Below are 55,650 nucleotides of genomic sequence, written 5' to 3' on the forward strand. Positions count from 1 at the left end.
CTGCACGCGGCTGAGGTCGTACACGGCCATGAGCCGCTCCCGGGCCACGGCCGTCTCGTCGGAGGAGCGGATGATCTGGATGACCTCGTCGATGTCGACGATCGCCACGAGCAGGCCCTCGACCAGGTGCAGGCGGTCGCGCCGCTTGCCCAGGCGGAAGCCGGTGCGCCGCCGGACCACGGACAGCCGGTGCTCCACGTAGACCCGCAGCAGCTCGAGGAGGCCCATGGTGCGGGGCCGCCCGTCCACGAGCGCCACGTTGTTGATCCCGAAGGAGTCCTCCATGGGCGTGTACTTGTAGAGCTGCTGGAGGACGGCCTGCGGGTTGAAGCCGTTCTTGATCTCGATGACGAGCCGCAGGCCGTTCTTGCGGTCGGTGAGGTCCACGACGTCGGAGACGCCCTGCACCTTCTTGGCCTGCGCCGCCTCCTTGATCTTCTCGGTGACCTTCTCGGGACCCACCATGTAGGGCAGCTGGGTGACGACGATGCCCTGCTTGCGGGGGGACACCTGCTCGATCGACACCTTCGCGCGGGTCTTGAAGGAGCCCCGCCCGGTCCGGTACGCGTCGCGGATCCCGTCGAGGCCCACGATCCGCCCGCCCGAGGGCAGGTCCGGGCCCGGGACGAAGCGCATGAGCTCCTCGAGCGTCGCCTCGGGGTGCTCCACGAGGTGGCGGGCGCCCGCGACGACCTCCCGCAGGTTGTGCGGGGCCATGTTCGTGGCCATGCCCACCGCGATGCCGGAGGAGCCGTTGACCAGCAGGTTGGGGAACGCCGCGGGCAGCACCCCCGGCTGGGTGAACTGGTTGTCGTAGTTGGGCACGAAGTCGACGACGTCCTCGTCGAGGTCGGCCGTCAGCGCCAGGGCGGCCGGGGCCATCCGGGCCTCGGTGTAGCGGGAGGCGGCGGGGCCGTCGTCGAGGGAGCCGAAGTTGCCGTGCCCGTCCACGAGCGGCAGGCGCATCGCGAAGGACTGGGCGAGGCGGACCATCGCGTCGTAGATCGCGGAGTCGCCGTGCGGGTGCAGCTTGCCCATCACCTCGCCCACGACGCGCGCGCTCTTGACGTGGCCGCGGTCCGGGCGCAGGCCCATCTGGTTCATCATGAACAGGATGCGGCGCTGCACGGGCTTGAGCCCGTCCCGGGCGTCGGGCAGGGCGCGGGAGTAGATCACGGAGTACGAGTACTCGAGGAAGCTCGTCTCCATCTCGGAGGTCACGTCGATGTCGACGATGTTCTCCCGGAAGTCGGCGGGCAGCTCGTCCTCGGCGGACGGGCGGGAGGGCGCACGGCGGCGTGCCATCACAGCGGGGGGTCCTTCGGTCGTGGGTCGGTCCGGGGCGGGCCCGGCGGCTCGGCGTTCGAGATCGTCCGGGGACGCACCGGGACGCACCGTTGACGGTGCAGGTTTGTCTACTAGCCTGAAGTCTATGGTTCCAGAGACCGCGGACACGGACGACGCCGGGCAGTACCCCGAGTACTGGGAGGCCGACGTGATCCTGCGCGACGGCGCGACGGCGCAGCTGCGCCCGATCTCCCCTGAGGACAAGGACGCGCTTCTGGCCTTCCACCAGTCTCAGTCCGAGAACTCCATCTACCTGCGCTTCTTCTCCTACAAGCCGACCCTCTCCGCCCGGGAGCTGGAGCGGTTCACCCGGGTGGACCACCGCGACCGCGTCTGCTTCGTGCTGCTGCTGGGGGACCGCATCATCGGCGTGGGCCGCTACGACCGCACGGACCGGTACGACGACGCCGAGGTCGCGTTCATGATCTCGGACGCCCACCAGGGACGCGGCATCGGCTCGATCCTGCTCGAGCACCTCGCCGCGGCCGCGCGCGAGAACGGGATCGACCACTTCTCCGCGGAGGTCCTGCCCGAGAACCGCAAGATGCTCCGCGTGTTCGCGGAGGCCGGCTACGAGCTCACCCGCAAGTTCGACGACGGCGTGGTGGTGGTGGGCTTCGACATCGACCCGACCGAGAAGTCGCTGGCCGTGATGGCCGCGCGGGAGCACCGCGCCGAGGCCCTGTCCATGGCCGATCTCCTCTCCCCGTCCTCGATCGCCGTGATCGGGGCGTCGCGGGACCCCGGTCACGCCGGGCACGCGCTGGTCGAGCACCTCGTCGCCTCCGGATTCGCCGGCCGGCTCAGCGGGGTGAGTCCCACGCCCTTCGAGCGGTCGGGGATGACCCACGCCACCTCGATCGGGGAGGTCCCCGAACCCGTCGACCTCGCCGTGGTCGCCGTGCCCGTCGACCAGGTGGCCGACGTCGTGGACCAGTGCGGCGCGGCCGGCGTGCGCGCCGTCGTGGTGGTCACGGGCGGGTACGCCGAGGCCGGAGCGGAGGGGCAGGCCCGGCAGACCGAGCTCGTGCGCCGTGCGCGCTCCTACGGGATGCGCGTGGTCGGCCCGGCGAGCCTCGGGCTCTACAGCACGGCCCCGGAGTCCCGCTTCAACGCCTCGATCCTGCCCGCCGTGCCGCGGGAGGGCCCGCTGGGGCTGTTCAGCCAGTCGGGGGCCATCGGCATGATGCTCAACGCCGCCGCGCTGCGCCACGACGTGGGCGTGTCCACGTACCTCTCCGCCGGCAACCGGGCGGACGTCTCCGGCAACGACATGATGCAGTACTGGGAGGACGACGCCGCGACCCGCGCGTGCGGGCTCTACCTGCAGTCCGTGGGCAACCCGCGCAAGTTCTCCCGCATCGCGCGCCGGCTGTCCCTGACAAAGCCCGTGATCGTGGCCAAGAGCGAGGTCACCGGGCTGCGGCTGCCGCCCGGTCACACCGGGCGCACCACCCAGGCCCCGCCGGGGGCCCTGGACGCGATGTTCCGGCAGGCCGGGGTGATCCGCGCCGACACGAGCGAGCACCTGATGGACGTGGCCGGGATCCTCGCCGGCCAGCCCCTGCCCGCGGGCGCCCGCACGGCCCTCGTCTCCAACGCGCTGGCCCTGGGCCAGCTCATGGAGGACCGGTGCATGCAGCTGGGACTGGACGTCGCGGTGACCCAGGCGGGGGTCCGGACCGCGGACGGCGGCGAGGACGCCCTCGAGGCGCTGCGGACGGCCGTGGCCGGCTGCCTCGGCGCCGAGGCCGTCGACGCCGCGGTGGTCACGCTGATGCCGATCCCGGACACCTCGCCGGAGGCCGTGGCCGAGCTCGTGGGCCGCGTGGGGCGGGAGCACGGCAAGACCGTGGTGGTCGTCTTCACGGGCAGCACCGAGCCCGGGGCCGTCTCCGCCCTCCACCACGCCGACGACGGCCTCGACGTGCCGTGCTTCGACTCCCCGGGGGCGGCCCTGCGCGCGCTCGCCAAGGTGGTGGACTACACCCGGTGGCGCGCCCAGGACCAGGGCCGGCTCGCCGAGCCGAAGGGCATCGACGCGGAGGCGGCCGAGACCTTCGTGGAGACCGTGCTGCCCCGGGTCTCCGGCGACGAGCTGCTCGAGCTGGACGGGGACCAGGCGCGGGCGCTGCTGGAGACCTACGGCATCGGCCTGCTGCCCAGCGAGCGGTTCACGGACCCCGAGGACGCCCCGGCCGCCGCCGCCCGGCTCGGCTACCCCGTGGCCCTGAAGACCACCGACCCCAACCTCCGGCACCGCCTGGACCTGGGCGGCGTGCAGCTCAACATCCAGGACGACGGGCAGCTGCGCGCGGCCATCGAGACCATGCACCGGGCGCTCGCCCCCTTCGGCACCTTCGACCTCGAGGTCCAGGCCATGGCCCCCACCGGCCAGTCCGTGGTGCTCCGGGCCATCGAGGACCCCCTCATCGGCCCCGTGGTCTCCTTCGGGATGGCGGGGGACGCGGTGAACCTTCTCGAGGACTGGGCTCACCGGGTCCCGCCGCTCACCGACCAGGACGTGCGGCGGATGGTCCGCGAGCCCAAGGCCTCCCGCAAGCTCTTCGGCCATCAGGGGGTCCCGGCCGCGGACGTCGACCGGCTCGAGGACCTCGTCTCCCGGGTGGCGCTGCTCAAGGACCGGCACCCCGAGATCGCCCGCGTGGAGCTGAACCCCGTGCTCGTCTCCAGCGGATCCGTGACCGTGCTCGGGGCCTCGGTCGGCATCGGCAACGCCCGGCAGCGGACGGACAGCGCGCGCCGGGCCATGCGCAGCTAGGCGGGCCCGGACTTCGTGGCGGACACCATAGCCGGTCGGTACACCCTCATCGACCACATCGCGCGCGGCGGCAGCGGGTCGGTGTGGCGGGCCTGGGACGGCCGGCTCCAGCAGCTGTGCGCGGCCAAGGTGCTGCGCCAGCGCGACTCCGCGGACCTGCTGCGCTTCGCCCGGGAGCAGTCGGTGAAGCTGGACCACCCCAACGTGCTCGCCCCCTACGGGTGGGCCGCGGAGGACGCGCACGTGGTCATCGCGATGCCCCTCGTCCACGGCGGCACCTTGGAGTCCGCGCTGCTCGACAACGGGGCGGCCTCGGTGGAGCTGACCGAGGAGATCCTGGCCCAGCTGCTCCAGGCGCTGCAGTTCGTGCACGCCCAGGGCTGGGTGCACCGGGACGTGAAGCCGGGCAACCTCATGCTGGACAGCACCGGGACGGGCCGGCCCCACGTCCTGCTCTCCGACTTCGGCATCGCCGTGCGCGTCCAGGACGCCCGGCTGACCCGGACGGGCACGGTGGTGGGGACCCCGGGCTACCTGCCCCCGGAGGCCTACGAACTCACCGACCCGGACCCCGCGCAGGACCTCTACGCGGCGGGCATCACCGCGCTGCGGATGCTGGACCCCTCGCTGGAGCCGCAGGAGAGCCTGGGCCCCAACGACGCGCGCGCGGTGGTGGGGGAGCAGGGCGACCTCGCGGAGCACCTCGCGGCGCTGCTCACCCCGGACCCCGCCCAGCGCCGCGACGCGGCCGTGGCCGTGCTCCACGAGCTCACCGCAGGCTCGGCGCGGCGGCGCTTCGACCCGGCCCGCACGCGTGACGGGGAGCCGTTCGAGGTCTTCGACGTCCTCGATCCGCTGCCGGAGCCGTGGGCGAGCCGGGTGCGGACCGGGTGGGACGGCGGGGACGGGACGGCGGGCGCCGAGCTCGGCGGCGGGATCGACGCAGCGGCGGGCGCGGAGGCCGGCGGACCGCTGCCGGACGGACCCGACACGCTGGACACCGGCGCAGGAAGCTCCGGGAGGAGGACGGCCGGCACCCCGGTGGGCGTCGGCGGGGCGGGCGGCACCGGAGCCGATGGCACCGGGGCGACCGGCCACGAGGTGCCGGACCGCGCGGCGGCCGGGAACGGCGGGTCCGGGCACGGCGGCTCCGGAGGGGGCGAGTCCGGCCCTGCCGACGGTGCGGGGCCCGGCACGGGCCCCGGCCGGGACCGCGCGGGCCGCCGGCCGGTCGCGGGAACGCCCACGGAGGCGCTCGCGCCGCCGGCACGGGCCGGGCGGCGCCGCCGCGGCAGCGCCGTGACGGGTGTGTTCGTGGCCCTGGTGGGGATGACCGCCCTGCTCACCGGCTATCTGCTGCTCGACCCCCTGGGCTCCGCGGACCGGGTGCCCGATCCCGGGGCCTCGCCCACGGTGACGCGCAGCACGGACGGGACCCCCAGCCCAGCGCCGGAGGAGAGCCCCGTGGTGCTGGAAAGGGTCTGCGAGGACACCGGTGGCGGGCAGGAGCGCTGCTACTTCCGCGTGCCCTGAGGGCCCGTGTTGGGAACGGACGCGGCCGTGGGGGAAAATGGCCCCCATGACGTATTCAGGTGAGCGCGGCCAGCGGCTGGTCGAGGACATCAACAAGGCCGGCTTCTACCCGCAGCTGGTGATCGACGTGGTCCAGGACTCCCTGGACGGCCGGTCCCCGGTCTCCCACCTCGTGCAGCTGGAGACCCACATCGACCGGACCGAGGTGCACCGCCACACCACCGTGCTGGTGCTCGCCGAGGACGTGCTGCACGTGACGCACGTGGACGACGAGGAGTTCGACGAGAGCGGCCGGGACGTCGTGGCACGGGTCTCCACGGAGACGGTCGGCATCTCCCAGATCCGCTCGGTCACGCTGAGCTACTCGTACTACCAGCCGGCCAACTACCGGCCGGACAGCCCGATCTCCGAGGTCACCCTCGCCATCGCGTGGACGGGCACCCTGCACGTGGACCTGGCGCCCGCGCTGTGCGAGGACCCCCAGTGCCAGGCCGACCACGGCTACACCGGCACGGCCGCCCGGGAGGACATCGTGCTGCGGATCAGCGCGGAGGCCGACGGCCCGACCGCCGTGGAGGGGGCGCGGGAGTTCGCGCGCACGCTGCGCCGGGCCAATCTCGCCCCGCTGACCGACGGCGCGCAGATCGCCCAGCCGGCCCACGGCCGCACGGCGGCCCCCCGGCGGGCGGCCGCCGCCACTCCCCGCACCCGGTTCACCGACCGGTTCACCGGCCGGGACAGCGGCGCCGCCCGGTGAGGGCGGTCCAGGAGGTCCTGCCCGCGCTGCCCGCCGACCTGCCGGGGCCGCCGCGCTACGGCAGCCGCTCGGTCGCGGAGGTCCTGTCCTCGGCCGCGGCGACCCTGGGCGTGCCCGGCTTCCGGGACGCGCTGGGGCTGCCCTCCGCCCGGAGGGTCGTCGTCGTCATGGTGGACGGACTCGGGCGGGCCCAGCTGCGGGCCCGCGCCGGCCACGCCCCCGGCCTGGCCGGCGCGCCGCATCTGGCCACCCTGGATGCGGCGTTCCCCACGACGACGGCGGCCTCCCTGGCCTCTCTCGGCACGGGCGCCGCTCCCGGGGCGCACGGCCTCGTGGGCTACGACGTGCTGGACCCCGACCGGGACCGGGTCGTGAACCAGCTCGGCGGCTGGGACGCCGCCGTGGACCCCCGCACGTGGCAGCCGCTGCCCACGGTGCTCGAGCGCGCCGCCGAGCACCTCGACGTGGTCACGGTCAGCCGGGGCAGGTTCGCCGGCTCCGGGCTCACCGACGCCGCCCTGCGCGGCGGCCGGTTCATGGCCGCGGAGGGACCGGCGGCGCGGGTCAGCACCGCGCTCGACCAGCTCGCCGCGGGGCGCGACACCCTCATGTACTTCTACTGGGACGAGCTCGACCGCACCGGCCACGCCCGGGGCTGGGAGTCCTGGGAGTGGACGGCCCAGCTCGAGGAGCTCGACGCGTCCCTGCGCCGGCTGGTCGCCCGGGTGCCGGCCGGCACCACGGTGCTGGTGACCGGTGACCACGGCATGGTGGACGTCCCCCGGGACGCCCGCGTCGACTTCTCCGAGCTGCCCGGGCTGCTGGACGGCGTCCGGCACACGGCCGGCGAGCCCCGGGCGGTGCAGCTGCACCTGCAGCCGGACGCGACGGCACAGGACGTCCGGTCGCTCGTGGCCGCCTGGCGCGAGCAGTTCGGGTCCCGGGTGTGGGTCCTCTCCCGGGAGGCCGCTCTCGACGCCGGCTACTTCGGCCCGCCGGCGCTCGTGCGCGACGCGGTGCGCGGGCGCATCGGCGACCTCCTCGTGCTGGCGCGGGAGCCCCTGGCGCTGTTCGACCTGGGCCGGCTCCGCCCGAGCGTCCTGTCCATGGTCGGCCAGCACGGCTCGCTCACCCGCGCCGAGCGGGAGGTCCCGCTGCTGCGCCTGGCCTGAGCGACCCGCGCCCGGGGACCTGCGCGCGGGGAGCGGTGCCCGAGCCGCTGCGCCCGGCCTGAGCGGCCCGCGCCCGGGAAGCGGCGGCCGAGCCGCTGCGCCCGGGGCCTCGACCGGGGGCGCGGGCTCAGGGCGCGAGCGAGGCGTCCCCGTCGGTGTCCTCCTCGGTCGACGGTGCGGCCCCGGCCGCACCGGCGCCTTCGTCGTCCGGGCCTTCGCCGTCGGGGTCCCCTTCGTCCAGGTTGCCGTCCTCCGTGCTGTCACCGTCGACCTCCGCGGGCGCTCCGGGGGTCGCGGGGCCGGGCTCCGGCGAGGACGGCGGTGGCGGCGCGGGGGGTGCGGGAGCCGGCGCGGGAAGCACGGGCTGCGGCGGGGCGGGGGCGGGAACGACGGGCGCGGGCACGACCGGTTCGGGGACCACGGGCGCCGGGGGGACGTACGGCGCCGGCGGCGCCACCGGAGCCGGTGGCGGCGGGGCGGGCTCCTCCGCCGAGGGGCTCGGCGTGGGGGAGGGCGTGCGCGAACGGGACGGCGTGGGCGAGGCGGTGGGTGTGGCGGTCGGCGACCTGGTCACCGTGGGGGCGGGGGTGAACCCGGCCTCCTGGCCCGCGCCGAAGAGGTCGCGCCCCACTCCGCCCAGGTAGAGCGCCGCGACCCCGGCCAGCACCACGAGCACGACCGCGCCGAGGACCAGCCCGGCGACGAACCGTCCCGGGCCGGATCCCCGGACGAGCTCGGCCGGCGTCTCCGGCGTGCCGGAGGCGCCGCGGACGCCGGCGTCGCCGGGCTCCGGGCCGGCGGCGTCGCGCTCGTCGTCCCCGAAGAGGTCGTCCTGGATGGAATTGCCCATGTCGTGCTGCCCCTGACGTGGTGTCGTCCGTCCGGGCCGCACGCGGGATGGGGGAGCGCGCGGACCCGGAGGAACGGCGCGGAGCCGTCCCCTGCTGCGTGCACTCTAACCCGTGCCCGCCCGGCGGCGTCGGACGGCACGCACCGGCGCCGGGGGCTCAGTCGGACGAGCTGCCGAAGACGATCTCGTCCCAGCTGGGCACCGAGGACCGGGCGGCGCGCCGGGCCTTGGCCGTCTTGTTGCGCGGGCGGGGCCGTTCGGGCGTGGCCTCCTCCGCGGGACCGGAGTCCTCGGGCTCCTCGCCGGGGACCGCGGGGGCCCCGGCGGCGGGGCGGTCGCCGGGGGAGTCCTCGCCCGGGACGTCCCGGCTCGTGGAGTCCTCGGCCCCGGGGGCCGCATCGCCGGAGTCGTCCGCGTCCGGCCGCGCCCCGGAACGGTCGGCGTCGACGCCGTCGCTCGGCTCCCGCCCGTCCTGCTGGGCAGCCTCCTGGGCGCCGTTCCGCGCGGGCGGCTCCTCGACGAGCTCTCCGGTGGGCAGGTCGGCGGGCTGCTCGGCGAGCCGGTCGATCGGCTGCTCCGCCGTGCGGGCCGAGGGCTCCCCGACCGGCTCCGGGGCGGCGCCGGTCTCGGGGAACCGGGTGGCCGGCTGGTAGGGACGGTCGAAGACGGAGCTGTCCTCGGGGGCAGAGAGAGGGCGGGGCCGCCGCTCGACGTGCCCCATGCCGCGGCCCAGGATCTCGGCCAGGGCGTCGTCCCCGTCGGCGTCCTCGCCGATGCGCTGCCCGCGGCGGGCCTGCAGGACGTCCAGCAGGTCGTCGGCCTCCACGGCGGACCGGCGCAGCTGCGTGAGCTCGGGGTCGAGGCCCCCGTCCAGGACGCCGAGGCCCGTGCCGAGCGGCGTGTCCGGGGTGCCGGCCTCCGTGAGGGCCTCGGCCCACGCGTTCGCCGGCCGGACGCTCTGGTTCGCCGGGTTGTAGAGCCACTCGGCCAGCGGCTCGTCGTGGGCGGGCGCGGCGGAGCGGTCGACCACCGAGAACCGGGCGACCACCGCCCACAGGTGGTCCTCCCGCTGCCACGAGTCCCACTCGAGGGAGGACGGGTCCACCCCGAGGTCGGCGGCCCGGTGGGCGACGGCGCGGCCCAGGGTGAGGGGCTCGCCCTCGAAGACGGAGTGGTAGCCGCGGTGCGCGGAGCGGTCCTCGATCTCGACCTTCTGGGCCTCGGTGGCGACGTGGGCGCGCTCGGCGAGGATCGGCCACTCGTAGCGGCGGACCCGGGCCGCCTCCCAGCCGCTCTCGGCCACGATCTCCTCGACCGTGGCCCCGGAGCGGAACCGGGCCTGGATCTCGCGGGGCCCGAACTGGCCCGTTCCCCGCTGGCGCGCGCCCGGCAGCCGCCGGGCGCGCTGGACGGCCAGGCGCAGCTCCTGGTCGATCCGCAACAGGTGGCGGGTGCCTGCCTGGTCCTCGACGACCAGGTGCTCACCGTCGTCGTGCACACCTGCCAGGCGCAACTGCTCCATGCTGTCATTCCTCCGGGGTGGTTCTCGGGTGCGCTCGGGGTCGTCGAGCGGGCGCTGCGGGGCGGGTCCGTCGGTCGCGGCCGACGTGCCGGCCGGGACCCGCCCCCAATCCTACTGGCCGTCGCACGACCCCGGCCGGAGGCCGTCCGCGGACGGCCTCCGGCCGCGTGCTCATGGGCCTCGGGGTGGTTGGATTTTTGCCCTCGGATGGTGAACAATCTACGCGACACAGAGCCCGGTGGGCGGCGCAGAGCCGTGCCGGAGCCCGCCCTCGGACCCCCATTGGAGCGAAGACCGGACATGGCCACTGATTACGACGCGCCGCGCAAGCAGGACGACGAGCTCAAGGAGGACTCGATCGAGGAGCTGCAGACGCGCCGCACCGATCCCCAGTCCGGCAGCGTCGACGAGGACGAGGCGGCCGCTGCCGAGAGCTTCGAGCTGCCCGGCGCGGACCTCTCCAACGAGGAGCTGTCCGTCGTCGTGCTGCCGGCCCAGGAGGACGAGTTCACCTGCGGCTCGTGCTTCCTGGTGCGCCACCGCTCCCAGATCGCCCAGGACAGGGGCGGGGTGAAGTACTGCGTCGAGTGCGTGGGCTGAGCCCCGCAGGGTCGAGCTCGTCCGAGCACCGGAAGAACCCCGCCGCGACGGTCGTCGCGGCGGGGTTCTTCCGCGCGGAGGTGCCGGCCGCGCTCACGGGCGCTCGGAGAGCACCTCGACGATCTGCTCGGGGTGCCGGGTCGAGGTGAGCCAGTAGGGCGTGGGGTCCACGGGGTCGGTGATCCGGATCCGCACCACCGGGCCCACGGACGCCCGGAAGTTCATGAAGGCCCGTCCGTCCAGCTCGGGGCCGCGGACCCGGCGGACGTCGTCGCCGCGGAAGGCCTCGGCCTCGCCCACGAACCGCCGCTCGATGCGGGCCCGGCCGACCTGCAGGGACTCGCCGGTGACGACGATGCTGGTGCTGGAGGCCACGAGGGCCACGGCGGTGCCGCCGCCGACGACGACGGCCGCCGCTCCGGCCACCCACGGGTCGATCGGGGCGAGCGCCACCAGGGCGACGACGGCCGCGAAGAGCACGAGCAGCCACATCCACCACGCGGGGGTGAGCTTCTCCTCGTAGAGGATCTCGGCACCGGACCGCTCGGAGGAGGGCCGGCGGGGCTCGCGGGGGCCGTCGGCCGGGGACGCACTGGAGGACGCAGTTCGGGACATGGCTCTAGCGTCTCACGACTGCGCCCGGGGTCCGGCGCGTTAGAGTGGGGCACTGTGAACGACCAGTCGACAGGCCACCGGCCCCCGTCGGGCAACGGGCGCCCGCTCAGCATCGCGCTGCAGGCCCTCGACCCGGAGCTTCCCCTGCCCGCCTACGCGAAGCCCGGAGACGCCGGCGCCGACCTGCGCTCGCGCCAGGACGTGGTCCTCGGCCCGGGGGAACGGGCCCTGGTGCCCACCGGCGTGGCGATCGCGCTCCCCGAGGGGTACGCCGGGTTCGTGCACCCCCGGTCGGGACTCGCGGCCCGGCACGGCATCACGGTGGTCAACGCCCCGGGCACGGTGGACTCCGGCTACCGTGGCGAGATCATGGTCACCCTGCTCAACACGGACGGGTCCGAGCCCTTCACGGTCCGCCGCGGCGACCGCATCGCCCAGCTCGTCGTCCAGCGCGTCGAGCAGGCCGCCTTCGAGGTCGTCGACGTGCTGCCCGGCTCGGCGCGCGGCGGCACGGGCTTCGGCTCCAGCGGCACCGCCTGAATCCACCAGCCGCCCCCCACGAGCTCACGCCACGAGCCGGCACCGCGTGCCGGCGGAGGAGAACGACAACATGTTCGGTCGCAAGAAGAACAAGTCCGCGGCGCAGGACGCCGCCGCCCAGCAGCCGGAGGCCGCGCCGAGCGCGGAGGACGCCGCGGCGGCGCGGCGCCGGGAGCCGCAGGGCCCGCTCGACGTCTCCCAGGTCGACGACCGCGACGGCTACCTCGACCTCGGCGCCGTGCTCGTGCGTCCCCGCAAGGGGCTGGGCGTGCGGCTGGAGGTGGACGAGCGCACGCAGCGCCCCCGCGCCGTCGCCCTGGACCTCGACGGCGGCTCGGTCCAGGTCCAGGCCTTCGCGGCGCCCCGCTCCGAGGGGCTGTGGGACGAGGTCCGCCGCGAGCTCGTGCAGTCGCTGCGCACGGGCAACGGCGAGCCGGCGGTCGAGGAGGGGCCCTTCGGGCTCCAGGTCGTGACCCGCTTCCCGGCCACGGCCTCCGATGGGACCCAGGGCTTCCGCCTCGCCCGCTTCGTGGGCGTCGACGGTCCGCGCTGGTTCCTGCGGGCCGTGTTCACGGGCACCGCTGCGGTGACCGCGGAGTCGGCCGCGGCCCTCGACGAGGTCGTGCGCGAGCTGGTCGTGGTGCGCGGCGACCGGCCCATGCCTCCCCGGGAGCTGCTCACGCTGGTCGTGCCCGAGGACGCGGTCCGCGGGCCCGCCCCGGAGCCGGAGCAAGAGCCGGAGCCCGTGCGCCCGCCGCGGCGGGGCCCCGAGATCACCGAGATCGGCTGAGCCATGACGAGAGCAGGCAACGGGGACGCCCGGCCGACGCCGGGGACGGGGGCCATCGACGTGGTCGCCGAGGCGCCCGTGCGCGCGGGCGACCTCGACCCCTCGACCGCCGCCGGGGGACGCCGCCGGGTGATGGCGACCGGTCTCGTGGTGGAGGTGACCGTGCCCCCGGTGACCGGCGCGCAGAACTTCACCGCCCTGCTCGCGCCCGACTGCCCGCAGGCGCCGGGCGACGCGGACCCGGTCGCCCCCCGGCCGCTGCGCCTCGTGTGGCACGGGCAGCGCACCGTGCCGGGCGTCACCGCGGGGACGAGGCTGCGCTGCGTGGGCGTGGTGAGCTTCCGGGACGGGCGCCCCTCGATGTTCAACCCGCGCTACGAGATCATTGCGAAGCAGGTCAGCAGATGACGGACCCCCAGGACCCCGGGAGCATCGCCGGCGAGCCCCGCCGCGGCCAGGACGTGGAGCGCTCGATGGCCGCCTACGCCGCGCGCTCGGGCATGCGCCGCAAGGACAACGGTCAGCTCGACGTGCTGCACGCCGTCGGCGGCTGGCGCGGACTGGCCGAGACGATCCTGCCGGGCGTCGTGTTCCTCGCCGTGCTGCTCGTCGGCAACACCCTCGGGGTGGCGCTCGTCGCGTCCCTGGGCACGGCCGCCCTGTTCACCGTGCTGCGCCTCGTCCAGCGCCAGAGCCTCGTGCAGGCCGTGTCCGGCTTCGTGGGCGTGGGCGTCTGCGCGCTGTTCGCGCGGGCCACCGGTGAGGCGCTGGACTACTACGTCCCCGGCTTCTGGATCAACGCGACCTGGTTCGGGGGGCTCGGCGTGTCCCTGCTCGCCCGCTGGCCGCTGCTCGGCGTCTTCTACGGCTACATCCGCGGGGAGGGCGCGCACTGGCGCGACGTCCCGGTGCGCCGTCGCGCCTACCAGGTGGCCACGGTCATGCTCATGGCGCTGTTCGCGGCCCGCCTCCTCGTGCAGGTGCCCCTGTACCTCGCGGAGAATCTCACCGGCCTGGGCGTGGCGCGCCTGGTCATGGGTGTGCCCCTGTACGCGCTGACCCTGTGGCTCGCGTGGCTCGTCTCCCGGCCCCCGGAGCAGATCGCCGCCCAGGAGCAGGACACCCCCTGAGACCCGCCGCCGGGCTCAGGCCCGGTGGGGCTCGTGCCGGCCGGCGGTCGTGAACATCGCGCGCAGCTGCGCCTCGCCCTCCGTGGTGGAGACGAAGAAGAGCTGGTCGGCGCCCTCGACCACGTCGTCCCCCGAGGGGGTGATGGGGACCCCGTCGCGCAGGATGGCGACGAGCGTCACGTCCGGCGGCCACGGCACCTGGGAGACCATCGTGGCGATGATCGGGTGCTCGTGCGGCACCGTGTAGGCGGACAGGGTCGCCCCGCCGGTCTGCAGGGTCAGCAGCCGCACCACGTCGCCGACCTCGACCGCCTCCTCCACGAGGGCGGTCATCAGCCGCGGCGTGGACACGGCCACGTCCACGCCCCACGCGTCGTCGAAGAGCCACTCGTTCTTGGGGTTGTTGACCCGGCCCACCGTGCGGGGCACGCCGAACTCGCTGCGCGCCAGGAGGGACACCACGAGGTTCGCCTTGTCGTCGCCCGTGGCGGCGACGACGACGTCGGTCTCCTCCAGCCCGCCCTCCCGCAGTGTGGAGAGCTCACAGGCGTCCCCGATGATCCACTGGGCGCCTCGCAGGTCCGAGCGGCCGATGACCTCGGGCTTCTCGTCGAAGATCACCACCTCGTGCTGGTGGGAGAGCAGCTCCCGGGCGATCGAGGCGCCCACGGCGCCGGCGCCCACGATGACCACGCGCATCAGGATCCTCCCCGGGAGGTGTCGTCGGAGCCGGGAGCGTCGTCGGACTCCCGGCGCAGGGAGTTGGCGAAGTCGAGCACGTCCGGGCCGGGCGGGCGGGACAGCACGCGGGACACGGCCTCGACGTCGTCGGTGCGCATCATGGCGTGCACCACGTCGCCCTGCTGGTAGCTCATGTCGGGGCCCGGCAGGACGCCCTCCCCGAAGCGCGTCACGAACGCGATCCGCACCCCCGTGGCCTCCTGGATCGCATCCAGGTGCAACCCGGACCACGAGTCGTCCAGGGACAGCTCGCCGAGCTGCAGCCGTCCCGAGGCCTCGCGGAAGTCGGCCGTGATCGTCTGCTCGGGAAGGATCCGGCGCAGCGCCTGGTCGGCGCTCCAGCGCACGGCGGCGACGGTGGGGATCCCCAGCCGCTGGTAGAACTCCGCTCGGGAGGGGTCGTAGATGCGGGCCACCACGTGGCGGACCTTGAACGTCTCGCGCGCTACGCGCGCCGCGATGATGTTGGAGTTGTCCCCGCTCGAGACGGCCGCGAAGGCGTAGGCCTCCTCGATCCCGGCCCGGCGCAGCACCTCCTGGTCGAAGCCGAGGCCGGTGACCTTCTTGCCCTCGAAGGACCTGCGCAGCCGCCGGAAGGCGCGGTCGTCCTGGTCGATCACCGCCACGGTGTGCCCGGAGTCCTCGAGGGCGTGGGCGACCATCACGCCGACGCGTCCCACTCCCATGATCACGAAATGCGCCATGCCTCTCAGCCTAGGTCACCCCGGAGGCGCGGCTCGCACGGGGTGCGGCGGACAATCGGTGCGGGACGGACTACCGTGGGGAGCCGTGCAGAGCATTCCCCGGGCGCTGAGGCGTGCACTCGTCGGCAAGCCCATCCACAACGAGCGGTTCAGCGACGCCGTGCTGCCCAAGCGCACGGCGCTGCCGGTCTTCTCGGCGGACGCCCTCTCCTCGGTGGCCTACGCCCCCGACGAGATCATCCTCACCCTCGCCCTCGCGGGGACCACGGCCGTGGCGGTCTCCCCGTGGGTGGGCCTGGCCGTGCTCGTGGTGCTCACCGTGGTGATCACCGCCTATCGGCAGAACGTGCGCGCCTACCCCTCCGGCGGCGGCGACTACGAGATCGTCTCCAAGAACCTCGGCCGGACCGCGGGGGTGGGCGTGGGCGCGGCCCTGATGGCCGACTACGCCCTCGTCGTGGCGGTGTCCATGGCCACCGCCGCCCAGTACGTCACGGCGGCGCTGCCCGCGCTCGCCGGGCGGCGGGTGGAGCTGGCCGTGGCCGGGATCCTCTTCGTGGGGCTGCTCAACCTGCGCGGCCTGAAGTTCATGGGCCGGGCCGCGGCCGTGCCCACCTACTTCTTCCTCGCCGTCCTGACCGCGCTGCTGCTCGTCGGCCTGGGCCAGGACCTCACCGGTTCCCTGGGGGACGCCCCCAGCGCCGGCCGGGAGGTCCTGCCGGCCGCAGGCTTCGACGCCGGGCTGGCCGGTCTGGCGGGCGCGCTGCTGGTGCTCCGGGCCTTCTCCTCCGGGGCCGTGGCGCTGACCGGTGTGGAGACCATCGCCAACTCGGTGCCGTACTTCCGCAAGCCCCGCGCCGCCAACGCGGCGGCCACGCTGGGCGTGCTCGGTGCGCTCTCGGCGGCCCTGCTGGCGGGCGTGCTGTACCTCGCCGACCGCACGGACGTCGTGGTGGTCGGCGACCCGGAGGAGCAGCTGCTCGTCGACGGCCGGCTCGCCGGCCCCGACTTCTTCCAGGACCCCGTGCTGGGCCAGCTCGCCAGGACCGTCTTCGGCACCGACTCCCTGTGGTTCTTCGTGCTCGTCGCCGCGACCGTGGGGGTGCTGATCCTCGCCGCGAACACCGCCTTCTCCGGCTTCCCCACGCTGGCGTCCCGGTTGGCGCGGGACGCCTTCCTGCCCCGGCAGCTGCAGGCGCGCGGGGACCGCTTCGCGTTCACCAACGGCATCCTGCTGCTGCTGCTCGTCGCCGTGGTCCTCACCGTGGCGTTCGGCGCCAACGTCAACAGCCTCATCCAGCTCTACATCGTCGGCGTGTTCGTCTCCTTCACGCTCACCCAGGCCGGCATGGTCCGGCACTGGGCGCACGTCCGGCGGATGCGCCCGCACCCCGGGGTCCGCCGCGAGCTGTTCCTGCGCCGGGCCGTGGCCCTGATCGCCTTCGTGCTGTGCGCGGCGGTGCTCGTCGTCGTGCTCGTCACCAAGCTCACGCAGGGCGCGTGGATCACCATCGTGGCCATCGTGGTGCTCAGCGCCGTCATGGCGGGGGTGCGGCGGCACTACGACGCCGTGGACGCCGAGCTCGCGCTGCAGCCCGACTCCCCGGTCCGGGCCCTGCCCTCCCGGGTGCACGCCATCATCTACGTCTCCTCCGTGCGCAAGCCACTCATGCGCGCCCTGGCCTACGCCCGCGCGTCCCGGCCCTCGACCCTCGAGGCGGTCGTGGTGGACACCAACGCCGCCGCCACCCGCCGGATCCTCGACGAGTGGCGGCGCCTCGAGATCCCGGTCCCCGTGACCGTGCTCCACGCGCCCTACCGGGACACCATCGACCCGGTCCTCGACCACGTGCGCGGAGTGCGCCGCAAGTCGCCCCGGGACCTGGTCGTGGTGTATCTGCCCGAGTACGTGGTGCGGCACCGCTGGGAGCGGCTGCTGCACAACCAGGCCATCCGGCCGCTGCGGGCCCGCCTGCACCAGGAGCGCGGGGTCATGACGGCCTCCGTGCCCTGGCACCTGTCCTCCGCCTCCGGCCAGGACACGGGCCCCGAGTCCGCCCCCGAGCAGAGAGCGCCACGCCCGTGACCCCGTCCCGCCCCCCGGCCCCCGCCGAGCCCGCCGAGCCCACCGAGCCCGCCGGACCCGTCGAGCTCGAGCTGCGCCTGGGCCCCGTCGCCCACGGCGGCCACACCGTGGCCCGCACCGGCGAGGGCCGCGTGGTGTTCGTCCGCCACGGCCTGCCCGGCGAGCTCGTCCGCGTCCGCCTCACCGACAGCGGCCCCGCGGCCCGGTTCTGGCGCGGCGACGTCGTGGCCGTCCACGAGGCGGACCCCCACCGGCGGGCCGAGCACGTGTGGGCCCCGGCCGACCCGCTGCTGACCTGGCGGCGCGGCGAGCCGCCCGTCGGCGGCGCGGAGTTCGGCCACGCCGAGCTGGAGGCCCAGCGCGCCCTCAAGGCCGCTGTCGTCACCGAGCAGCTCACCCGCCTGGCCGGGCTCGAGGTCGGGGTCGACGTCGAGGCCATGCCGGGGGAGGACCCGCAGGGCCGCGGCTGGCGCACCCGCGCGCACTTCGCCGTCGACCCCGCCGGACGGGTCGGCATGCACCCCCACCGCAGCGCGGCCGTCGTCCCGGTGGACGCCTTCCCGCTCGTGGTCCCCGCCATCGACGCACTGCGGCTCGGGCGGCTCGACCTGCGCGGGACGGAGCGGGTCGACGTCGCGGCCCCCGCCGACGGCGGGACGCCGCTGGTGCACCTGAGCCTCGCCGCCGGGGCCGACCGGCACCGGCTGCGCCGCGAGCTCGCACGACTCACCGCGGACCGGGACGTCTCCGTCACCGCCCGCGCCGAGGGGGAGCGCGAGACCGAGACGTGGGCGGGACAGCCGTCCGTCGACGAGCACGTGGGCCCGCACCGGTGGGAGGTCTCCGCCGAGGGGTTCTGGCAGATCCACCGTGCCGCGCCCGCGCTGCTGCACCGGGAGGTTCCCGCGGCCGCGGGGGCCCGCCCCGGGGAGCACGCCCTCGACCTCTACGCCGGCGCCGGCCTGTTCACGGCCGCGCTCGCGGACGCCGTGGGCGGGACGGGCACCGTCGTGGCGGTCGAGGGCTCGCCGGTCACCAGCGCCGACGCCCGTCGCGCTTTCGCCGGCCGGCCGGAGGTCCGCGTCGAGCGGGGCAGCGTCGACAAGGTGCTGGCGCGGACCTGGCCACGGGCGGCGCCGGCCCGTGGCCGCGGCCGCCCGGCCCGGGGCGGCGGCGCGGCCCGCCCCGACGTCGTGGTCCTGGACCCGCCCCGGGCGGGCGCCGGACGGACCGTCGTGGACCAGCTCGTCGCGCTCGCCCCGCGCCGGATCGCGTACCTCGCGTGCGACCCGGCCACGCTGGCGCGGGACCTGGGCCGGTTCCGCCGCGCGGGGTGGCACGTGCGGTCGGTGCGCGCCTTCGACATGTACCCGAACACCCACCACGTCGAGACGCTGGCGGTCCTGGAGCCCTGACGGGCGCCCCGTCCTCTGCGTGACGGCGGCCGGAGGGGCGTTTCGGAGTCACCGGTCTCACACGGGCTACACTGACAGGTGATTGTTCACGGGAGAACCACCGGCGCTCCGCCGGTGTCCTCCTGCGGGCGTTTCCAAGACGGTGGCGAGAGGAGTTCCACGCATATGAGCACGGTGGACAGCTTCGGGGCCAAGGGCGTTCTCGACGTCAAAGGCACCGAGTACGAGATTTTCCGACTGAACACGCTGGAGGGTGCGCAGAAGCTCCCGTACAGCCTGAAGGTTCTGCTCGAGAACCTGTTGCGCACCGAGGACGGCGCCAACATCACCTCCGAGCACATCGAGGCCCTGGCCAACTGGGACCCCACGGCGGAGCCCAGCATCGAGATCCAGTTCACCCCGGGTCGCGTGATCATGCAGGACTTCACGGGCGTGCCCTGCATCGTGGACCTCGCCACCATGCGCGAGGCCATCGCGGACCTCGGCGGCGACCCCACCCGCGTGAACCCGCTCGCCCCGGCTGAGCTCGTGATCGACCACTCCGTGCAGATCGACTCCTTCGGCACCTCGGACTCGATCGGGATCAACATGGACATCGAGTACCAGCGCAACGGGGAGCGCTACCAGTTCCTGCGCTGGGGCCAGACCGCGTTCGACGACTTCAAGGTCGTCCCCCCGGGCATGGGCATCGTCCACCAGGTCAACATCGAGAACCTGGCCCGCGTCGTGATGACCCGCGAGGTCGACGGCGTGCTGCGCGCCTACCCGGACACCTGCGTGGGCACCGACTCGCACACCACCATGGAGAACGGCCTCGGCGTGCTCGGCTGGGGCGTGGGCGGCATCGAGGCCGAGGCCGCGATGCTCGGCCAGCCCATCTCCATGCTCATCCCGCGGGTCGTGGGCTTCAAGCTGACCGGCCAGATCCCGGCCGGCGCCACCGCCACCGACGTGGTGCTGACCATCACCGAGATGCTGCGCAAGCACGGCGTGGTCGGCAAGTTCGTCGAGTTCTACGGCGAGGGCGTCGGAGCGGTGCCCCTGGCCAACCGCGCCACCATCGGCAACATGAGCCCCGAGTTCGGCTCCACCGCCGCGATCTTCCCGATCGACGACGTCACCCTCGAGTACCTGCGCCTGACCGGACGCTCCGACGAGCAGATCGACCTCGTCGAGGCGTACGTCAAGGAACAGGGCATGTGGCACGACCCGTCCGAGGAGATCGCCTTCTCGGAGTACCTCGAGCTGGACCTCTCCACCGTGGTCCCCTCGATCTCCGGGCCGAAGCGGCCGCAGGACCGGATCGCGCTCACCGAGGCGAAGGCCCAGTTCCACGAGGACCTGCAGAACTACGCCACGAGCGTGGACGACAACGCCTCCGGCAACACCCCGGACGACCAGTCTGCCCAGTCCTTCCCGGCCTCCGACGCGCCGGCCTACATGCCGGAGCACAGCCACACCAAGAACGAGGAGCCGCGCGAGCACCACGCCTACGTGGAGTCCGACCGGCCGTCGAAGCTGGTCCCCGTGACCATGCCCGACGGCCGCGAGTTCGAGCTCGACCACGGCGCGGTCTCGATCGCGTCGATCACGTCGTGCACCAACACCTCGAACCCGTCCGTCATGATGGCCGCGGCGGTGCTGGCGCGCAACGCGGTCGAGAAGGGGCTCAAGGCCAAGCCGTGGGTCAAGACCTCGATCGCGCCGGGCTCGAAGGTCGTCACCGACTACTACGAGAAGTCCGGTCTGGTCCCGGCACTGGAGGAGCTCGGCTTCTTCGTCGTGGGCTACGGCTGCACCACCTGCATCGGCAACTCCGGTCCCCTCGAGGACGAGATCTCCCAGGCCATCCAGGACAACGACCTGGCCGTGACCTCGGTGCTCTCGGGCAACCGCAACTTCGAGGGCCGGATCAACCCGGACGTGAAGATGAACTACCTGGCGTCCCCGCCACTGGTCATCGCCTACGCCCTGGCCGGCAACATGGACTTCGACTTCGAGAACGAGTCCCTGGGCCAGGACGCCGACGGCAACGAGGTGTACCTCAAGGACATCTGGCCGGACCCGGCCGAGGTGCAGAAGATCATCGACGCGTCCATCGACACCGAGATGTTCACCTACCAGTACGGCACCATCTTCGACGGCGACGAGCGCTGGCAGAACCTGGACACCCCCACCGGCAAGACGTTCGAGTGGGACCCCGAGTCCACCTACGTCCGCAAGCCCCCGTACTTCGAGGGCATGACGATGGAGACGACCCCGGTCGAGGACATCACGGGTGCCCGCGTGCTGCTGAAGCTGGGCGACTCGGTCACGACCGACCACATCTCCCCGGCGGGCTCGTTCAAGTCCGACACCCCGGCCGGCAAGTACCTCATCGAGAACGGGGTCCAGCGCAAGGACTTCAACTCCTACGGCTCGCGCCGCGGCAACCACGAGGTCATGATCCGGGGCACCTTCGCCAACATCCGGATCAAGAACCAGCTCCTGGACGGCGTGGAGGGCGGCTACACCCGCGACTTCACGCAGGAGGGCGGCCCGCAGGCCGCCGTCTACGACGCCTCGATCAACTACCAGCAGGCCGGCGTCCCGCTGGTCGTGCTGGGCGGCAAGGAGTACGGCTCCGGGTCCTCGCGCGACTGGGCCGCGAAGGGCACCTCCCTGCTGGGCGTCAAGGCCGTCGTCGCCGAGAGCTACGAGCGCATCCACCGCTCGAACCTCATCGGCATGGGCGTGCTCCCGCTGCAGTTCCCGGCCGGTGAGTCCGCGGACTCCCTCGGCCTGGACGGCACGGAGACCTTCGACATCCAGGGCGTGACCGGGCTCAACGAGGGCACCACCCCGAAGACGCTCAAGGTCACCGCCACGAAGGAGGACGGCTCCACCGTCGAGTTCGACGCGGTCCTGCGCATCGACACGCCGGGCGAGGCGGACTACTACCGCAACGGCGGCATCCTCCAGTACGTGCTCCGGAACATCGCGAAGTCCTGATCCCAGGGCGTTCGCAGCACGCAGGGGCCCGGTCCGGGAACGGACCGGGCCCCTGCGTGCTGACGGGCCTGTCGGGGCGAACGAGTAGGATCGGGGAAGCGCGCCGCCCCGGGCCTCCGGGGGCCAGCGGCGCGAGCGACCACGACGCCGAGGACTGCGGGAGAAACCATGAGCGTGCTGGAGCGGGTGTCCGGGCCCGAGGACCTCGCGGGGCTGAGCCGAGCGGAGCTGGGCCGGCTGGCGGAGGAGATCCGCGAGTTCCTCGTCACTCACGTCTCCGCCACGGGCGGTCACCTGGGGCCCAACCTGGGGGTCGTCGAGCTGACCCTCGGGGTGCACCGGGTCTTCGACTCGCCCCGGGACTCCGTCGTCTTCGACACCGGGCACCAGTCCTACGTGCACAAGCTGCTCACCGGCCGCAAGAACTTCGAGACCCTGCGCCAGGAGGGCGGTCTCGCGGGCTACCCGGACCGCCGGGAGTCCGAGCACGACATCGTCGAGTCCTCGCACGCGTCGTCGTCCCTGTCCTGGGCCGACGGCATCTCGCGCGGCTACGCCATGACCGGCCAGCACGACCGGCACACGGTCGTGCTGGTGGGGGACGGGGCGCTGACCGGCGGCATGGCCTGGGAGGCCGTCAACAACATCGCCTCCGACCGCGACCGCAAGGTCGTCATCGTGGTCAACGACAACGGCCGCTCCTACGCTCCGACCGTGGGCGGCTTCGCCAACCACCTCGCGGAGCTCCAGGCCAGCGTGCAGCAGGGCGTGGACGCCGTGCGCACCGACCGCCGCTACGAGCAGACCCTCGAGACCGTCAAGGACCTGCTGAAGCATTCCGGCCCGGTGGGGGAGATGTTCTACCGGGGCCTGCACGGGATGAAGCAGGGCATCAAGGACGTCGTGGTGCCCCAGGGCATCTTCGAGGACCTCGGCATGAAGTACGTCGGCCCCGTCGACGGCCACGACCTCGAGGCCGTCGAGCAGGCCCTGAGCAACGCCAAGAACTACGGCGGGCCGGTCATCGTGCACGCGATCACCGAGAAGGGCCACGGCTACGGGCCCGCGACCGCGAACGTGGACGACCAGTTCCACGCCGTGGGCGTCATCGACCCCGTCACCGGCCGCTCCACGGCCACGAGCTCCGAGCGCAGCTGGACGGCGGTGTTCCGCGACGAGATCGCCCGGATCGCCGACGAGCGCGAGGACGTCGTCGGCATCACCGGCGCCATGCTCATCCCCGTGGGGCTGCAGAAGATGCAGGCCGCCCACCCCGACCGGGTCGTGGACGTGGGCATCGCCGAGCAGCACGCCATCACCATGGCCGCCGGCATGGCCTACGGCGGGCTCCACCCCGTGGTGGCCCTCTACGCGACGTTCCTCAACCGCGGCTTCGACCAGCTCCTCATGGACGTGGCGCTGCACCGGGCCGGTGTCACGGTGGTCCTCGACCGGGCCGGCGTGACCGGCCCGGACGGCCCCAGCCACCACGGCATGTGGGACCTGGCCCTGCTCCAGATCGTGCCCGGGCTCCACCTCGCCGCCCCGCGCGACGAGCCGACCCTGATCGAGGAGCTGCGCGAGGCGGTGGCCGTCGACGACGCCCCCACCGTCGTCCGGTACCCCAAGGGCGCCGTGGGCGCCCCCGTCCCGGCCGTCGAACGGCTGCCGGACGGCGTGGACGTGCTCGTGCGCCGCGGCGGGGAGAGCGGGACGGAGGGCGCCCGCCGGGACGTCCTGCTCGTGTCCGTCGGCGCCATGAGCGGGCTGGCGCTGGACGTGGCCGACCGGCTCGAGGCCCACGGCGTCTCCTCCACCGTGGTCGACCCCCGCTGGGTGCTGCCCGTGCCGGCCTCGGTCATCGAGCTCGCCGCCCAGCACCGGATCGTGGTGGTCGTCGAGGACGGCGTGCGCGCCGGCGGGATCGGCTCCCGGATCCGCCAGGAGATGCGGGCGGCGGGGGTCGACACGGCCCTCAACGAGGTGGGCCTGCCCACGGAGTTCCTCCTGCACGGCTCCCGCTCCCAGGTCCTCGCGCGGGTGGGGCTCACTGCCCAGCGCGTCGCCCAGGACACGCTGGCGTCCGTGCTCGGGACCCGGGTGCCCTACGCGCGCCCGGTGCCGGACGGGGGCACCGCCTCCGGCCAGGAGGCCGTGCCCGACACGGCCGAGGACGCCCGCGGGGCGTCGCTGCCGCGGTCGCACCGGGGCTGAGCCGGCTCAGCCGAGCAGGATCCGTCCGTCCGCCACGCTCGCGGGGTAGGGCTCCAGGCCGGTCTCGGCGGGCCCTGCCATGACCTCGCCCGTCGCGAGGTCGAACTGCGAGGAGTGGCACGGGCAGACGTAGAGCTGCTCCCGCGGGGTCACCATGCACCCCTGGTGCGGACACACGGGGGAGAACGCGACGACCGTGTCCGGGTCCGGGCGGCTCACGACGGCCTGCACGCCGTCCCGGTCGAACTTCACGGCCGAGCCCACCGGCAGGTCCTCGACGGGGCCGGCATCCACGGGGCCGGGCTCCGCGGGAGAGGAGCTGCCGGTCCCACCGGTCGCCGGCGCGTCGGCCGCGGCGCACGCGGTGAGCATGGCGGTCGAGCCGACCCCGGCCAGGCCGAGGACGGTGCGCCGGGACGGGGTGGGCGGGGTAATCGGAAGATCGGGCATCGGGGTCCTCTCGACGGCGGCATGCGGTGTCCGCCGCCAGTCTAGGTGCCGCGCTGCCGGGCGCCCGCCCGGGCCCTGCAGCCGTCCCCGCGGGATGATCGCTGTGAGCGGAGCCGCACCGCGCCGGTGTCCGCCGCGCCGGTTCATCAGTAGGATGATGAAGACATCAGTCAGCGGGACGAGCCGTGCACGACCGGCTCGGCCCCGGGCCCGGCCGCCGCGCCGGGACGGACGGAAGGACAGCACCATGATCAAGCGACTCATCTTCGTCACCGGATTCGGCGTCGGCTTCGTGGTCGGCTCGGCGTCGGGCCGCAAGAGCTACGAGGCCCTGAAGCAGAACGCCGTGAAGACCTGGCACGACCCCAAGGTGCAGGAGAAGGTATCCGAGGGCACCGACTGGGTGAAGTCCGAGGTGCCGGTGGTCGGCGGGAAGCTGGCCGACAGCGCCAAGAAGGCGGCCGACACCGTGGGCACCAAGGCCTCCGGCGCCTCCTCGTCCGTCAAGGAGAAGGTCTCCGGCTCCTCGGCCGGCGCGAGCTCCTCGGGCGGGGCCGCGTCCAGCGGGACCTCGACCACCGGCTACGCCGATCTGCAGGACGCGAAGCCGGTCACCCCGGAGAGCCCCCTGGACCCGGCCGAGCCGCACCCGGCCCCCGGCGACACGCAGCACTGACCGGCGGCACCCGCCCGCAACCCCGTTCCCCCGGGACGCGGGTCCTTGAGTGCACGGGTGCACCGATCCCGGCCCGCACAGGGCGACGGGCCCCGGCCGACGGCCGGGGCCCGTCCGCGTCCCCGGGGAAGGGCTCAGGCGGCGGGCGCGTCCTCGTCCCCGGCCGGCGGCTGGGCGTGCTCCATCTGGCGCGCCACGCGCTTGCGGGCCCGGAGCTCCCGCCACGCCGGGCCGAGGACCGGTGCCGTCAGCTCGACCTGCCAGCGGCGCGCCCCGAGGTCCCGCAGACGGTCCGCCACCGCCTGGTCCGTGGTGCTCTTGGGCGGCTGCCAGCAGAAGCGCCGCAGGTGCTCGGGGGTGAGCAGGTTCTCGGTGGGCAGCTCGTGCGCCTCGGCGAGCTCGGCCACGAGCGGCTTCAGGGCCCGCAGCCGCGCGGCGGCCTCGGGGCGCTTGACCTCCCACGCCTTCACGGGCGGCAGGGCGTCGGACTTCACCGTGAAGGGGACCAGCTCCGTCGCCGTGCGGGCCTCGGCGACCGCACGCAGCCATCGGGGCGCCTCGCGCGCCGCGAGCCGGCCGTGGAAGCCGGGGGTGGCGAGGAGCTGCGGCACGGTGCGCGGCATGGCGGTCGCCGCCGCGACCAGGGCGGCGTCCGGCAGCAGCCGCCCGGGGGCGACGTCCTTGTGCTGGGCGAGCCGCTCCCGCTCCTCCCACAGGCCGCGCAGCGCGGTGAGCTGGCGCCGGCCCTTCACCTTGTTGATCCCCGACGTCCGGCGCCACGGGTCCTGGCGCGGGGGAGCCGGCTCGGCCGTGCGCACGGCCTCGAACTCCTCCAGCGCCCACTCGAGCTTGCCCTTCTCCCGCAGCAGCTCCTCCATGGCCCAGCGCAGCTGGATGAGCATCTCCACGTCGAGCGCGGCGTAGTTCAGCCAGTCCTTCGGCAGGGGCCGCTTCGACCAGTCCACGGCGGAGTGCTCCTTCGCCAGCGTGTAGCCCAGCAGCTCCTCCGTCTCCGCGGCCAGACCCACTCGCCGGAGCCCCGCGATGCGCCCGCCCAGCTCGGTGTCGAAGAGCCGGTCCGGCTCCATGCCGAGCGCGCGCAGGGAGGGCAGGTCCTGGGTGGCCGCGTGGAGCACCCACTCGACGCCGGAGAGCGCCTCGCCCAGCACGGCCAGCGAGCCGGTGGCCTCCGGGTCGATCAGCACGGTGCCCACGCCCTCGCGCCGCAGCTGCACGAGGAAGGCGCGCTGGCCGTAGCGGAAGCCGGACGCCCGCTCGGTGTCGATGGCCGCCGGGCCGGAGCCGCCGGCGACGACGGCGGCGGCCCGCTCCAGCCCCGCCACGGTGTCGATGACGGGAGGGATCCCGTCGAACGGCGCCGCGAGGTGGACACTGTCGGGGATCTCGAAGTCCTCGAACCCGGCGACCACGGGGGTCGAGGGCTCGTCGGGCGCGGAGCGGCGGTCGGCTGGGCTGGTCAAGGAGCGTCTTCGATTCTGTGTCGGCCCCGGCGGGGGCGCGGTCGGTTCGGTGGTCAGCGGCGCGGGTGCAGCACGGTCACGCCCCGCGGGTACGGCGGCAGGCCCGCGAAGGTGCAGACCGTGTCGGCCCAGGCCGCGAGGTGCGGAGCCACGTCGGAGCCGTCGGGCGTCCAAGAGGCCCGCAGCTCGACGTCGGCCCCCTCCTCCTGGTCGCCGAGCAGGCCGAAGCCCTCGGCGAGGACCCGGGACGCGGTGCCGCCCTCCCGAGAATATCCGGCCCGGTGGCGTTGCAGGGCCTCGAGGAGCCAGGTCCAGGTGATCGCACCCGCCGTGTCGTCGCAGCCGATCTCACGGCTCGCGGCCGCCCGCGCCCAGGTGACGATGCGGAACGGTCCGCCCCACGCGGCCGGTTCGGACGGATCGTGCAGGAGCACGAAGCGCCCCGTGGCCAACTCGTCGTCCGGGGCGCCGGTCACCCGGTCCGGGACTGCGGCCCCACCGCTCGCCGGCACCGCTCCCGGACCTGCCGCGAGAGCCGGGGCGCGGGACGGGACGGGCGGTCGCCGCACCTCGGCGCGCACCGCGGCGGCGAACGGGGCGAGGTGCGTGGGGGCGGGGATCGCCGTGAGCTCCACGCCCTCCCGGTGGCCGGAGCGGCGCAGCTGCTCGAGGGCGTCCTGGAAGTCCTGGTACACCTCGGACAGGCCGTTCACCGCGCTCACACTGGAAGGGTAGGCGGTCGGGGCGCCCGGGACGGCCGTGCCACGCCGCGCGGGCTCGATCGGCGTGGTCCGGGTCACCCGGTCCCGCCCGGGCGGGACCGCTCAGGAGGTGGCGGGCACGAGGCGGACGGAGACGGAGTTGATGCAGTACCGGAGGTCCGTGGGGGTGGGGAAGCCCTCCCCGCCGAAGACGTGGCCCATGTGCGAGTCGCAGGCGGCGCACCGGACCTCCACCCGCTCCATGCCCAGGGCGGTGTCCTTGATGTAGCGGACCCGGTCCTCGGCCAGCGGGGCGTAGAAGGAGGGCCAGCCGCAGTGCGCGTCGAACTTGGTGTCGGAGCGGAACAGCTCCGCGCCGCACGCGCGGCACTCGTAGACGCCCTCGGCCTTCGTGTCCCAGTACTCGCCGGTGAAGGGCCGCTCCGTGCCGGCCTCGCGGAGCACGTGGTACTCCTCCGGGGACAGGATCGATCGCCAGTCCTCCTCGGTCCGTCCGGTGGCGTCGGGGCGGTCGCCGTGCCTGGTGGTCTCGCTCATGGTGTCGTCCTCCGGGATGTGGTCGGTGCTCCGGGGAGCGGGCCCCGTGCGGGGCCCGCCCGGCGGTCCGCGCGGGGCGGCTCGGCGCCGGACGGGCACGGACCGCCCGGCCAGCACAACGACGCGTCCCTCCCGGTTATGCCCGTGCTGCGTGGAAGACTGGGGGGTATGCCTCGTCGACCCCTGCCGGTCCCCGCAGCCCCCGAGCCCCAGTCCGCGACGCAGTGGGCGCGCGGCGCCGTGGTGGGCGCGGCCGTCACCGTGGGGGCGGCGTCCCTGTCCTTCGGGCTCTCGAGCGCGGCGGCCGCCTACTTCGCGCGGCAGGTGGTGGTCCCGCCGAAGTACCGCTCCGAGGACCTGCAGATCCTCGGTGTCACCCGCACCGGCGAGGACGGCGACCCGTCCGCGACGACGCTCGTGCGGCTCCCGGCCACGGTGGACACGACCGTCGCGGGGACCTACAGCCTGCGCTTCGACGCGGGGCGCGGTCACGCCCGGATCGGCGCCATCCGCTCCTACTCCCCCCAGGAGGGCACCGTGACCCGGGTGGTCGAGGAGGTCTACTCGGGGGACCTCCTCCGGGCGACCCGCGGCTTCTGGTCCGGGACGGTCTACCCGGACCCCGGGGCGGCGGGACTGCCGTTCGAGGAGGTGGAGATCCCGATCGAGGTCGGGCCTGCGCCCTGCTGGGTGGTCCCCGCCGACGGCGGCCCGACCCCGGAGGGCGAGCGGCCCCGGGAGCTCCCGGGGCCGTGGGCGATCATGGTGCACGGCCGCGGCGCCAACCGGATGGAGACCGTCCGTGCCGTGCCGGTGGCGCGGGAGCTCGGGCTGACCTCCCTGCTGATCTCCTACCGCAACGACCGGGAGGCGCCGCCCACGCACGACTTCCGGTACGGGCTGGGCTTCACGGAGTGGAAGGACGTGCAGACGGCGATCAGCTACGCGAAGTCCCGGGGCGCCACCCAGATCGTGCTCTTCGGCTGGTCGATGGGCGGGGCGATCTCGCTGCAGACCGCGGACCTGTCCTTCTACCGGGACGACATCGCGGCCCTCGTGCTCACCGGCCCGGTGGTCGACTGGTTCGAGCTGATCGCCCACCACTCCCGCACCCGCCGCATCCCCTCGGGGATCGGCCGGCTGGCCACGAACCTGATCTCCCACCCGGCCGGGCGGATGCTGACCGGTCTCGCCGCGCCGGTGGACCTCCAGGCCCTCGACTGGCTCTCCCGGTCCGAGCACCTGCGCACGCCCACGCTGGTGCTGCACTCCGTGGACGACGAGTTCGTCCCGGCCGCCAGCTCCCGCCGGCTCGCAGAGCTGAACCGGCTCGTGGAGTTCGTCCCCTTCGCCCGTGCCCGGCACACCAAGGAGTGGAACGTGGACCCGCAGCGGTGGGAGGACGCCGTGCGGCGCTGGCTGCCGGGCCCGCTGGCCCAGGACGCCCGGACCTTCGAGCCCGTGCGCGCGCGGCGGCGCTGAGGACCGCTCAGGACCGCAGCGCGGCGGTGCGCCCCCCCGTGAGCCGCAGCAGCTCGGCCGGCGGCAGCTCGACGTCGAGGCCGCGGCGCCCGCCGGAGACGAGGACCGTGGACCACGCCTCCGCGGAGTCGTCGAGCAGGGTGGGGGAGGGCGTCTTCTGCCCGAGGGGCGAGATCCCGCCCACCACGTAGCCGGTGCGCCGCTCCGCGAGCCGGGGATCGGCCATGGCCGCCCGCTTCCAGCCCAGGGCGGCCGCGGCCGCCCGCAGGGACAGCCGCGCGGAGACGGGCAGCACCGCGACCGCCCACTCCCGCTCGTGCACGACCAGCAGCGTCTTGAACACCTGCTCCGGGTCGCGCCCGAGCGCGGCGGCGGCCTCCAGGCCGAAGGACGCCGCCGCCGGGTCGTGGGCGTACTCGTGCAGGGTGAAGTCCACCCGCTCGCGCGCCAGGAGCGCGACGGCGGCGGTGGGGCCCGCGCCGCGGGACGCCTTCGCCATCCGGGTGCCCCGGGTCCTCAGGCGTCCTGGAGCTCGCGGACGCGCCGCTTGATCCGGGCCAGCATCGCGGACATCCCGCGCATCCGCAGCGGCGACACCAGCTGGGTGAGCCCGAAGCGCTCCGGCAGGTCGTCGGGGACGTCCAGGACCTGCTGGGCCGGGAGCCCGTCGAGGCCCTCGTGCAGGATCGAGGCGAACCCGCGGGTGGTCGGGGCCTCGGCCGGGGCGGAGAAGAATAGCCGCACCGGGGCGCCGGGACCCGGGGCGGCGCCCTCCTCCCACTCGACCGTCAGGAACAGCGGGGACTGGCACTCGACGACCTGCTCGAGCTCCTCCGGGTGCTCGCCCAGGCGGTCCGGCAGCGCCGGCAGGGAGCGGGAGAAGTCGAGCAGCAGCTCGAGCTTGTCCTCCTGCGGCACGGCCGTGAAGTCCGCGACGAGCTCCTCGAGCTGGGCGGGCAGCGCCCCGCTCATCGGCCCGACCCCGGGACCTCGCCGCGCTCCTCGCCGCGGACGATCGGCACGCGCACGGAGTTGCCCCACTCGGTCCAGGAGCCGTCGTAGTTGCGGACCTTCTCGTAGCCCAGCAGGTGCTTCAGCACGAACCAGGTGTGGCTGGAGCGCTCGCCGATGCGGCAGTACGCGATGATGTCGTCGTCGTCGGAGAGCCCGACCTCGTCGCGGTAGATCGCCTCGAGCTCCGCGCGCGAGCGGAACGTGGCGTCCTCGGCGGCGGCCCGCGCCCACGGCACGGACGCCGCGGTCGGGATGTGCCCGCCGCGCAGCGTGCCCTCCTGGGGGTACTCGGGCATGTGCGTGCGCTCGCCCGTGTACTCCGGCAGGGACCGGACGTCGATCAGCGGCTGCTCGCCCAGGTGCGCCAGCACGTCCTCCTGGTAGGCGCGGATCGGCGCGTCGTCGCGCTCGACCACGGGGTAGTCGGCGCGCTCGGGCACGACCTTCTCCGTGGACAGCTCCCGCCCCTCGGCGGCCCACTTGTCCCGCCCGCCGTTCATGAGCCGCACGTCCGGGTGGCCGAACAGCTCGAACACCCACAGCGCGTAGGCGGCCCACCAGTTGGACTTGTCCCCGTAGACCACGATCGTGGTGTCGCGGGAGATGCCCTTGCGCGCCATGAGCTCGGCGAACTCCGCCGCGTCGACGTAGTCGCGGGTGTCGGGGCGGTTGAGGTCGGTGTGCCAGTCGATCTTCACGGCGCCGGGCACGTGGCCGGTCTCGTAGAGCAGGACGTCCTCGTCCGACTCGACCACGACGACTCCCGGGTCGTCCAGGTGCTCGGCGACCCACTGGGTGGACACGAGTCGTTCGGGGTGCGCGTACTGCGCGAATTCTTCGTTGTTCTCCACGGCAACGCCCATGGGGACTCCTTCCGGGGTGGGGATCAGGGGCACGGGTCCTCGCGGACCGGTTTCCCCTCCAGGGTAGTGGTCCCGGCGGCGGGCCGCCCCGCCGGGGGAGTCGCGGAGGCACCGTCGCGTCGCCGGCGGGGCGGATTTCGCGGCGGGCGCCCCCCGGGCGACGGGCAGCCGGTAAAATCGGCGGAGCACGCGCGTGCGCCGCTCGGCGCGCCGTACCAGCGAACCGCCGGGCCCGGCGGACAGAGAGGTCTCCTACGTGAGCATCCAGATCGAACACCTCACCGAGCGGCGCCCCCAGGTGTCGGCCGACGAACTGCTGTCGGCGTTCCGGCCCTCGGAGCGCTTCGGGGAGGTCTCGTTCGACACCTACCGCCCCGACCCGCAGCAGCCGTCCCAGGCCGAGGCGGTGCGGGAGCTGCGGAAGTTCGCGGACTCCGTCAACCGCTCGACCGGCTCCGGCGGCGGGTTCTTCACCAAGCTCTTCGGCGGGGGGCCCCGCAAGGACGAGGTGCGGACGGGGATCTACCTCGACGGCGGCTTCGGGGTGGGCAAGACCCACCTGCTCGCGTCGCTGTGGCACGCGGTCCCCGGCCCGAAGGCGTTCGGCACCTTCGTGGAGTACACCAACCTCGTGGGAGCCCTGACGTTCCGCAAGGCCGTCGACGCCCTGAGCGCCTACAACCTGGTGTGCATCGACGAGTTCGAGCTCGACGACCCCGGGGACACGGTCCTCATGTCCCGGCTGATGCGCGAGCTGGCCGACTCCGGCGTGCGGATCGCGGCGACGTCCAACACGCTGCCCGGCTCCCTCGGCGAGGGCCGCTTCGCCGCCCAGGACTTCCAGCGGGAGATCCAGGTGCTGGCCGACCAGTTCGAGGTGCAGCGCATCGACGGCGAGGACTTCCGGCACCGGGGTCTGCCGCAGGCCCCGGCGCCGCTGGCGGACGACGAGCTCGACCGGGCCGTGGAGGAGCACTTCCCGGGCCGTGTCGTGGCCGCCGACCGGTTCGCCGACCTCGTGGAGCACCTCGCGGGCGTGCACCCCTCCCGGTACCGCAAGCTGCTCGAGGGGATCGACGCCGTGGTCTGGCGCGACGTGCACACCATCGAGCAGCAGGCCGTGGCCCTGCGCTTCGTGGTGCTGGCGGACCGGCTCTACGACAAGAACCTGCCGATCATCGCCTCCGGCCGGCCCTTCGACGAGGTCTTCACCGCGGAGATGATGGCCGGCGGCTACCAGAAGAAGTACTTCCGCGCCGTCTCCCGCCTCACGGCCCTCGCCCGCGAGGGCATCCTCGGGGACGTCTCCGCGGTCTGAGCGCCGGGGCCCCGGACCGGATCCGCGGCGGTCGCGGCTCCGCACGGCGACGACAGAGGGCCCCGGCTGAGAATCTCAGCCGGGGCCCTCTGGGCAGAACTCGTGCGCGATACTGGGTTCGAACCAGTGACCTCTTCGGTGTGAACGAAGCGCGCTACCACTGCGCCAATCGCGCTCACTGCTCGAAAACCATAACCCACATCCCGGCCGCGGGCCAATTCGGGGGCGGGCACGGCCCCCCGGTCCCCGCCGCGCTCCGGCCGCCGAGGGGATTTGGCGTTTCGGAAATGGGTCCCGTAAAGTCTCCACCTGTCAGGAACACCGACGGGTTCCGGCGAGAGGACCGGCTGCGAGGCCGCCCTGTACCCCGGGTCCGTCTACCCCGGTACGCCCCGGCCCGGCACGAACACCGCCGGAACGGGTTGTGCTAGAGTTCCTGTTCGGAAGATCGAGAGATCGGCCGAAGCAAGACATGCGGACGTAGCTCAGCTGGTAGAGCACCACCTTGCCATGGTGGATGTCGCGGGTTCGACTCCCGTCGTCCGCTCGCAGTGATCGGCATGAACGATGTCGTGACCGACGGCCCTGTCCGCAAGGACCAGGTCCCGGTGGGGTGGCCGAGTGGTTAGGCAGCGGCCTGCAAAGCCGTCTACGCGGGTTCGAATCCCGTCTCCACCTCGGTGCACACCCACCACGCTTGACGGTCTCCCTCGGGAACCGCCGGTCGAGCGCGATTGGCGCAGCGGTAGCGCGCTTCCCTGACACGGAAGAGGTCACTGGTTCGATCCCAGTATCGCGCACCACCTGGAAGGCCCCGGCTCCACGAGCCGGGGCCTTCGTCGTGCCCGCGGTCCGCCCCGGTCCCGGGCACGACCCCGGAACAGCACCGGGGCGGGCGCGGGGACGGCACCGCACGGCGGGCTCCACGGCGTCCCGTGTCCGAGGCGGTCGGTAGCCTGCGGGCCAGGACCCGGAGCATCGGGACCGCCCCGGGCCCCGGGGCGACGCGAGGGAGAGGCGACGAGCAGCGTGACACAGCCCAGGCTGGCGGAACAGACCGAGTACGGACGGATGTACGCGAGGTCCGTCGCGGACCAGGCGACCGTCCCCTCCATCACCACGGTCCTCTCCCGGGCCGCCACGGACCTGGACGGCTGGTACGGCTACTCCGCCGCCCAGGCCGCCGTGCGGGACGACCGGCTGCGCGCGGCCCTGGGCTCGCCGGCCCAGCTGCGCGCCGTGGTGCGCGACGCGGCCAAGGCCGCCGAACGGCACCGCGACGAGGCCGCGGCGCGCGGGGACCGCGTGCACACCTACGCCGAACAGATCGCCCTGCGGGCCCTCGGCCGGCCTCACCGGGCGGCGGACGCCCGCGCCGCCCTGGCCGAGCACGGTGAGGAGCGCTTCGCCTCGCGCTTCGACGAGTGGTGGGATCTCTACGCCCCCGAACCGCTCGCGGTGGAGGTCACGGTGTGGAACTCCACCGTGGGCTACGCGGGGACCCTCGACCTGGTGGCCCGGATCGCGGGCAAGGTGTGCCTGATCGACTACAAGACGAAGGGCACGGACCGGGACGGGCGCGTGAAGTCCCTCGACCCGAAGGTCGTGACCCAGCTCGTGGCCGGCCTCAAGGCGGAGGAGTCCCTCGTGGACGCGGAGGCCGGCACCTGGGAGCCGTGGGCCTACGGCAGCGCGGACCTGCTGCTGGGCGTGGCGGTCGGCGAGACGGAGGTCGTGCCCGTGCAGGCGGTCCCGGCGGTGCTCGAGCAGCACTGGTACAAGTTCTGCGCCCTGCACCGGCTGTGGACCCAGGAGACGGCCCTCGCCGCGGCCGGGCCGGCCCTGCGCCCGGTGCCGCCGCCGCCGCTGCGCGAGCAGCCGTAGGCCCGGAGCGCCCCGCGTGCCCGCGGGGGGACGGGTGGCCCGTAGACTTGCCGGGTCGAGAGCGAGGTCCCTCCATGTCCGTCCTGCCCATCCGCACCATCGGTGATCCCGTCCTGCGCACCCGCGCGGAGGAGGTCACGGCCTTCGACGACGCCCTGCGCCGGCTCGTCGCAGACATGCACGAGACGATGCTCGACGTCGGGGGCGTCGGACTCGCCGCGCCCCAGGTCGGCGTCAGCGTGCGGCTGTTCACCTGGGCGGTCGAGGGCAGCGAGGGGCACGTGGTCAACCCGGTCCTGGAGCTGGGCGAGGAGCCCCAGGAGGGCGGCGAGGGCTGCCTCTCCGTCCCGGGCCTGGCCTACGACACCCCGCGCCGGAACTGGGCCAGGGTCACGGGCCTCGACCAGCACGGCGCGCCCGTGGCCGTCGAGGGCACCGGTCTGCTGGCGCGCTGCCTGCAGCACGAGACCGACCACCTGGACGGGCGCCTCTACGTCGACCGCCTGGTCGGTGCCCCCAAGAAGGACGCCATGCGGGCCATCCGCGCCGCCGACTACGACGGCGTGGTGCGCGGTGTGGCCGGGCAGCGCGCCGCGCACGTGGGCACCTCCTTCGGCGCCGGCCCGTCCCGCCCCGCCTGAGCCCCCCACCCTCCCCACCCGTCAGGAGAGCCGTGAAGATCCTCTACGCCGGCACGCCGTCCGTCGCCGTGCCGTCCCTGGTCCACCTGGCCGAGCGGCCCGACGTCGAGATCGTGGCCGTGCTCACCCGCACCGACGCCCCTGTGGGGCGCAAGAAGGTGCTCACCCCCTCGCCCGTGGCCGAGGAGGCCGGGAGGCGGGGCCTGCCCGTGCTCAAGGCCAACCGGGTGGACGCGGAGCTGACCGAGCGGATCCGGGAGCTGGGCGCGGACGTGGCCGCCGTCGTCGCCTACGGGGCCCTGGTCCCGCAGGCCGCCCTGGACGCCGTGCCGCACGGCTGGATCAATCTGCACTTCTCCCTGCTGCCGCAGTGGCGCGGCGCCGCCCCCGTCCAGCGCGCCCTCATGGCCGGGGACACGGTGGTTGGGGCCAGCACCTTCCTGCTGGAGGCCGGTCTCGACACCGGGCCCGTCCTGGGCACCATGACCGACGAGGTCCGTCCCGACGACACCGCCGGGGCGGTCCTGGAGCGCCTGTCCCGCACCGCGGCGCCGCTGCTGGCGGACTCCCTGCGCGCCGTGGTCGACGGCTCCGCCCGCCCTGCGCCGCAGCAGGGCGACGCGACCCACGCCCCGAAGCTCACCGCCGAGGACGGGCGGGTCCGCTGGACGGACCCCGCCGTGGCCGTGGCCCACCGGGTGCGCGGGGCGACCCCCGAGCCCGGGGCCTGGACCCTGCTCGACGACCGCCGGCTCAAGCTCGACCGCGTGGCGCCCCGGCCCGACGTCCGGGGCCTCGCCCCGGGCCGGTGCGTCCTGCGCGGGGACGCCGTGCTCGTGGGCACGGGCTCGTACGCGGTCCAGCTCACGCGGGTGCAGCCGGCGGGGAAGAAGACCATGGAGGCCACCGCCTGGGCGCGGGGCCGCAGCACGGAGGGCGAGGTGGTGTTCCAGTGAGCGAGCGCGAGGACGGGCAGCGCGGCGACCGGCGAGGCGACCGCGACCGGCGGCCGGGAGGCGCGCGGCGCAACGCGAGGGGGCACGAGCGCAACCGGCGGGCGCAGACCGACCGGGCCTTCTCCTCCGCCGCGCCCGCTGGGCGGACGCGGCGGGCCGATCCGGCCCGCCTGGCGGCGTTCGAGACCCTGCGCGCAGTGTCCGAGGAGGGCGCCTACGGCAATCTCGTGCTCCCGAAGCTCGTCCGGGCCCACCGCCTGGACCGGCGGGACGCGGGCTTCGCCACGGAGCTGGCCTACGGAGCGCTGCGCTGGCAGGGCACCTGGGACGCCGTGCTGGCCCGGTGCGTCGACCGCCCCCTGGCCGAGCTCGACGGCGCGGTGCTGGACGCCCTGCGCCTGGGCACCCACCAGCTGCTGGCCATGCGGGTGCCCGACCACGCGGCCCTCGACCAGACGGTGGGCCTCGTCCGGGCCGTCGTCGGGGCGGGCCCCGGCGGGCTCGTCAACGCGGTGCTGCGCAAGGTCGCGGCCCGGGACCTGCCCGCGTGGGTGGAGGAGCTCACCGCCGACGCCCCCGACGAGACCGCCCGCCTCGGCCTGGCCCACGCCCACCCGGCGTGGGTGGTCCGGGCCCTGCGCCAGGCGCTCACCGCCCACGGCCGGGACGCCGCCGAGATCGAGGCCCTGCTAGAGGCGGACAACGATGCCCCCGTGGTCAACCTCGTCGCCCTGCCCGGTCTCGGCGACCTCGACGAGGCGCTCGCCGCGGGCGCGGAGCAGGGGGCCCTCGTCCCGGGCTCCGCGCTGAGCAGCGGCGGCGACCTGCACCGGCTGGCGTCCGTGCGCGAGGGCGGGGTCCGCGTCCAGGACGCCGGGTCCCAGCTCGTGGCCCGTGCCCTGGTGGCCGCCGGACAGGGCGCCGACGGCGGGGCGGAGGGCGGTCGATGGCTGGACCTGTGCGCCGGCCCGGGCGGGAAGGCGGCCCTGCTCGCTGCGCTCGCCGACCGGCAGGGGGCCCACCTGACGGCCAACGAGGTTGCCCCGCACCGGGCCGAGCTCGTGCGCCGGGCCCTGCGGCCCGTCCCGGAGCACGCCTGGACGGTGCGCACGGGGGACGGCCGCAGCGCCGACGAGCTGCTCGGCGGACGACCCGCGGAGCAGGCCGGCTTCGACCGGGTGCTCGTCGACGCCCCGTGCACGGGCCTCGGGGCGCTGCGCCGCCGCCCGGAGTCCCGCTGGCGGCGCAGCCCCCGGGACCTGGCCGAGCTCGGGCCGCTGCAGCGGGAGCTGCTGCACGCCGCCCTGGACGTCGCCCGCCCCGGCGGCCTGGTCGCCTACGCGACCTGCTCCCCGCACGCGGCCGAGACCCTCACCGTGGTCCAGGACGTGCTGGCCGGCCGCCGGGACGCCGAGCTGGTCGACGCCCTGGAGCCGGTCCGGGCCGCGGCCCTGTCCGGCGGCCTCGACGGGGACCGCGACCCGTCCCGCCCGTGGGCGGGGGACACCGGCCCCGCGACCGTCCAGCTGTGGCCGCACGTCCACGGCACGGACGCCATGTTCCTGGCCCTGCTGCGCAAGCGCTGACGCCCCGACCGACCACCCACCAGGAGTCCCCGTGCCCCGAACCTGCATCCACCCCTCGATCCTCTCCGCCGACTTCGTCAACCTCGAGTCCGAGCTGGGCCGGATCGCCGCCGCCGACGCCGTGCACGTGGACGTCATGGACAACCACTTCGTCCCGAACCTGACGCTGGGCATGCCCCTCGTGGAACGGATCCTGGCCGTCAGCCCCCTCCCGTTGGACGTGCACCTCATGATCGAGGACGCGGACCGCTGGGCCGCCGGTTACGCCGAGCTCGGCTGCGAGTCGGTCACCTTCCACGCCGAGGCCGCCCGCGCCCCGCTCAAGCTGGCCCGCGAGCTGCGCGCCCACGGGGCTCGGGCCGGGATGGCACTGCGCCCCGCGACCCCCGTGGAGCCGTACCTCGACCTGCTGCCGGAGCTGGACATGCTCCTGGTCATGACGGTGGAGCCGGGCTTCGGCGGCCAGGCCTTCCTCGACGTCACGCTGCCGAAGATCCGGCGGGCCGCCGAGGCGATCCGGGCGGGCGGGGGACGGGTGGCCCTGCAGGTGGACGGCGGGATCACGGCGGAGACCATCGTGCGGGCCGCGGAGGCGGGGGCCGACACGTTCGTGGCGGGCTCCGCCGTCTACGGCGCGGAGGACCCCGGGGCCGCGATCACGGCCCTGCGCGGGGCGGCCCGCGCCGCGCAGGCCTGAGCCGTCCGGCGGCGGGCCGCCGCGGGCACGCCCTGTGACATAATCGGGGCACGAACAACGTGTTCCGGGGTCGGTGCAAGTCCGAACCGGCGGTCACAGTCCGCGAACCGGACGGCCACGTCCGTGCGGGAGCGCAGCTCCTGCACCGACAGGTCGCCCGGCCGAACCGGTGGAACTCCGGTACCGACAGTCACAGTCTGGATGGAAGGCAACACGTTCAACGGCCCTCGTGGCGTGCCGTCGACGGCACCGCCACGGCGCCGTCCGGACCCGCGGGTCCCGACGGCGGCACCGTTGTCCTGCGCCCCGGTTCCACCCCGGGAAAGGACGACGCGATGGACCCGCAGCACCGGACCGGCGACGACGCCGAGCGGTCGGTCATGCGGACCGCCCTGCACGCGGCGGCACGCGGCCCGCGCGGGGCCAATCCTCTCGTCGGAGCCGTCCTCGTCGACGCCGGCGGCCGGATCCTGCACGTCGGCCACCACCGCGGGGCGGGCACCGTCCACGCCGAGGTCGACGTCCTGGATCGCGCCGGGTCCGCCGGCACCGACCTGCGCGGCACCTCCATGTACGTGACCCTCGAGCCGTGCAACCACTGGGGCCGCACCGGCCCGTGCGCCGAGGCGATCGTGGAGGCGGGTGTGCCCCGGGTGGTCTACGGCGCCCCCGACCGCACGGCCGCCGCCGCCGGGGGAGCCGCCACCCTGCGGGTCGCGGGCCTCGAGGTCCGTGCGGGCCTGCTGGCCGAGGAGGCGGAGCGGCTCAACGACCGCTGGGGCGAGACCGTGCGCGCCCAGCGCCCGTTCGTGACCCTCAAGGTCGCCCAGAGCCTCGACGCCCGGATCGCCGCCGCGGACGGGACCAGCCGGTGGATCACGTCGTCGTCGGCCCGCGAGCACGGGCACGACCTGCGCGCCCGGGCCGACGCCGTCCTCGTGGGCAGCGGCACGGTCCTGGCCGACGACCCCCGGCTCACCGCCCGCACCGGCGACGGGGACGTGGTCCCTCGGCAGCCCCTGCGCGTGGCCATGGGCCTGCGCCCCGTGCCGCCCGACGCCGCGATCCGCGGGACCGACGGGCGCTTCCGGCACGTCACGACCCACGACCCCCACTCCGCCCTGGCCGAGCTCTACGACGCCGGCGTGCGCCACGTGCTGATCGAGGGCGGGGCCACCGTCGCCGCGGCCTTCCTCCGCGCGGGACTCGTCGACGAGCTCAGCCTCTACCAGGCGCCCCTCGTGCTCGGGGCGGGACGGCCCGCCTTCGAGGAGCTCGGCATCGGCACCCTCGCCGACGCCTCCCGGTGGCGGCTCGACCCCGCCGGCGGCGGACCCGTGCAGCAGCTGGGCCCGGACCTGTGGATCCACCTGCGGCCCGCCCCGCCGGACTGAGCGGCGCCCGGCCTCGGGCACTCCGACGGCAGCGGACCAGGACCCGGGACGTCACGGGCCGAAGCCCCCGGGACGCCGCCACAGAAGACCGACAGACCGACAGACCAGAAAGACCGACAGACCAGAAAGACAGAGGAAGCACCGCATGTTCACAGGAATCGTCGCCGGCCAGGGCACCGTGCGCTCGGTCGACCCCCGCCCGGACGGCACGAGCGCCCGCCTCCTCGTGGACGCCGGGCCCCTCGTGGCCGACCTGCCGCACGGCGGCTCCCTCGCCGTCAACGGGGTCTGCCTCACGGCCACGCGCACGGAGGAGATCGGCTCCGGACAGTTCCTGGCCGACGTCATCGGCGAGACGCTCGTGCGCACCACCCTCGGGGCGCTCGCCGCCGGCGACACCGTGAACCTGGAGCGCTGCGTGCCCGCCGGCGGGCGGCTCGACGGGCACGTGGTCCAGGGCCACGTCGACGGCACGGGGACCGTCTCGGTCCGCGAGGACCTGGGGGAGTGGGAGCGGGTCCGGGTCGCCGTGCCCGCCGAACTGGCACCGTTCGTCGCCGAGAAGGGGTCGATCGCCGTGGACGGCGTGTCCCTCACCGTGACGGCGGTCAGCGCGCCCGGTGCCGCGGAGCACTGGTTCGAGGTCGGGCTCATCCCGGCCACCCTCGCCGAGACCACCCTCGGACGCCGCCCCGTCGGCGCGTCCGTCAACCTCGAGGTCGACGTCCTCGCGAAGTACGCCCAGCGCCTGCTGGCCTTCGCCCGGACCGACAGCACCCCGGCGCCGGGCACGGCCCGGCCCACGGCAGGAGAAGGAGCATGATGCGGACCAGCAGCACCCACGAGGGGACGGGCCACGGCGGGAACGGGGCGGCCGGGGAGATCCGGCTCGACCCCGTGGACGCGGCCGTCGAGGCCATGGCCCAGGGCCGGCCCGTCGTCGTCGTGGACGACGCCGACCGGGAGAACGAGGGCGACATCGTCTTCGCGGCCGAGCACGCGACGCCCGCGCTGATGGGCTTCACCGTCCGGCACACCTCCGGGGTCGTGTGCGTGCCCATGACCGGGGCGCGGGCCGACGCGATGCGGCTGCCCCCGATGGTCGACGTCAACGAGGACTCGAAGGGCACCGCCTACACCGTCACGTGCGACGCCCGCCTCGGGGTGAGCACCGGCATCAGCGCCGCCGACCGCGCGCTCACCGCCCGGGTGCTCGCCGACCCCTCGGCGGGGCCCGCGGACATCACCCGGCCCGGGCACGTGCTGCCGCTGCGCGCCGCCGAGGGCGGGGTCGCCGTCCGCCGCGGGCACACCGAGGCCGCCGTCGAGCTGTGCTCCTTGGCCGGCCTCGAGCCGGTCGGCGTGATCGCCGAGCTCGTCCACGACGAGGGGGAGATGATGCGCCTGCCCGCCCTGCGCGCCTTCGCCGACCGGCACGGCATCCCGCTCGTGAGCATCGAGGACCTGGCGGCGCAGCTGCAGGAGGGCCGCCGATGAGGCCGGATCCCCCCCTGGTCAGCTCCGAGCCCGTGGTCGTGCCCACGCCCGAGGGCCGGTTCGAGGTGATCGGCTGGCAGCTGCCCGGCGGGCCCGGGGACCCGGTCGCCGAGCACCTCAGCCTCACCGCGCCGTCCTCCGACCGCGTGCCCGTGGGCAGCCCGCCGCTCGTGCGGCTGCACTCCGAGTGCCTCACGGGCGACGTCTTCGGCTCCTACCGGTGCGACTGCGGCCCCCAGCTGCACCTCGCGCTGCGGCGGATCGCCGACGACGGCGGCACCCTGCTCTACCTGCGCAACCACGAGGGCCGGGGGATCGGCCTGGTCAACAAGCTGCGCGCCTACAAGCTCCAGGATGCAGGGGCGGACACGGTCGAGGCGAACGAGCTGCTCGGCCTGCCCGCCGACGCCCGGGACTACACCGCGGCCGCGGCCATCCTGCACCGGCTCGGACTGACCCGGATCCGGCTGCTGAGCAACAACCCCGCCAAGGCCGAGCGCCTGGCCGACCTGGGCATCGACGTCGTCGCGATGGTGCCCAACGAGGTGCCGGCCCGCCCGGAGAACCACGACTACCTGGTGACCAAGCGGGACCGCATGCGCCACCGCCTGCGCCACGTCGACGACACCACCGCCCACCGCGGCGGCGCGGCGGACCCCGCCGGCCGGACCGACAGCACCATCGACAGCACCATCAACAGCACGACCGACAGCACAGGAGACCTCACCCCATGAGCGGACACGGCGCCCCCGACATCGACCTCAGCACCGCCGACGCGAGCGGCCTGCGCGTCGCCGTCGTCGCCTCGAGCTGGCACACGCAGATCATGGACGGGCTGATCGACGGCGCCCGCCGCGCGCTCGCCGACGCCGGCGTGCGGGACGCGCAGGTCGTGCGGGTGCCCGGCAGCTTCGAGCTGCCCGTCGCCGCGGCCCGCCTCGCCCCCGGCCTCGACGCCGTGGTGGCCCTCGGCGTGGTCGTGCGCGGCGGCACCCCGCACTTCGACTACGTGTGCTCGGCGGCCACCCAGGGCCTCACGGACGTGTCCGTGCGCACCGGTGTGCCCGTGGGCTTCGGCGTGCTCACGTGCGACACCGAGCAGCAGGGCCTGGACCGCGCCGGGCTCGAGGGCTCCCAGGAGGACAAGGGCTACGAGGCCACGGCCGCCGCGGTGCGGACCGCGCTGCTGCTGCGCTCCCTCGGCGTCTGAGCCCCGGGCCGTGCGGGTCCCGGCCGGTCGGGCGCCCGTCGCGGACCCATTACCCTGGTAGTCGTGAAAACCTTCGAGACCCTCTTCGCCGAGATCAGCGACAAAGCCGTGACCCGACCGGAAGGCTCCGGCACGGTCCGGGAGCTCGACACCGGTGTGCACGGCATCGGCAAGAAGGTCGTCGAGGAGGCCGCCGAGGTCTGGATGGCCTGCGAGTACGAGACGCCGGAGCAGGCCGCGGAGGAGATCTCGCAGCTGCTCTACCACCTGCAGGTGATGATGGTCGCGAAGGGCCTGCGGCTCGAGGACGTCTACCGCTACCTCTGAGCGCCCCGCCGCACCGGCGTCCCCGCCGCACCGGCGTCCCCGTCCCACCGAAGCCCCTGAGCCGAGAAGGAACCCCATGCTGCGTGTCGCAGTGCCCAACAAGGGCGCCCTGTCCGAGTCCTCCGTCACCATGCTCAAGGAGGCCGGCTACCGGCAGCGGCGGGACTCCCGCGAGCTGGTGCTCGTGGACCCCGAGAACAACGTCGAGTTCTTCTACCTGCGCCCCCGGGACATCGCGGTGTACGTGGGCGGGGGCATCCTCGACGTCGGGATCACCGGCCGGGACCTGCTCCTGGACTCCGGCGCCCACGCCGACGAGGACCTCGGGCTGGACTTCGCCCGGTCCACGTTCCGCTTCGCGGGCCCGGCGGGCCAGTTCTCCTCGATGGCCGAGCTGGCGGGCCGGCGGATCGCCACGAGCTACGACGGCCTGCTGCGCGACTACCTCGCCGAGCGGGGCGTGGAGGCCGACGTGGTCCGCCTCGACGGCGCCGTGGAGTCCTCCATCCGGCTGGGCGTGGCCGACGCGATCGCCGACGTCGTGGAGACCGGCAACACCCTGCGCGCCGCGGGCCTGCAGGTCTTCGGCGACCCCATCATGACCTCCGAGGCGCTGCTCGTCCGCAGCCGCGCCGCCACGGAGCCCGAGGGCCTGGCCGTGCTGCGGCGGCGCCTGCAGGGCGTGCTCGTGGCCCGGCAGTACGTGATGATGGACTACGACGTCGCCGAGGAGTACGTCGAGGCCGCCACCCAGATCACCCCCGGCATGGAGGGTCCCACCATCTCCCGGCTCGGCCGCGGCAACGCCTGGGCCGTGCGCGCCATGGTGCCCAAGTCCGAGACCAACAAGGTCATGGACGCCCTCTACGAGGTCGGGGCCCGCGCCATCCTGGTCTCCCCGATCCAGGCCGCCCGGATCTGAGCCCTGCTTCCCGCCCCCAACCCCGCAGCCGAGGAGGTGCCGCCCGTGGGCGTTGCCGTACGTGTCATCCCGTGCCTGGACGTCGACGCCGGTCGAGTCGTCAAGGGCGTGAACTTCGAGAACCTGCGCGACGCCGGTGACCCGGTGGAGCTCGCCAAGCGCTACAACGAGGCCGGCGCGGACGAGCTGACGTTCCTCGACGTCACGGCGTCCTCCGCGGCCCGGGCGACGACCTTCGACGTGGTCTCCCGCACCGCCGAGCAGGTCTTCATCCCGCTCACCGTGGGCGGCGGCGTCCGCGCGGTCGCCGACGTCGACCGGCTGCTGCGCTGCGGCGCGGACAAGGCGTCCATCAACACCGCGGCGGTCGCCCGTCCCGGGGTCATCGACGAGATCACCGGGCACTTCGGCAGCCAGGTGCTCGTCCTCTCCGTCGACGCCCGACGCACGGGCAACACCCCCTCGGGCTTCGAGGTCACGACCCACGGGGGGCGCACGCTGACCGGCCTCGACGCCCTGGACTGGGCGCGGGAGGCCGAGGACCGCGGCGTGGGGGAGATCCTGCTCAACTCGATGGACGCGGACGGCACCCGGGCGGGCTTCGACCTGGAGATGATCCGGGCCGTGCGCGCCCGGGTGCACGTGCCCCTGATCGCCTCCGGCGGCGCGGGCGCCCCCGAGCACTTCCCGCCGGCGGTGGACGCGGGCGCCGACGCCGTGCTCGCCGCCTCGATCTTCCACTTCGGTCCCGTGCACGCGATCGCCGAGGTCAAGGACGCGCTGCGCGCGGCGGGCCACGAGGTCCGCTGAACGGCCCCGTGGCTCGGGACGGCCACCGGGCGTAGAGTCGACCGTGAGCTGACGTCAGTCGCTCGACAGGCCGACCCGAAGGAGAGTCCACCGTGGGACTGAACAGCATCATCAGGAGTGTCACCGGGCGTGCGGGCGGGGGGACCGCCGGTCGGCCCGCCGGAGGACGCCGGGGCACCCGCGGCATGAACGCCGCGGGCCAGGCGGGCGCGGGCAGGACCGGCGGCCGCGGCCTCGGGGGTAAGCTGCGCGGCCTCCTCAACCGTCGATAGCGCACCGTGCAGGAGCGGCCCCGTCCTGGGGCCGCTCTCCACGTGCCGAGGACGCCGATGACCACGTCCGGGCCGGAGGAGGCCCCCCGCCCCGCGGAGGACCCGGTCCGCCGGACGTCGTTCTCCACGCACGACGCCGACCGGGGCATCGCCGCCATGTCCGAGCTCTACACGGGTCTCGGCATGCGCGCGCCCACCGACGGCTCGTTCGAGCTGCAGATGGCGGCGGCCTCGATCGGCCCGCTCCTGGCGCACCGGTTCCGGCTCTGCACCTCGGAGTCCTCCGGCACGGGCGACGTCTCCGGCACGTACTCCGTCGTGCACGTGCTGACCGGGCGCCTGACGGTCAGCTCCGGCAAGGAGCGCATCGCCACGCCCCTGCCGTTCCTGCTGCCGCAGGGACTGTACGGCGGCCGGTGGGACGGGCTCCTGGAACTGAGCACCGTGGTCCTGGACGCCCGCGCCGTCGAGGAGACCGCCCGCGACCTGCTCGGTGCGCCGGACTTCGGGCTGCGCTTCACGGGCAGCACCCCCGTGTCCCCGCAGATGACGCGCTACTGGCTCGCCCAGGTCCGGTACTTCCACCGGGACCTGCTGCCCAACGCGGAGGCGCTGAGCACGCCCCTGGTGCGGGCCGAGGCGTTCCGGTCGCTCGCCGCAGCCCTGCTGCACTGCTTCCCGAACACCTTCCTGGCGCAGCCGGCGCCGTCCGGGACCACAGCGGCGCTGCCGGCGCAGGTGCGCCGGGCGGTCGCGTTCGTCGACGAGCACCTGCACGAGGACGTCGGTCTCGCCGAGATCGCCGCGGCGGCACGGATGAGCCCCCGCGGGCTCCAGGCCGCGTTCCGCCGGGAGCTCGGTCGCACCCCCGTCGGCTACCTGCGGGAGGCGCGCCTGGACGCCGCCCGCCGGGACCTGCTCCGCGCCGACCCGGCCGCGGGCGAGACGGTCGCCGCCGTCGCGGCACGCTGGGGCTTCGCCCACCCCGGGCGCTTCGCGACCGTCTACCGGACTCGGTTCGGGGAGCCGCCCGGCACCACGCTGCACCACTGACCCCTCCGGCTCAGTCCCCGTCCCGGCAGGTCGCGTCCAGCCAGTCCCGCACGGGGGCGAGGGCCTCGTCGAGCGCCTGCCCGTCGAACCGCGCCGAGGGGTCCGCCTCCAGCGCCTCGCCGTGGGAGTCGACCAGCAGCTGCACCCGTGCGAAGTCCGGGGCCAGCACCGGAGGGGCGGCGTCGCGCACGGCCTCGACCTCGTCCTCGACCTCCTGGACCTCCGTCACGGTCGGGCCGGCCGAGAGGCCGGCCGGCAGCAGGGCGAGCGCCAGGAGGTCGTCGGCGACCGCCGCGCACGCCTCCCGCCGGTCCGGGTAGGCGCCCCAGGGGCCGTCCGCGGCAAGGGCGGGCGACCCAGCAGGGGAGGCCGTGGTCGCCGTGGCCGTGGGGGAGCCGGTCGGGGGGCCCGGCGTGCCGGGGCCCCCGCACCCGCCCAGCAGCGCGACGACGAGTGCGGCCGCCACCGTGCCGGGGGCCGCACTCCGCCGCCGCCTCGCCCTCCTGGAATGCATGCTCTCGGTGTCCCGCCCGCCGTCGCCACCCTGGTCCTGCGTCCACCATAGGCCCCACCGCCTCGGCTCGGCAGGGCCGCGGCCGAGGAAGCACGGCCTGCGGCCGCCGGGACTCCTATCCTGGAGCCCGGAGGTCCGGGAGGAGGACGAACGTGCGACTCGTCGTCGTCACCGCCCGGGCCTGCGCCCTGGCGGTCGCGGTCTGGGCGCTGGTCTCCCGGGCCGACTGCGCCTTCGTGACGCGCACCTGCCTGGGGTCGAACCTGTTCAGCTACTTCACGGTCCACAGCGCCGTCCTGCTGATCCTGGCCGTGCTGCTGGCGATGCTGCACACCGCGGCCCGGGCCGCGGAGCCGGGCTGGCTGACCGGGCTCCGGGCGATGGCCACCACCTACTGCGTGGTGTCCGGGGCGGTGTTCGGCGTGCTGCTGGCCAACGCGGAGCTGTTCGGCCACCTCTTCCTGGTCCCGCTGTCCTCGCAGGTGCTGCACTTCGTGCTGCCCGTCTACGCCGTGGTCGACTTCCTGCTCGGCCCGGGCCGTCGGCGGCTGCGCTGGGCCTCCACCTGGGCGTCCACCGTGTTCCCGGCCCTGTGGGCCGTGTACACCCTGGTCCGGGGACGGATGGTGGGCTGGTACCCGTACTTCTTCCTCGACCCCGCCCTGGTCGGCGGCTACCGGGCGGTGGGCACCTACGCCCTCGGGCTGTCCGTGCTCATCCTCACGGTGTCCTTCCTGACCGTCGCCGCCACCCGGCTGCCCACCGTCCCGGAGGGGCCGGGCCGTGGACGACTCCGCCCCCGCCGGCACGACCCCTGACCCGGTGGGCCCGGGGAACGACCCGGGACCGGGCCGCCCGGATAGGTCGATAGGATGGGGACGATGAGCGAGCAGACCCCCGACACCGGAACCGACGTCCTCGATCCTGCCGTGGCCCGGCGGCTCAAGCGCGACCCCGCGGGCCTCGTGGCCGCCGTGGTGCAGCAGCACGACACCAAGGAGGTGCTGATGCTGGGCTGGATGGACGACGAGGCCCTGCGCCGCACCCTCACGGAGGGCCGCGTGACGTTCTGGTCCCGCTCCCGCCAGGAGTACTGGCGCAAGGGCGACACGTCCGGGCACGTCCAGGCCGTGCACAGCGTGAGCCTCGACTGCGACGGCGACGCCCTGCTCGTCCGGGTCGACCAGACCGGGGCGGCCTGCCACACCGGCACCCGCAGCTGCTTCGACGGCCGCGACCTCGGCGCCGTCACCGCTGTCTGAGCCGCGCCACCCTCCGCACTCCCGTCCGCCACCAGGAAGTCAGGTCGACACCCATGCAGGACCTGGGCACCATCAGCCCCACGCTCGAGGAGTTCCGCGCGCTCGCCGCGGAGCGCCGCGTCATCCCCGTCCGCGTCAAGATCCTCGCGGACGCCATGACCCCGATCGGGCTCTACCGGGCGCTCGCCCTCGAGGACGGGGCGGCCCGGCCGGGCACCTTCCTCCTCGAGTCCGCCGCGGAGGGCGGGGTCTGGTCCCGCTACTCCTTCATCGGCGCCAACTCCCGGGCCACGCTCACCGCCCGCGACGGCGAGGCGCACTGGATCGGGCAGGCCCCGGCCGGCGCCCCCACCGGCGGCAGCCCCGTCGAAGCGCTGCGGGACACCATGGCGCTGCTGCACACGGAGCGCTTCGAGGACGTCCCCCCGCTGACCTCGGGGCTCGTGGGCTTCGTGGGGTGGGAGGCCGTGCGCCGCTGGGAGAAGCTCCCGCACCCGCCGGAGGACGACCTGCGCATCCCCGAGCTGGCCATGAACCTGGTCTCGGACATCGCGATCCACGACAACACGGACGGCACCGTGATGCTCGTGGCCAACGCGATCAACTTCGACGACACCGACGAGCGCGTCGACGAGGCCTGGGCCGACGCCGTGGACCGGGTGCACGCGATGCTGGAGAGGCTCGCCCGGCCCCTCGGCCGCACCACGGTCTCCACCCTCACCGGCAGCGACGAGATCCGCGGGGACCTGGAGTCCAAGGTCGCCCAGAGCTGGGACCGCACCCTGTTCATGAACTCCATCGTGGAGGGCAAGAAGGCCATCGTGGACGGGGACGTCTTCCAGGTGGTCGTCTCCCGGCGCTTCGAGACCGAGTGCACGGCCGACTCCCTCGACGTCTACCGCATGCTGCGCGCCATCAACCCCAGCCCGTACATGTACCTGTACAGCTTCGAGGACGCCGGCGGCCGTCCCTTCTCGATCGTGGGTTCGTCCCCGGAGGCGCTCGTGACCGTCACGGGCGACCAGGCCGTGACGCACCCCATCGCCGGGTCCCGCCCGCGCGGGCGCACGGTCGAGGAGGACCTCGCGCTGGAGCGGGACCTGCTCCAGGACGAGAAGGAGCGCTCCGAGCACCTCATGCTCGTGGACCTCTCCCGCAACGACATCTCCAAGATCGCCGTTCCCGGCTCCGTGGAGGTCACGGAGTTCATGGAGGTCGAGCGCTTCAGCCACATCATGCACCTGTGCTCCAACGTCGTGGGCCGGGTGCGCCCGGACGCCACCGCCTACGACGTGCTCGCGGCGACGTTCCCCGCCGGCACCCTGTCGGGGGCGCCCAAGCCCAGGGCCCTGCGCCTGCTCGACGAGTACGAGCCGCTGCGCCGCGCCGTCTACGGCGGCGTGGTCGGCTACCTCGACTTCGCGGGCGACATGGACATGGCCATCGCCATCCGCACGGCCCTGCTCGTCGACGGCAAGGCCTACGTCCAGGCCGGCGGCGGGATCGTCGCGGACTCGGACCCCGAGACCGAGGCCCTCGAGTCCCTCAACAAGGCCACCGCACCGCTGCGGGCGGTGCTGCTCGCCGAACGCCTGCACGCCCTGGACCTCGACCGGGTGGCCGTGCCGGGGACGGGCGCCGGGCGTGTCTGAGGGCCGCGGCTCCCGGCGGGCGATGCTGTCCCGGCGGTCCACGGTGGTGCTCGCCACCCTGGTCGCCGCCCTCGCCGTGTTCGCCTGCTCGGCCGCCACGTGGATCTCCGCCACGGTGCAGACCACGCTCCAGCCCGTGACCGTGGACGTCGCCGGGTCCGACGCCGCGCCGGCCGTGACGGCCCTGGGTCTCGCCGCGGCCGCCGGCGCCCTCACCACGGCGATCTCCGGGCGCGTGCTGCGCGCCGTGGTGGCCGTGGTGGTCCTGCTCGCCGGCCTCGGCGCGCTGGCCGCGTCCGTGGCGGTGCTGGCCGACCCGGCAGGCGCCGCGCAGACCGCCGTGGGTGAGGCCACCGGGATGATCAACGCCGGCGGCGACTTCGCCGTCACCGCCTGGCCCTCGCTCGCGGCGGCCGCCTCGGCGCTCGTGGCCCTGTGCGGCGCCTGGACGCTCGTGGCGGGCCGGTCCTGGACCGCGGCCCGGCGCTACGAGCGCGCCGGGACGGACGGGGCCCCGTCCGGGACGCCCCGCCCCGGCGACGAGATCGACTCGTGGGACGCCCTCACCGAGGGCCGCGACCCCACCGCCTGAGCCCGGTGCCCGCACCGGGGCCCGGGCCCGCCGCAGCAGGGGACCGCACGCCCCGCAGCCCCGTGGGGCGTGCGCGGGCGCGGGCCCAGGGGTGGCACAATGGGGCGGGACAGACCGTCAGCAACCGCCGCGCCCCGCCGGGGCCGTGCGAGCGGAGCCGGCCGGCTCCGGCAGGGATATCGGGAGTGCAACAACATGGCAAACGGAAACGAGATCGTCCTCGACCACACCGGCTTCGTGGGGCACGGCAACACGCTGGCCGCGTGGGTGACCGTCGGCATCATGTCGGTGGGCGTCATCGTGGGCGTGGTGGGCTTCACGGTGGGCAGCACCGTCCTGCTGATCGCGGGCATCGTGCTGGTCGTCGTCGGGCTCGTCGCCGGCTTCGTGCTCAGCAGGATGGGCCACGGCAGCGGCTCCGAGCAGCGCAAGCACGAGGCGCGCAACCACCAGGGCTGAGACCGGGCCGGCGCGTGCCGGCCCCGGGAGCCCGGCACGGGCCGGCCCGGTCCGCGTCCGGGGCCGGCCGCCGTCCCCGTCCGCCCCGGGCGCGGCCCGCACCCACGAACGCACCAGGGCGGCCAGCGCCGTCGAGAGGACAGGAAACCATGTCGCAACAGAGCACCGGGACGGTCCTGGACGCCATCATCGAGGGCGTCCGGGCAGATCTGGCGGAGCGCCGTGAGCGCGTCGGCCTCGACGACCTCCGCCGGGCGGCCGCGCAGCAGCCCCCGGCCCTGGACGCCGAGTCGGCGCTGCGGGGACCCAGCGAGGACGCCGTGCAGGTCATCGCCGAGGTCAAGCGCTCGAGCCCCTCCAAGGGTGCGCTGGCCCCGATCGAGGACCCGGCGCGCCTGGCCGCGGCCTACGAGCACGGCGGGGCGTCGGTGATCTCCGTGCTGACCGAGCAGCGACGCTTCAACGGCTCCCTGGCCGACCTCGACGCCGTGCGCGCGGCCGTGGGGGTGCCCGTGCTGCGCAAGGACTTCACGGTCGACGAGTACCAGATCTGGGAGGCGCGGGCCCACGGGGCGGACCTGGTCCTGCTGATCGTCGCCGCCCTCTCCGACGACGAGCTGCGCCGCTTCCTCGCGCTCACCCACGAGCTGGGCATGCACGCCCTGGTGGAGACGCACACGCCCGAGGAGATCGAGCGCGCGGCCGCCGTGGGCGCCCGCATCGTGGGCGTCAACGTCCGCAACCTCAAGACCCTCGACACCGACGTCGAGACCTTCGGCCGGCTCGCCGGGCTCCTGCCCCAGGACGCGGTCGTCGTGGCCGAGTCCGGGGTCGAGGGCGAGGAGCAGATCGCTCTCTACGCCTCGCACGGGGCCAAGGCCGTCCTGGTCGGCGAGGCCCTCGTGCGCAGCGCCGAGCCGGCCTCGACCATCGCGGCCTTCCGCGCGGCGGGCGCGGCCGCGCGAGCCCGGCGGCACGTCCCCGAGGCCGAGGCCGCCGCCGCGAAGGCGTCCTCCTTGCGCGAGGCCCCCGGGCCGTACTTCGGGGACTTCGGCGGCCGGTGGATGCCCGAGTCCCTCATCGCCGCCCTCGACGAGCTCACGGACGTGTTCGAGAAGGCGAAGGCCGATCCGGAGTTCATCGCGGAGTTCCAGCGGCTCTCCCGCGACTACTCGAACCGGCCCTCCCTGCTGACCGAGGCCCAGCGCTTCGCCGCCGAGGCCGGGTGCCGGATCTTCCTCAAGCGGGAGGACCTCAACCACACCGGCTCGCACAAGATCAACAACGTGCTCGGCCAGGCCCTGCTGGCGCGGCGGATGGGCAAGACCCGGCTGATCGCCGAGACCGGTGCCGGCCAGCACGGCGTGGCCTCGGCCACCGCGGCCGCCCTGTTCGGCATGGAGTGCGTGGTCTACATGGGTGAGGAGGACACCCGGCGGCAGGCCCTCAACGTCGCGCGCATGGAGCTGCTGGGCGCCACCGTGGTGCCCGTGACCAACGGCTCCCGCACGCTCAAGGACGCGATCAACGAGGCGCTGCGGGACTGGGTCGCCTCCGTCGAGCACACCCACTACCTGCTGGGCACCGCGGCGGGCCCGTACCCGTTCCCCGCGATGGTCCGCTACTTCCACGAGCAGATCGGCGAGGAGACGCGCGAGCAGGTCCTGGCACAGGCCGGGCGCCTCCCGGACGCCGTCGCGGCCTGCGTGGGCGGCGGGTCGAACGCGATCGGCATCTTCCACGGCTTCCTGGACGACCCCGCGGTGGAGCTCTACGGCCTCGAGGCCGGCGGGGACGGCGTGGAGTCCGGACGCCACGCCGCCACGATCTCCCTGGGCCGTCCCGGCGTGCTGCACGGGGCCCGGACCTACCTCATGCAGGACGAGGACGGGCAGACGCTCGAGTCCCACTCGATCTCCGCGGGCCTCGACTACCCCGCCGTGGGCCCCGAGCACTCCTACCTGCACGACATCGGGCGGGCGCACTACGAGGCGATCACCGACGCCGAGGCGATGGAGGCCTTCCGGCTCCTGTGCCGCACCGAGGGCATCATCCCCGCCATCGAGACCTCCCACGCCCTGGCCGGGGCGCTGAAGATCGGCCGCCGCTGGGTCGAGGAGCTCGGGCCGGAGGCGGCCGCGGAGAAGATCGTCGTGGTCTCCCTCTCGGGGCGCGGCGACAAGGACGTGGCGACCGCCGCGGAATGGTTCGGGATGCTCCCGGACGACAGTGCCGAGGCCGAGCTCGGCGAGAAGGGCGAGCGACTGTGACCACCACCCGACACGAGACCTCCGGTCCGGACCTCGCCTCCCGCATCCTGCCGCCGGGGCTGAGCGCCGACCCCGGCTCGCGGCTCGCCGCCCGGATCGCCGAGTGCCGGGCGCAGGGGCGGCCGGTCCTGGTCGGCTACCTCCCCGCGGGCTTCCCGACCGTGGACGAGTCCATCGAGGCGGCCGTGGCCCTCGGCGCCAACGGCGCGGACGTGATCGAGATCGGCATCCCGTACTCGGACCCCGTCATGGACGGACCGGTGATCCAGCACGCGACCACGACGGCCCTCGCCAACGGCTTCCGGGTGGCCGACGTGTTCCGGGTGGTCCGTGCCGTGGCCGAGCGCACCGACGCGGTGCCCGTGGTGATGACCTACTGGAACCCCGTCCTGCAGATGGGCGTCGACACGTTCGCCCGACGGCTCGCCGAGGCCGGGGGAGCGGGGATCATCACCCCCGACCTGATCCCCGACGAGGCCGGGGAGTGGTTCGCCGCGTCCGCGGCCCACGGCCTCGACCGGATCTTCCTGGTGGCGCCCTCCTCCTCGCGGGAGCGGCTCGACCTGGTGGTCAAGGCCGCGAGCGGCTTCGTCTACGCGGTCTCCGTGATGGGCGTCACCGGCGCCCGGGACGCCGTCTCCGACGTCGCCGAGCAGCTCGTGGCGGACACGCGCGCGGCCGGGGCCCAGCACGTGTGCGTGGGCCTGGGCGTCTCCCGCCGGGAGCACGTCGAGGAGATCGGCGCCTACGCGGACGGCGTCATCGTGGGCACCGCCCTCGTCCAGGCGCTGGCCGACGGCGGCCCCGAGGCCGTGGGCGCGCTGGCCCGGGAACTGGCCGGGCGCGCCTGATAGCGTGACGGGCGGCCCCACCCCCGCGCGGGCGGGGCCGCCCCTCCCGACGACCCCACGAGCCGAGGCCCCACCGCATGCTGCTGAGCGCCGTTCCCCCCGTGCCCGCCCTGATGAGCGCCCCGCTCCGGCAGGGCATCCCCTCCCCGGACTGGTCCGGCTTCTCGGTCGGCCCGCTGACCGTGCACGCCTACGCCCTGTGCATCCTCGCGGGCATCGCGGCGGCCCTGTGGCTGACCACACGCCGCTGGGCGGCCCGGGGGCTGGACCCGGAGATCGTGTGGGACATCGTGATGTGGGCCGTCCCCGCCGGGATCGTGGGCGCCCGCGTCTACCACGTCCTGATCACCGACCCGGCCGGCTACTTCGGCCCGGGCGCGGACCCCGTCGACGCGCTGCGGATCTGGGAGGGCGGTCTCGGGATCATGGGCGCCGTGGCGTTCGGCGCCCTGGCCGCGTGGTGGGTGTGCCGCCGGCACGGGGTCTCCCTGGCCGTGTTCGCCGACGCCGCGGCGCCCGGCCTGCTGCTCGCGCAGGCGATCGGACGCTGGGGCAACTGGTTCAACCAGGAGCTCTTCGGACGGCCCACCACCCTGCCGTGGGGACTCGAGATCGACCCCGGCAGCGCCAACTTCCCGGCCGGGCTGCCGGCGGACACCCTCTTCCACCCCACGTTCCTCTACGAGTCCCTGTGGAACCTGCTCGGCGTGGTGCTGCTGCTGGCCCTGGACCGGCGGTTCCGCCTGGACGGCGGCCGCCTGTTCGCGCTCTACCTGATCCACTACGGCCTGGGCCGGATGCTCATCGAGCTGTTCCTGAGGATCGACCCGTCCCTCATGGTGCTGGGCCTGCGCGTGCACGTGTGGACCGCCCTGGGGGTCGTGCTGCTGGGGCTGGCCCTGTTCGCGGCGGTGGTGCTCCGCCGCCGCCGGGCCCGCGGCACCGCCGTGGAGGCCTCGCGCGCCTGATACCGCACCGCGGGCGGGGACGGGGTCCCTGGCTGGGGAGTTTTCAGAGCTGTAACATCTGAGTGCTAGATTCTTCTGGCGCCTGACCGGCGGACGGGTGAACCACGTCTCCGGCTCCGGCGCACGCCACGATCGTCCATCGTCGGACATTCCTGGAACGGGGCCCTTCCGCCGTCCGGCACCACCTCGATCACTGCTCGAGGACGTCGGCGGCAGCTCACGATCCGGCGGCACCTCCCGACCGGAGCTCTGCCGCGGGGGCCGCTCCTGTTGACCGCATCCCATGGTGAGGAGACGTCAGTCATGACCTCTACCCCGGCCGGCACTCCCGGTGACACTTCTGCCCAGGGCGGCACGGACCCCCGTCCGGACGCTCCCGCCGAGACCGCGCAGGAGCAGGCGGAGTCCCCGTTCGAGCAGTTCTCGAACGCGCCCGAGGAGCAGGGCCTCTACCACCCGGACGAGGAGAAGGACGCCTGCGGCCTCGCCGTGGTCGCGACCCTCAACGGCGCCCCGAGCCACGAGATCGTCGACGCCGCGCTGACGGCCCTGCGCAACCTGGAGCACCGCGGCGCCGTGGGCGGCGACGAGGGCACCGGTGACGGCGCCGGCCTGCTGACCCAGCTGCCCGACGCGTTCTTCCGCGCCGTGCTGGACTTCGAGCTGCCGCCCCTGGGCGGCTACGCCGTGGGCACCGCGTTCCTCCCGCACGGCGGTGCGAACGCGGAGCGGATCCAGGGCGCCCTCGAGGAGCTCGCGCGCTCCGAGGAGCTGCAGGTCCTCGGCTGGCGGCCCGTCCCCGTGGCCGAGTCCGTGGTGGGCCGGTCCGCGCGGGAGGTCATGCCGTACTTCGTGCAGCTCTTCGTGGCCGAGACCACACCGGCGCCCGAGGACGAGGCGGCCCGGCGGCGCCTGGACCAGAAGGCGTTCCGGCTGCGCAAGCGGGCCCAGAACCGGTCCGGCGTCTACTTCCCCTCGCTGTCCTCGCGCACGATCGTCTACAAGGGCATGCTGACCACCCAGCAGCTCGAGCCCTTCTACCCGGACCTGTCCGACGACCGGTTCACCACCGAGCTCGCGATCGTGCACTCCCGGTTCTCCACCAACACCTTCCCCTCGTGGCCGCTGGCCCAGCCCATGCGCACGCTCGCGCACAACGGCGAGATCAACACCGTCAAGGGCAACCGGAACTGGATGCGCGCCCGCCAGTCGCAGCTGAAGTCCCCGCTGCTGGGCCGCAACCCCGAGGAGCTCTTCCCGATCTGCTCGGAGGGCGCGTCCGACTCGCAGTCCCTGGACGAGGTCGCCGAGCTGCTCGTGCTCTCCGGCCGGCCGGTCACCCAGGCCATGATGATGATGATCCCGGAGGCCTGGGAGAACCACGAGACCATGGACCCCGCCCGCAAGGCGTTCTACCGCTACCACGCCTCCTTCATGGAGCCCTGGGACGGCCCGGCCGCGGTGGCCTTCACCGACGGCGTGCAGGTCGGGTCGCTGCTGG

53 protein-coding genes, 4 tRNA genes, 1 pseudogene and 1 riboswitch (2 of these 59 running past the window's edge) are annotated in these 55,650 nt (G+C 74.4%); of the genes and pseudogenes, 43 read left to right on the forward strand and 15 right to left on the reverse strand.

Annotation, left to right across the window (positions count from 1 at the left end; all coding sequences use genetic code 11):
- Positions 1-1,305 carry the 5' portion of a DNA gyrase/topoisomerase IV subunit A gene (locus tag ACFYE3_RS14160; protein WP_387610174.1) on the reverse strand. The gene continues 1,197 nt to the left of window position 1, outside the view, so only the first 1,305 of its 2,502 coding nucleotides appear in the window; the start codon lies at positions 1,303-1,305; the stop codon falls past the left edge of the window.
- A gap of 127 nt (positions 1,306-1,432) precedes the next feature.
- Between ACFYE3_RS14160 and ACFYE3_RS14165 the strand changes: the two genes are divergently transcribed.
- Genes ACFYE3_RS14165 through ACFYE3_RS14180 form a run of 4 tightly spaced genes read left to right on the forward strand, consistent with a single transcriptional unit; the run spans position 1,433 to position 7,591 of the window.
- Positions 1,433-4,129, forward strand: a complete 2,697-nt coding sequence (locus ACFYE3_RS14165; RefSeq protein ID WP_387610176.1) for a bifunctional acetate--CoA ligase family protein/GNAT family N-acetyltransferase — start codon at positions 1,433-1,435, stop codon at positions 4,127-4,129.
- 15 nt (positions 4,130-4,144) lie between these two features.
- Entirely contained in the window at positions 4,145-5,662 is a 1,518-nt protein-coding gene (locus ACFYE3_RS14170) for a serine/threonine-protein kinase (protein WP_387610178.1), read from the forward strand.
- A gap of 46 nt (positions 5,663-5,708) precedes the next feature.
- Complete coding sequence (locus tag ACFYE3_RS14175) at positions 5,709-6,419, forward strand: DUF5998 family protein (RefSeq protein ID WP_387610180.1); 711 nt, start codon at positions 5,709-5,711, stop codon at positions 6,417-6,419.
- A complete protein-coding gene (locus ACFYE3_RS14180) occupies positions 6,416-7,591 on the forward strand; it encodes an alkaline phosphatase family protein (RefSeq protein WP_387610182.1) in 1,176 nt (391 codons plus the stop codon). Before ACFYE3_RS14175 ends, ACFYE3_RS14180 begins: the two co-directional genes overlap by 4 nt.
- A gap of 127 nt (positions 7,592-7,718) precedes the next feature.
- Here ACFYE3_RS14180 and ACFYE3_RS14185 read toward each other — a convergent pair whose 3' ends face one another.
- The gene (locus ACFYE3_RS14185) at positions 7,719-8,441 is read right to left on the reverse strand and encodes a hypothetical protein (protein WP_387610183.1); all 723 of its coding nucleotides are present in this window, start codon (positions 8,439-8,441) and stop codon (positions 7,719-7,721) included.
- Between the two features lie 157 nt (positions 8,442-8,598).
- Positions 8,599-9,963, reverse strand: a complete 1,365-nt coding sequence (gene sepH / locus ACFYE3_RS14190; protein ID WP_387610185.1) for a septation protein SepH — start codon at positions 9,961-9,963, stop codon at positions 8,599-8,601.
- Positions 9,964-10,263: 300 nt separating this feature from the next.
- Here sepH and ACFYE3_RS14195 point away from each other — a divergent pair, with 300 nt between their 5' ends.
- Positions 10,264-10,563 carry a DUF4193 domain-containing protein gene (locus ACFYE3_RS14195; protein ID WP_387610186.1) on the forward strand — a complete coding sequence of 100 codons (300 nt, stop codon included), beginning with the start codon at positions 10,264-10,266 and terminating at the stop codon, positions 10,561-10,563.
- Positions 10,564-10,656: 93 nt separating this feature from the next.
- Here the strand turns inward: ACFYE3_RS14195 and ACFYE3_RS14200 are convergent, their stop codons facing one another.
- Complete coding sequence (locus ACFYE3_RS14200; RefSeq protein WP_387610187.1) at positions 10,657-11,178, reverse strand: DUF3093 domain-containing protein; 522 nt, start codon at positions 11,176-11,178, stop codon at positions 10,657-10,659.
- 111 nt (positions 11,179-11,289) lie between these two features.
- Between ACFYE3_RS14200 and dut the strand changes: the two genes are divergently transcribed.
- The 4 genes from dut to ACFYE3_RS14220 all read left to right on the forward strand — a co-directional run bounded on the left by dut (position 11,290) and on the right by ACFYE3_RS14220 (position 13,638).
- Positions 11,290-11,718, forward strand: coding sequence for a dUTP diphosphatase (gene dut, locus ACFYE3_RS14205; RefSeq protein WP_387610278.1), 429 nt, complete (start codon positions 11,290-11,292; stop codon positions 11,716-11,718).
- Between the two features lie 70 nt (positions 11,719-11,788).
- Entirely contained in the window at positions 11,789-12,508 is a 720-nt protein-coding gene (locus ACFYE3_RS14210) for a DUF3710 domain-containing protein (RefSeq protein WP_387610188.1), read from the forward strand.
- A 3-nt stretch (positions 12,509-12,511) separates the two neighbouring features.
- The gene (locus tag ACFYE3_RS14215) at positions 12,512-12,916 is read left to right on the forward strand and encodes a hypothetical protein (protein WP_387610190.1); all 405 of its coding nucleotides are present in this window, start codon (positions 12,512-12,514) and stop codon (positions 12,914-12,916) included.
- Positions 12,913-13,638, forward strand: coding sequence for a DUF3159 domain-containing protein (locus tag ACFYE3_RS14220; protein WP_387610191.1), 726 nt, complete (start codon positions 12,913-12,915; stop codon positions 13,636-13,638). Before ACFYE3_RS14215 ends, ACFYE3_RS14220 begins: the two co-directional genes overlap by 4 nt.
- Before the next feature lie 15 nt (positions 13,639-13,653).
- Here the strand turns inward: ACFYE3_RS14220 and ACFYE3_RS14225 are convergent, their stop codons facing one another.
- The gene (locus ACFYE3_RS14225; protein WP_368821231.1) at positions 13,654-14,337 is read right to left on the reverse strand and encodes a potassium channel family protein; all 684 of its coding nucleotides are present in this window, start codon (positions 14,335-14,337) and stop codon (positions 13,654-13,656) included.
- The gene (locus ACFYE3_RS14230; protein WP_368821232.1) at positions 14,337-15,083 is read right to left on the reverse strand and encodes a potassium channel family protein; all 747 of its coding nucleotides are present in this window, start codon (positions 15,081-15,083) and stop codon (positions 14,337-14,339) included. The genes ACFYE3_RS14225 and ACFYE3_RS14230 overlap by 1 nt, the downstream gene beginning before the upstream one ends.
- An 85-nt stretch (positions 15,084-15,168) precedes the next feature.
- Here ACFYE3_RS14230 and ACFYE3_RS14235 point away from each other — a divergent pair, with 85 nt between their 5' ends.
- From ACFYE3_RS14235 to dxs, 4 genes are all read left to right on the forward strand, one after another.
- The gene (locus ACFYE3_RS14235) at positions 15,169-17,169 is read left to right on the forward strand and encodes an APC family permease (RefSeq protein WP_387610193.1); all 2,001 of its coding nucleotides are present in this window, start codon (positions 15,169-15,171) and stop codon (positions 17,167-17,169) included.
- On the forward strand, positions 17,166-18,584 hold the full coding sequence (locus ACFYE3_RS14240; RefSeq protein WP_387610195.1) for a class I SAM-dependent RNA methyltransferase: 1,419 nt from the start codon (positions 17,166-17,168) through the stop codon (positions 18,582-18,584). Before ACFYE3_RS14235 ends, ACFYE3_RS14240 begins: the two co-directional genes overlap by 4 nt.
- Positions 18,585-18,749: 165 nt before the next feature.
- Complete coding sequence (locus tag ACFYE3_RS14245) at positions 18,750-21,575, forward strand: aconitate hydratase (RefSeq protein ID WP_387610197.1); 2,826 nt, start codon at positions 18,750-18,752, stop codon at positions 21,573-21,575.
- Between the two features lie 168 nt (positions 21,576-21,743).
- Positions 21,744-23,789 carry a 1-deoxy-D-xylulose-5-phosphate synthase gene (gene dxs / locus ACFYE3_RS14250; protein WP_387610199.1) on the forward strand — a complete coding sequence of 682 codons (2,046 nt, stop codon included), beginning with the start codon at positions 21,744-21,746 and terminating at the stop codon, positions 23,787-23,789.
- A 6-nt stretch (positions 23,790-23,795) separates the two neighbouring features.
- Here dxs and ACFYE3_RS14255 read toward each other — a convergent pair whose 3' ends face one another.
- Positions 23,796-24,239: a Rieske (2Fe-2S) protein gene (locus ACFYE3_RS14255; protein ID WP_387610200.1), complete on the reverse strand. Its 444-nt coding sequence runs from the start codon at positions 24,237-24,239 to the stop codon at positions 23,796-23,798.
- Positions 24,240-24,486: 247 nt separating this feature from the next.
- On the opposite strand from ACFYE3_RS14255, the gene ACFYE3_RS14260 reads away from it, so the two are divergent.
- Positions 24,487-24,915, forward strand: coding sequence for a hypothetical protein (locus tag ACFYE3_RS14260; RefSeq protein WP_387610202.1), 429 nt, complete (start codon positions 24,487-24,489; stop codon positions 24,913-24,915).
- A gap of 134 nt (positions 24,916-25,049) precedes the next feature.
- On the opposite strand, the gene ACFYE3_RS14265 is transcribed toward ACFYE3_RS14260, so the two are convergent.
- The 3 genes from ACFYE3_RS14265 to msrB form a co-directional block, all read right to left on the reverse strand.
- A complete protein-coding gene (locus ACFYE3_RS14265) occupies positions 25,050-26,396 on the reverse strand; it encodes an HRDC domain-containing protein (protein WP_387610204.1) in 1,347 nt (448 codons plus the stop codon).
- A 53-nt stretch (positions 26,397-26,449) separates the two neighbouring features.
- Complete coding sequence (locus tag ACFYE3_RS14270; RefSeq protein WP_387610205.1) at positions 26,450-27,118, reverse strand: DUF3000 family protein; 669 nt, start codon at positions 27,116-27,118, stop codon at positions 26,450-26,452.
- 102 nt (positions 27,119-27,220) lie between these two features.
- Positions 27,221-27,655: a peptide-methionine (R)-S-oxide reductase MsrB gene (gene msrB, locus ACFYE3_RS14275; RefSeq protein WP_368831738.1), complete on the reverse strand. Its 435-nt coding sequence runs from the start codon at positions 27,653-27,655 to the stop codon at positions 27,221-27,223.
- A 168-nt stretch (positions 27,656-27,823) separates the two neighbouring features.
- On the opposite strand from msrB, the gene ACFYE3_RS14280 reads away from it, so the two are divergent.
- Complete coding sequence (locus ACFYE3_RS14280) at positions 27,824-29,137, forward strand: alpha/beta hydrolase family protein (RefSeq protein WP_387610207.1); 1,314 nt, start codon at positions 27,824-27,826, stop codon at positions 29,135-29,137.
- 7 nt (positions 29,138-29,144) lie between these two features.
- Here ACFYE3_RS14280 and ybaK read toward each other — a convergent pair whose 3' ends face one another.
- From ybaK to ACFYE3_RS14295, 3 genes are read right to left on the reverse strand one after another with little or no spacing between them, the layout of a single operon-like run.
- Positions 29,145-29,636 (reverse strand): Cys-tRNA(Pro) deacylase, encoded by a 492-nt coding sequence (gene ybaK, locus ACFYE3_RS14285; RefSeq protein WP_387610209.1) that lies wholly within the window; start codon positions 29,634-29,636, stop codon positions 29,145-29,147.
- Between the two features lie 17 nt (positions 29,637-29,653).
- Complete coding sequence (locus tag ACFYE3_RS14290) at positions 29,654-30,109, reverse strand: SufE family protein (protein WP_387610210.1); 456 nt, start codon at positions 30,107-30,109, stop codon at positions 29,654-29,656.
- A complete protein-coding gene (locus ACFYE3_RS14295; RefSeq protein WP_387610212.1) occupies positions 30,106-31,014 on the reverse strand; it encodes a sulfurtransferase in 909 nt (302 codons plus the stop codon). Before ACFYE3_RS14295 ends, ACFYE3_RS14290 begins: the two co-directional genes overlap by 4 nt.
- A gap of 256 nt (positions 31,015-31,270) precedes the next feature.
- Between ACFYE3_RS14295 and zapE the strand changes: the two genes are divergently transcribed.
- Positions 31,271-32,332 carry a cell division protein ZapE gene (gene zapE, locus ACFYE3_RS14300; RefSeq protein WP_387610214.1) on the forward strand — a complete coding sequence of 354 codons (1,062 nt, stop codon included), beginning with the start codon at positions 31,271-31,273 and terminating at the stop codon, positions 32,330-32,332.
- A 103-nt stretch (positions 32,333-32,435) separates the two neighbouring features.
- On the opposite strand, the gene ACFYE3_RS14305 is transcribed toward zapE, so the two are convergent.
- Positions 32,436-32,507 (reverse strand) — tRNA-Val (locus tag ACFYE3_RS14305).
- A gap of 299 nt (positions 32,508-32,806) precedes the next feature.
- On the opposite strand from ACFYE3_RS14305, the gene ACFYE3_RS14310 reads away from it, so the two are divergent.
- The 17 genes from ACFYE3_RS14310 to ACFYE3_RS14390 all read left to right on the forward strand — a co-directional run bounded on the left by ACFYE3_RS14310 (position 32,807) and on the right by ACFYE3_RS14390 (position 45,581).
- Positions 32,807-32,879 (forward strand) — tRNA-Gly (locus tag ACFYE3_RS14310).
- Between the two features lie 60 nt (positions 32,880-32,939).
- Positions 32,940-33,010 (forward strand) — tRNA-Cys (locus ACFYE3_RS14315).
- A gap of 50 nt (positions 33,011-33,060) precedes the next feature.
- Positions 33,061-33,135, forward strand: a tRNA-Val gene (locus ACFYE3_RS14320).
- A gap of 226 nt (positions 33,136-33,361) precedes the next feature.
- Positions 33,362-34,216 carry a cytochrome gene (locus tag ACFYE3_RS14325; RefSeq protein WP_387610216.1) on the forward strand — a complete coding sequence of 285 codons (855 nt, stop codon included), beginning with the start codon at positions 33,362-33,364 and terminating at the stop codon, positions 34,214-34,216.
- Between the two features lie 74 nt (positions 34,217-34,290).
- Entirely contained in the window at positions 34,291-34,857 is a 567-nt protein-coding gene (gene def, locus ACFYE3_RS14330; RefSeq protein WP_387610218.1) for a peptide deformylase, read from the forward strand.
- A gap of 32 nt (positions 34,858-34,889) precedes the next feature.
- Complete coding sequence (fmt, locus tag ACFYE3_RS14335) at positions 34,890-35,813, forward strand: methionyl-tRNA formyltransferase (RefSeq protein WP_387610219.1); 924 nt, start codon at positions 34,890-34,892, stop codon at positions 35,811-35,813.
- Positions 35,810-37,399, forward strand: coding sequence for an RsmB/NOP family class I SAM-dependent RNA methyltransferase (locus ACFYE3_RS14340; RefSeq protein ID WP_387610220.1), 1,590 nt, complete (start codon positions 35,810-35,812; stop codon positions 37,397-37,399). Before fmt ends, ACFYE3_RS14340 begins: the two co-directional genes overlap by 4 nt.
- A 31-nt stretch (positions 37,400-37,430) precedes the next feature.
- Complete coding sequence (gene rpe / locus ACFYE3_RS14345; RefSeq protein WP_368831747.1) at positions 37,431-38,096, forward strand: ribulose-phosphate 3-epimerase; 666 nt, start codon at positions 37,431-37,433, stop codon at positions 38,094-38,096.
- Positions 38,097-38,151: 55 nt separating this feature from the next.
- Positions 38,152-38,315, forward strand: a riboswitch (FMN riboswitch).
- A gap of 116 nt (positions 38,316-38,431) precedes the next feature.
- Positions 38,432-39,490: a bifunctional diaminohydroxyphosphoribosylaminopyrimidine deaminase/5-amino-6-(5-phosphoribosylamino)uracil reductase RibD gene (gene ribD, locus ACFYE3_RS14350; protein ID WP_387610222.1), complete on the forward strand. Its 1,059-nt coding sequence runs from the start codon at positions 38,432-38,434 to the stop codon at positions 39,488-39,490.
- 145 nt (positions 39,491-39,635) lie between these two features.
- A complete protein-coding gene (locus ACFYE3_RS14355) occupies positions 39,636-40,313 on the forward strand; it encodes a riboflavin synthase (protein ID WP_368831749.1) in 678 nt (225 codons plus the stop codon).
- On the forward strand, positions 40,313-40,987 hold the full coding sequence (gene ribB, locus ACFYE3_RS14360; protein WP_387610280.1) for a 3,4-dihydroxy-2-butanone-4-phosphate synthase: 675 nt from the start codon (positions 40,313-40,315) through the stop codon (positions 40,985-40,987). The genes ACFYE3_RS14355 and ribB overlap by 1 nt, the downstream gene beginning before the upstream one ends.
- Positions 40,984-41,721, forward strand: a complete 738-nt coding sequence (locus ACFYE3_RS14365; RefSeq protein ID WP_387610224.1) for a GTP cyclohydrolase II — start codon at positions 40,984-40,986, stop codon at positions 41,719-41,721. The genes ribB and ACFYE3_RS14365 overlap by 4 nt, the downstream gene beginning before the upstream one ends.
- Complete coding sequence (gene ribH, locus ACFYE3_RS14370) at positions 41,718-42,197, forward strand: 6,7-dimethyl-8-ribityllumazine synthase (protein WP_387610225.1); 480 nt, start codon at positions 41,718-41,720, stop codon at positions 42,195-42,197. The genes ACFYE3_RS14365 and ribH overlap by 4 nt, the downstream gene beginning before the upstream one ends.
- Before the next feature lie 63 nt (positions 42,198-42,260).
- The gene (locus ACFYE3_RS14375; RefSeq protein WP_368821254.1) at positions 42,261-42,524 is read left to right on the forward strand and encodes a phosphoribosyl-ATP diphosphatase; all 264 of its coding nucleotides are present in this window, start codon (positions 42,261-42,263) and stop codon (positions 42,522-42,524) included.
- Positions 42,525-42,600: 76 nt separating this feature from the next.
- The gene (gene hisG, locus ACFYE3_RS14380; protein WP_387610227.1) at positions 42,601-43,446 is read left to right on the forward strand and encodes an ATP phosphoribosyltransferase; all 846 of its coding nucleotides are present in this window, start codon (positions 42,601-42,603) and stop codon (positions 43,444-43,446) included.
- A 45-nt stretch (positions 43,447-43,491) separates the two neighbouring features.
- Positions 43,492-44,256, forward strand: a complete 765-nt coding sequence (hisF, locus tag ACFYE3_RS14385) for an imidazole glycerol phosphate synthase subunit HisF (protein ID WP_387610229.1) — start codon at positions 43,492-43,494, stop codon at positions 44,254-44,256.
- 329 nt (positions 44,257-44,585) lie between these two features.
- On the forward strand, positions 44,586-45,581 hold the full coding sequence (locus tag ACFYE3_RS14390; protein ID WP_387610231.1) for a helix-turn-helix transcriptional regulator: 996 nt from the start codon (positions 44,586-44,588) through the stop codon (positions 45,579-45,581).
- A 10-nt stretch (positions 45,582-45,591) separates the two neighbouring features.
- Here the strand turns inward: ACFYE3_RS14390 and ACFYE3_RS14395 are convergent, their stop codons facing one another.
- Complete coding sequence (locus ACFYE3_RS14395; RefSeq protein ID WP_387610233.1) at positions 45,592-46,047, reverse strand: hypothetical protein; 456 nt, start codon at positions 46,045-46,047, stop codon at positions 45,592-45,594.
- A gap of 200 nt (positions 46,048-46,247) precedes the next feature.
- On the opposite strand from ACFYE3_RS14395, the gene ACFYE3_RS14400 reads away from it, so the two are divergent.
- From ACFYE3_RS14400 to gltB, 10 genes and pseudogenes are all read left to right on the forward strand, one after another.
- A complete protein-coding gene (locus ACFYE3_RS14400; protein WP_387610234.1) occupies positions 46,248-46,913 on the forward strand; it encodes a Pr6Pr family membrane protein in 666 nt (221 codons plus the stop codon).
- Positions 46,914-46,976: 63 nt separating this feature from the next.
- Positions 46,977-47,357: a phosphoribosyl-AMP cyclohydrolase gene (gene hisI, locus ACFYE3_RS14405; protein WP_368821259.1), complete on the forward strand. Its 381-nt coding sequence runs from the start codon at positions 46,977-46,979 to the stop codon at positions 47,355-47,357.
- 53 nt (positions 47,358-47,410) lie between these two features.
- Entirely contained in the window at positions 47,411-49,009 is a 1,599-nt protein-coding gene (locus ACFYE3_RS14410) for an anthranilate synthase component I (protein WP_387610235.1), read from the forward strand.
- A complete protein-coding gene (locus ACFYE3_RS14415) occupies positions 49,002-49,601 on the forward strand; it encodes a Trp biosynthesis-associated membrane protein (protein ID WP_387610237.1) in 600 nt (199 codons plus the stop codon). Before ACFYE3_RS14410 ends, ACFYE3_RS14415 begins: the two co-directional genes overlap by 8 nt.
- A 195-nt stretch (positions 49,602-49,796) precedes the next feature.
- Complete coding sequence (locus ACFYE3_RS14420; protein ID WP_387610238.1) at positions 49,797-50,060, forward strand: HGxxPAAW family protein; 264 nt, start codon at positions 49,797-49,799, stop codon at positions 50,058-50,060.
- Positions 50,061-50,209: 149 nt separating this feature from the next.
- Positions 50,210-50,974: pseudogene (gene trpC / locus ACFYE3_RS14425) on the forward strand (indole-3-glycerol phosphate synthase TrpC); the annotation flags it as partial.
- Positions 50,963-52,330 carry a tryptophan synthase subunit beta gene (gene trpB, locus ACFYE3_RS14430; RefSeq protein ID WP_387610282.1) on the forward strand — a complete coding sequence of 456 codons (1,368 nt, stop codon included), beginning with the start codon at positions 50,963-50,965 and terminating at the stop codon, positions 52,328-52,330. The pseudogene trpC and the gene trpB, both read left to right, overlap by 12 nt.
- Positions 52,331-52,374: 44 nt before the next feature.
- Entirely contained in the window at positions 52,375-53,181 is an 807-nt protein-coding gene (gene trpA, locus ACFYE3_RS14435) for a tryptophan synthase subunit alpha (RefSeq protein WP_387610284.1), read from the forward strand.
- A gap of 77 nt (positions 53,182-53,258) precedes the next feature.
- Entirely contained in the window at positions 53,259-54,149 is an 891-nt protein-coding gene (gene lgt, locus ACFYE3_RS14440) for a prolipoprotein diacylglyceryl transferase (RefSeq protein ID WP_387610240.1), read from the forward strand.
- Positions 54,150-54,452: 303 nt separating this feature from the next.
- Positions 54,453-55,650, forward strand: partial view of a glutamate synthase large subunit gene (gene gltB, locus ACFYE3_RS14445; RefSeq protein ID WP_387610242.1) — the 5' portion only. It continues 3,473 nt past the right edge of the window; the window shows 1,198 of its 4,671 coding nt (coding positions 1-1,198); the start codon lies at positions 54,453-54,455; its stop codon lies beyond the right edge, outside the window.

Origin of the sequence: Kocuria arenosa (genome assembly GCF_042879215.1) — a bacterium.
GTDB classification, from domain to species: domain Bacteria; phylum Actinomycetota; class Actinomycetes; order Actinomycetales; family Micrococcaceae; genus Kocuria; species Kocuria arenosa.

What these genes read in the sequence shown, in the direction of transcription:
- ACFYE3_RS14165 (WP_387610176.1), top strand. Translation starts at nt 1,433, where the DNA reads ATGGTTCCAGAGACCGCGGACACGGACGACGCCGGGCAGTACCCCGAG.
- ACFYE3_RS14175 (WP_387610180.1), top strand. Translation starts at nt 5,709, where the DNA reads ATGACGTATTCAGGTGAGCGCGGCCAGCGGCTGGTCGAGGACATCAAC.
- ACFYE3_RS14185 (WP_387610183.1), bottom strand. Translation starts at nt 8,441, where the DNA reads ATGGGCAATTCCATCCAGGACGACCTCTTCGGGGACGACGAGCGCGAC.
- sepH (WP_387610185.1), bottom strand. Translation starts at nt 9,963, where the DNA reads ATGGAGCAGTTGCGCCTGGCAGGTGTGCACGACGACGGTGAGCACCTG.
- ACFYE3_RS14195 (WP_387610186.1), top strand. Translation starts at nt 10,264, where the DNA reads ATGGCCACTGATTACGACGCGCCGCGCAAGCAGGACGACGAGCTCAAG.
- ACFYE3_RS14200 (WP_387610187.1), bottom strand. Translation starts at nt 11,178, where the DNA reads ATGTCCCGAACTGCGTCCTCCAGTGCGTCCCCGGCCGACGGCCCCCGC.
- ACFYE3_RS14210 (WP_387610188.1), top strand. Translation starts at nt 11,789, where the DNA reads ATGTTCGGTCGCAAGAAGAACAAGTCCGCGGCGCAGGACGCCGCCGCC.
- ACFYE3_RS14215 (WP_387610190.1), top strand. Translation starts at nt 12,512, where the DNA reads ATGACGAGAGCAGGCAACGGGGACGCCCGGCCGACGCCGGGGACGGGG.
- ACFYE3_RS14220 (WP_387610191.1), top strand. Translation starts at nt 12,913, where the DNA reads ATGACGGACCCCCAGGACCCCGGGAGCATCGCCGGCGAGCCCCGCCGC.
- ACFYE3_RS14225 (WP_368821231.1), bottom strand. Translation starts at nt 14,337, where the DNA reads ATGCGCGTGGTCATCGTGGGCGCCGGCGCCGTGGGCGCCTCGATCGCC.
- ACFYE3_RS14230 (WP_368821232.1), bottom strand. Translation starts at nt 15,083, where the DNA reads ATGGCGCATTTCGTGATCATGGGAGTGGGACGCGTCGGCGTGATGGTC.
- ACFYE3_RS14245 (WP_387610197.1), top strand. Translation starts at nt 18,750, where the DNA reads ATGAGCACGGTGGACAGCTTCGGGGCCAAGGGCGTTCTCGACGTCAAA.
- dxs (WP_387610199.1), top strand. Translation starts at nt 21,744, where the DNA reads ATGAGCGTGCTGGAGCGGGTGTCCGGGCCCGAGGACCTCGCGGGGCTG.
- ACFYE3_RS14255 (WP_387610200.1), bottom strand. Translation starts at nt 24,239, where the DNA reads ATGCCCGATCTTCCGATTACCCCGCCCACCCCGTCCCGGCGCACCGTC.
- ACFYE3_RS14260 (WP_387610202.1), top strand. Translation starts at nt 24,487, where the DNA reads ATGATCAAGCGACTCATCTTCGTCACCGGATTCGGCGTCGGCTTCGTG.
- msrB (WP_368831738.1), bottom strand. Translation starts at nt 27,655, where the DNA reads ATGAGCGAGACCACCAGGCACGGCGACCGCCCCGACGCCACCGGACGG.
- ACFYE3_RS14280 (WP_387610207.1), top strand. Translation starts at nt 27,824, where the DNA reads ATGCCTCGTCGACCCCTGCCGGTCCCCGCAGCCCCCGAGCCCCAGTCC.
- ybaK (WP_387610209.1), bottom strand. Translation starts at nt 29,636, where the DNA reads ATGGCGAAGGCGTCCCGCGGCGCGGGCCCCACCGCCGCCGTCGCGCTC.
- ACFYE3_RS14290 (WP_387610210.1), bottom strand. Translation starts at nt 30,109, where the DNA reads ATGAGCGGGGCGCTGCCCGCCCAGCTCGAGGAGCTCGTCGCGGACTTC.
- ACFYE3_RS14295 (WP_387610212.1), bottom strand. Translation starts at nt 31,014, where the DNA reads ATGGGCGTTGCCGTGGAGAACAACGAAGAATTCGCGCAGTACGCGCAC.
- def (WP_387610218.1), top strand. Translation starts at nt 34,291, where the DNA reads ATGTCCGTCCTGCCCATCCGCACCATCGGTGATCCCGTCCTGCGCACC.
- ribD (WP_387610222.1), top strand. Translation starts at nt 38,432, where the DNA reads ATGGACCCGCAGCACCGGACCGGCGACGACGCCGAGCGGTCGGTCATG.
- ACFYE3_RS14355 (WP_368831749.1), top strand. Translation starts at nt 39,636, where the DNA reads ATGTTCACAGGAATCGTCGCCGGCCAGGGCACCGTGCGCTCGGTCGAC.
- ribB (WP_387610280.1), top strand. Translation starts at nt 40,313, where the DNA reads ATGCGGACCAGCAGCACCCACGAGGGGACGGGCCACGGCGGGAACGGG.
- ACFYE3_RS14365 (WP_387610224.1), top strand. Translation starts at nt 40,984, where the DNA reads ATGAGGCCGGATCCCCCCCTGGTCAGCTCCGAGCCCGTGGTCGTGCCC.
- ribH (WP_387610225.1), top strand. Translation starts at nt 41,718, where the DNA reads ATGAGCGGACACGGCGCCCCCGACATCGACCTCAGCACCGCCGACGCG.
- hisG (WP_387610227.1), top strand. Translation starts at nt 42,601, where the DNA reads ATGCTGCGTGTCGCAGTGCCCAACAAGGGCGCCCTGTCCGAGTCCTCC.
- ACFYE3_RS14390 (WP_387610231.1), top strand. Translation starts at nt 44,586, where the DNA reads ATGACCACGTCCGGGCCGGAGGAGGCCCCCCGCCCCGCGGAGGACCCG.
- hisI (WP_368821259.1), top strand. Translation starts at nt 46,977, where the DNA reads ATGAGCGAGCAGACCCCCGACACCGGAACCGACGTCCTCGATCCTGCC.
- ACFYE3_RS14410 (WP_387610235.1), top strand. Translation starts at nt 47,411, where the DNA reads ATGCAGGACCTGGGCACCATCAGCCCCACGCTCGAGGAGTTCCGCGCG.
- ACFYE3_RS14420 (WP_387610238.1), top strand. Translation starts at nt 49,797, where the DNA reads ATGGCAAACGGAAACGAGATCGTCCTCGACCACACCGGCTTCGTGGGG.
- lgt (WP_387610240.1), top strand. Translation starts at nt 53,259, where the DNA reads ATGCTGCTGAGCGCCGTTCCCCCCGTGCCCGCCCTGATGAGCGCCCCG.